This is a genomic window from Crocosphaera sp. (genome assembly GCF_030064895.1).
Classification (GTDB): domain Bacteria; phylum Cyanobacteriota; class Cyanobacteriia; order Cyanobacteriales; family Microcystaceae; genus Crocosphaera.
This window is the reverse complement of sequence record NZ_JASJEB010000021.1, coordinates 1-57671: the sequence shown is the minus strand read 5'-3', so window position 1 is coordinate 57671 and position 57671 is coordinate 1. Positions and strand designations below refer to the sequence as shown.

Genomic DNA, 57671 nt, shown 5'->3' with positions numbered 1-57671 from the left:
AAATAGCTGTTAGCGTAAAGGCGATTATCTTAATATCGAACTCAGGTTGCTACACAGCTGGTCAATTAGGCAAGGCTGTATATCTTAACGTAATGATGACATCCGTCAGTTTGTCCAACTTGTTGTCTGTAGAAATCAATCTGGGATTGGTGGCTGTTGGAATCTCCAATTTCCACGCGGAGACCGCACCAGTACCTTCAAAGGGCAGGTAACGGGCGTCGTTGAAATTCAACTCAAAGAGACCACTATCATTGAGACCCTGGGATAATGCCACCTGTTGGTTGGTGCGAAAATCCTTGTGCTGACTGCCGTCTGGCCAGGTGAGGGTGTTGCTTGTCTGGGTCAGGGTAGCATGGATAGTTTGATAAGGCCCCAGCACCGCCGGGAAAGAAAGCGCGATGGTCTTGATCTGACGGAAGGTGTGGTTTGGATAATCAGCATCGAAATATTTCTGTTCAAGTTGAAACGTACATGTGCCAGTGTTAACTAAATTCTCAAACTCTTTAGGGTAATCGGCTTTCAATGAGACCATCTTCACTATCTCAAACTTGCGTTTATTCTGTCTCATAAACGCATTTTCCATTCTTTGCAGAGATAGTTGCAGACCTTCGCCGGCTAGCAAACCATGGTGCAGATTGTTCCAATAGCCCGGTTGGATAAAGTTCTGGCTTGCGCCCAATTCATACTGCCAAGCTTGCTGGACGGTGACACAGAGTTCGTATGCCAGTTGATAGGCTTGAAAATAGAGGGCTGAACTTTTGCCAATCAGCCATTGGTAGAGCTGTTGGTTGGTGAACTTGGATTTCAGGAAAGTCTCCACCTTTTGTTCTTGGTCTAGGTTCTTTTGCAGGATGGTCAGATCCTGTTGGGCCATGCGCTGCTGGGTTTGAGCCGCCAATATCTGCTGCTTGATTTGCTCAATATCATCCTGTGCGATCGTTTGTTGCAAAGTCCAATCTTCCGCTCTCCGTGCGAACCCGGCCTGGGTTCCGGCTAAACCAGACCCCATGCTCAATGTATTACCGGTTCCTTCTAGAATACTTGCACCCTCACTGATAGAAAAACCCGGACTGGCTCCCCCATCAGAAAAACCGTAGATTGTAGGAAAAAGATGGGCAATCGCAGCAACTCCCTTGATAGCTTGTGCTAGGGTTTGAGATTCAATTGCCTCAATTTCTAATAGTGTTTGTGCTATTTCCCATCCTGAAAGCCCTTTATTAATCAGTTGCGTATAATGATTCAAGCGATCGGTGGCATTTTGTAAACTCGCCTGGAGTGCCTCGATGCTTTGTCCTGCCTGATCGATCTGCTCTTGCTTGGCAATGCTGGTCAATGACAGAATGTTTTGTTGGTTATTACTGTTCAAGATCGCCAAGGCCTCGGCATCATTTTTCTCTAAGGCTACTAAGACAGATTGTCCCAGTTGAATCGTCAGTTGGGTAGCCTCTCGCGCTTTTTCTATCAGCACATCAAAGCGATAATAGGGGAACGCCACCTGGAGAGTGGATAGTGCTTCTCCGATACTTTCTCCTGCGGCAAAAGCTTCCACCAATGCCAATGGGTTGATGGGTGGTTGGAACAGTGCTAGGTTCTCTTGCACTCCATCAATATTTAGCTTATGGCGGATGTTGTAGAGTCGTTGCTGAATAGTCGTCCAATAGCCAATATACTTATCGTTTTCTGGCAGACAAAAGTAATCCCCCGGAATCAAATTATGGGGCGTAGGCTGTGTCGAAGAAGCCGTCGGTCCTTGACTTTGTTCGATCTCGATCAAGAACTCAGGGATACCTTGAAGTGTTTTTGTTTTTGTCTTTTGTTTGGAGTAAGTCCGGATTTGCGCTAAATTCATGGGAGCGGGCAAATCGCAAGGGCCAGAATCGGTAGGTTTATTACCTAGCATATCGTAGGCTTCCACATACAGCATGGTCGCTTCGAGAATGCTCTCAATGCTGTATTCACGGAAGAGGTTGTCGCCCCATTGGATGAGATTATCAATATAACTCATCTTAATGGCCTTTTGGTAGGCAATGGGACGGAGTCTGGCAATGGCATGAGGGTCGAAGGGATCATCGTTGTACTTCTCCAATTGCGCCGAGTTGTCGAGGTCGTCCTCTACTTCCTGCGACCAACTTTTATTCAGTTCCTTCAGTTCAGTCCGCAAGGTGTGGTTATAAGCGGTACGCAAGCCGAGGAACCGCCAGTATAGCAACCGCCAAGGCAATTAGGACATTTTTTCAAACTCAAACCTAATAGCATCCAGGTTTTTACCTCCTGCCTCCTGCCTCCTGCCTCCTGCCCCCTGCCCCCTGCCTCCTGCTATAGCAAGCTGATTCTTCAGATAGCATTAAAAAATAATTTGTCAAGTTCTCTTTACAAAATGTTACTTTACTTGTTACAATTATTTACATAGAGAGCCACAGGAGGCAACAAGGTATGTACACCACCACCCAACTCGACAACGGTATTCTCAACAACTACGCAGTAGAACCCCAACCTTACTACGCTGAATATCCTGCTCCTTTTCAACAACGTCGTTACTTAGTCCAGGGTGCAATCGCTACATTATTCGTCACCAGCTTAGTCATTGTTTCTGCCGTTATTAGCTAAAAAATTATCTCTTGCTTGACAATCTTAAGGTTTTCCTATTTCACCTCAGTTATTCTGAGGTTTTTTATTATTTATATTTTTTTTAAAGCTTATTGATATGAACTAACCAAACTTTGGGCAGACTAATAACAGATAACAACAAGTCACCAAATATCCCTCTTTCGTCACTCTGGGAGAGGTACAATGAAGAAAAAAGTCTGAAAGTCAGACAGAGACTATGGTTAAGCCTCGCCCTCCTCAAATGACTGTAAAATGTGTTGATACTTACTGTGAACTCTACAGAGATTTATTTGTAGAAGTAAGAGCTTATGAAGCGTTTAAATATCTTCATCTGGGAATCATCAGTGAGATAAAAAGGAAAAGTTTGCCTGCGATCGCCAAGTTAGTTGGTTTAAAAAATGAGCAGGGATTATTACATTTTTTAACGGAATCACCTTGGAAAGCAGAAGAATTAGAGAAAAGAAGATTAGAAGTTATTTTAAAGATTCTAGAAGGAAAGGAGATAATGGTAATAATAGATGAAACAGGAGATAAAAAAAAGGGGAAGACCACGGATTATGTAAAAAGACAATATATAGGAAATCTAGGGAAAATCGAAAGCGGAATAGTATCGGTAAATGCTTATGGTTATTGTGAAGGAATGACCTTTCCCTTAAAATTCAAAGTATTTAAACCTAAAGGAAGACTACAAGAAGGAGATAAATATAAAACTAAGCCAGAAATAGCCATAGAAATAATTAAAGAACTAAAAGAAGTAGGATTTAAAATCAAAAGAGTATTAGCAGATAGCTTATATGGGGAAAGTCACAGTAATTTTATCAGTATAATTGAGAATTTAGGAATAGAATATGCAGTGGCTATCCGCAGTAATCATGGAGTATGGCTTCCAAGAGAAGCAAAAGTTAGAGTCAACCAATGGAGGAAATTTGAACACATAAGATGGGATGGGAAAAAAGAAATTCGATATATTAGAGAAATAATTTATGGAAAAAGAATGAAGATAAGGTATTGGGAAATTACTAGAGATAAAGAAAACATAACTAAAGAAAAAAGTTGGTTTGTGATGACGAGAATCCCTCAGATTAAATATAAAGAAGTTGCGGATATTTACGGAGTAAGGACTTGGGTAGAGTATGGATTTAAACAATCTAAAAGTGAACTGGGATGGGCAGATTTTCGAGTTACCCACTATGAGCAAATTCAGAAGTGGTGGGAATTAATAATGTCAGCTTATTTGATGATTTGTCTCCTGAGTGAATCTTTTAATTCGAGCGTGAATCCCATTCCAAAAACTTTTCAAAATCATGAGTTATGGGATGAAGGAAAAGGCTGGAAATCTCTTCTAAATAATGTTCAGTTAATTTTGCAACCTTATTTTTACTTTAATTTAATTTTAAAGTGGTTGAAAGTATTTCCAATTCCTCAACTTTCTTTAGGCTTTCCAAGGCTTATTGCTAAAATAAATGAGGTTGACTATCTACATTACTTAGTCTATCTTTGGGATGATTTTTGTTATTCTTCTGCCTAGAGTGACGAAAGAGGGATAACTAAGGTGGGAGACGGTGATACTGTTGCGCTACAGTTTGGTATCGGCAATATTAATACTCAGGTAGGAAATGGTACGTCTCTAGCATTAATGGCAGGGAAGGGTAATATTTATACCAAGGTGGGTGATGGCCTCAGTGCTGCTGGAATGCTCGGTTTAGGCAATATCTATACTCATGTGGGGAGTGGAGATAGTATCGCAGTGATGGCTGCTCAGGGGAATGTCTTTACTAAAGTTGAAGTCAATGATCAACAACCGGATGATCTGACGGCTGCGGCCATGTTTGGTGGGGGTAATATCTTTACCCATCTGGGAGACGGGACAACCGGTGCATTGATGTTGTCTGTGGGTAATGTCTTTACCAAAGTAGGAGATGGGACCACTGTTGCTGCTATGGGAGGTAAGGGAAATATTGCTACTCATATCGGCGATGGCATGACTTTAGCGGTGATGGCTGCTACAGGTAATGTCTTGACTAAGGTGGGAGATGGTACTACGGCAGGTTTAATGATCGGTGGGGGGAATATTTTTACCCATGTGGGAGATGGCAATACTATTGGTTTAACCGCAGGAAAGGGCAATATTGTTACTAAGGTGGGACAAGGGGATCAGATTAATGTTGCTTTTGGTAAGGGTAATATTGTTACTCACGTTAGCACTGAAGGGGATAATAATAATAGTTACAACGTCAGTATGGGTGAGGCCAACATCATCACGAAAGTGGGTGATGGTAAGCAGGTTAATGTTGTTGGGGGCAAAGCTAATATTGTCACCCATGTGGGTGATGGAGATGATGTTAATTTAATCTTTGGTCAAGAAGGGAGTATTGTCACCAAAGTAGGGGATGGGAATACTATTACAGGCATTATTAATAGTAAGCTCAATGTTATTACCCATGTAGGTGATGGAGACAACTTACAAGGGGTTTGGGGTCAAGGTAATATTGTCACGAAAGTAGGTGATGGAACTTCTTCTAGTGTGTTAAAAGGTGATGGGAATATCATTACTGCGGTGGGTGATGGTTCTCAAGTTGGGGTGTTATGGGGTCAGGGTAATATTGTTACTAAAGTGGGGGATGGTACCTCGGTTAATATTCTCAAAGGTGAGGGGAATATTCATACCAAAATAGGGGATGGGACTTCTATTGGGGTGATGAAAGGCAGTGCTAATATTAATGTTCAGGTAGGGGATGGTGATAGTATTTTTGCTGCTCACGCTAATCATAATATTTCTGTCAAAATTGGGGATGGAGATTATTATGGCTTTACTTTTGCTAAAACGAAGTCTAGCGCGTTAGAGAAGGCTAAAAACTTAGGAAGCAACTTATTACAAACCGCAGGGGGTTTTCTGGGTTCGGAGGTCATTTCTCAGTTGGTTTGGGGTGCGCCTCCTACTTCGGAAGAAAATGGACAGGAAACGATTTCAGAGGGAAATAATGAGCAACTTTCTCCAGAAAATAGTTTAGAAACACCGCAACTTTTAAATACGGTTAGTTTGTCTTTTGATGAGGAGAGTATTACTAAGCGATCGCAGTCTGATAACTATAGTATTAAACCTGAAACTATTTCTATTGAGGAAAAGACTCTTTCTTCTAATCTCAATGAGAATAATATCGAGAGTATTAATAATAATAACCAATCCTCAGAAATAGCTGCTAGTGGCAGTTTAGCAGGGGAAGCAGGGGCAAAACTGCAAAATGGAGTTGATCAAGTCAAAACGGATATAAATTCTCTTATTGACCAATCTGAACAGGTTTTAGGTAATGGGGGAGAAGTTAGTCAGGTATTAGATGATTTGACTAATACTTTGGTGAGTCAGTTGGAAGTATTGGATCAATATATTGATAAGGGAGATGAACTTTTATCTGGGGGAAATAATAGCAGTCAAAATGAGTTTAGTCAGGGTATTGTGGGACGGGTTAATAATGATCTGGATGATACTTTCAACAATGTTAATGAGCAGTTAGGGACGGCAAATGACAAGGTGAGTGATGGGGAAGTTGAGATTACTAAAGCGACGTTAGAAGCGAAAAAACGTCAACTGGATGCTGATGAAAGTCAGTCGGATGCTTTGTCTGCTAAAACGGATGCTGAAAAGCAACAAGAAGATGCAGAAAATAGGGTGATTGATGCTGAAAATAAGGCTAATAATGCTCAAAATGAAGCGAATAGTCAGGTGAATAAAACTCAGAATAATGCTGAAGGGGAAAAACGAGATATAAATGATCAACCGACAGATAGAAAAGCGTTTGAGGGGAGTAGTTTAGATAATCAAACGGTACAAACTGAGGTGAATATTGATGATATTTTTGGTTAGTTTAGTGATGCTGAAATCGAGGGTAATAAGGACAGTATTTTAAGTTCTCAACAACAATATTTATTAGATAAGGGCATCAGTAAGGTTGATATTTTACCAGTCTTGAAAGATGGCAATGGTTTAGAAGAAGAAGAGGAAGAAGAAGAAGGAAATGGCAATTATGGGAAAACTCATGTGGGTAAAAATGATAATAGTATTTCAGGCTTAAAAGCGTCTTGGAAAGAGTCACAAGGGGTTGAAAGTTGGCTTGATGGGGAGCATTATTTGACTTCTAATATTCGTGTTCTTTTTTCTGTAGGCGCTGTGGAGACGGTTAACGATTTTTATGAAAGGATAGAAGATGTTAATATAATAAAACAGTTTAAGGAGAAATTTACAAATGTCATACTAACAAGATACAACGAGTTAAACATACGAGTCACTCGGAGTGTCTCGGAGGCTCTGGATAATCAAAACCTTCCTGATGTGTATCATAGATATATGTCCACAGAACAGCTTGTTACATCAATATTAGGTGTAGATAAATATTTTTTACGTGAACTTTATGATGCTGATAGTTCAGAAAATAATAAGAATTTTCACGATTTTATAGAGAATTTAAGATTAAAGTTAGACAATGCTTTATCTTTACCAAATTTTACGTTTAAAGCTACTTTCAATTTTGATGATAAAGTTTTATTAATAAGTACAGCAAACACAGAGAATATTAATGGGTTAGTTCTGTCTTCTGATATTAAGGAACCCAACAACATAAGCGAACAGGATGCTGAATTATTGGGCAAGAATTTTTCTGTTTATAAAGTTGCTAAAATTGATGAGGATAACAAAATAGTAGGTGATCAATATCATATTACATCGGCTAGTACATCTTCTTCCACATTTCGTCTAGCTGATACAGGATTAAAATGGGATGTATTCATTGAATTAATTAAGAATTCAAATACTCATTTGATTGCTGACAGCTTAAAAAAGTATACACGTAACGAAGCTTTTGGTTATACTGATATATTTGAGGGTATTCAAAATAAGAGATCTGGATATGAAATAATTTATGATGCAGTAACGAGTCAAAGAAAACTACCTGAGAAAAAGCAATATAACTCTCACAGTATAAATCACATATTAGCTGATTCAGCGATCGCAAGTATTTTACATCAGTTAGCGGGTAAAGCAATTAATAATCAATGGAATGATGAAACGATAGAACAGAATGTTAAACCTTTTCTAGAAGCATTAGATAATCAATCATTTAATTATGTAGACGAATCAAATAGTGACAAATCTTATGCTCATGGTAATGATAATGATACTTTTTCAAATCGAGCATTACAAGTATTTAAAGACGCTGTACTAGGATTAATTTTTGATAAAGATAAACTTTATGAAGCTATTCATACTATTTCCTACGCACCTGGAAATATTCGTTGGGGAGATCGAAGTACAAACACACGAATAAGTAATTTTTTTGACCCGATTTTTAAGTTAGATGGTGATACTATTCAATTAGATGAATCAAGTCAAGCTATTTATAATGCAGTCGATGAGTTAAAAAATAATAACTTGATAACACCAGAACAGTTTGACTTAGCAACTAAATTAGCAGGAAGTGAAAAAGATGATGCAAACAATGGAACTGTTTTAACTTCATCAAAGATAATAGGATTGAATGATTCAGAATATGTCTTAAACATTGAATTTGAAAACATTGATGATAATAACAATGGTGACATGAATGATGAAGATAACTCTATTCGTCAAATAACAATTGATGGAGAAACGTATTTTTTTGATAATAATCTAACTCAATTTCTAAAAAATAATAAGCGTAATGAAGACTCAAGTATAAAAGAACCAAGCAGTGGTATTGATAAAGCGACCAAACGGATAGACTACGAAATAATCAATAACTCTACCAATGAAGCAGGAGATCAACTAACAATTTATAGAATAATAGATCCCAATGGTGGAGAACCCCTTTATCGAGTACAAATTGATATAGAAGGAAATAAAAGTCAACGTATTAGTATCTTTAGCAGTGAAAACCCCATACAAGCAGATGGTTCCATCCGTTTACCCGAAACTACCACCATTATTTCCCACGGTGAAAAACTAGAGGGAACCTATACCAGTACCCTAGAAAACCATTACCTCGGTCCAGACGATCAATATCTCCGTATTGGTGCTAACGACTTCCGTAACATAGAAAACATCGAAACTGCCGAATATCAAGCAGCAAACAGTGAAAATAACCTTTATCTATTAACCAAGTATCGAGGGGAAGACGAAGGTTTAGGGATAGACACCAGCAAAAACCAAGAACAAATCTTACTCACTACTTTACGCGATCGCACAGCTAACGACAAACCCAACATTGGTTATGTCACCGTTGGTAAACACACACAAGTTACCTCCCAACAAGCAGAAGCAGCGTTAAGTCGTTTCGGAACAACTACAATCATTAGTGGATATTGTCGCGCTTGCGCAACCGTTGATAATGCAGAAACCTACCGTGCAAAGCTCAAAGACTCAGCCATATATACCCATTACGACGGCATAGAAGACTTTGTCTATAATATCAAACAAACCATCCAAGATGTGGCCCAAACCCGTCAAACCGACTTAGAAGGACGACGCAGCAGCACCGTAGAAAAGCTCATTCAACAAGGCCAAACCATCGGTGGAAACATTGAACAAAAATCCTTCTCCATCGACTCTCAACTACCATTTCCCGACTTTGAGAGCAACAAAATAGATACCAGTGGTAACTTACAAGTTCAAGTAGGGGATGGAGAGTTTACCGCAGCATTCTGGGGTAATACAAATATCGGTATCAAAGTGGGTGACGGTGGGTTTAAAGCTGCTGCATTTGGAGACAATAATATCTTTGTCCATATTGGAGACGGTGACACCGCAAAATATACCCAAACTATCGGTAACTATAACGCATTTGAAGGCGCACAACTCTTTATCGGTCAACGCAACGTTAGCTTTAACTATGGTGTCAGTAATGACTTCATCGTCATGTTAGATCAGTCTATTCCTTTACCTCCCTTCCAAAGTCCCTTTAGTGGTCCGACGGATATTGTCAGTTATCTCAAAGAAGATATTGCTCAGTTTAATGTTAGTGGAGACAGTAATGATATTGATCCCTTGACCGGTGATCCCATCGAAGATAACTATTACGACTCCCAAAACTACTTATGGAGTCAAGGAAACGCTCAACAGATCATCGAGCAAATATCCAGTCTCGATCAAAACAGTAGCGTTGAATATGACACAGTATTTGACTATGGAAGTGAAAGCGATCGCAATATCCGTGCATTACAAGCAGACACAGAAAGAGCCTTAAATAAAGGGTTTAACCGAGTATTAGCAGGAGGAAGTCCCTTTAAAGAAGCACAGGGAACCCCCCTAAAAGACCAAAACTTTAACCTGACTATTGCTGGCCAAGGTGCAGACATTATCCTCACCAACGGGGACAACCAGTTTATGTTCACTGATAATATCCCCTCCTTGTTAGATACAACGATCGCTTCCGTGTTTGGAATAGTTTCCCAAGAAACCAACGACGAAAATGGTCAAGTGGGTAACACCCTCAGTTATGACCCCCGTAACGCATTAGGAAACTTACTCAACCAACTGATCGCACGGGTTTCTGCTTCTCTCCCTGACTTAACCTTAGGGGAAGCGTTAGGACTCACCTACGATGCACAAGGTATAGCAATAGACAGGTTAGTTAGGACACATAAATTGTATTTTAAGGCAACAGGCAACAGGCAACAGGCAACAGAAAAATGTCCTAATAGCCTTGGCGACTGCTATAACATCACCACAACTGATGCGCAACGGTTAACTCAAGAAGACTTAGATAGTATCCGTGAAGCATTTGCTCAGTTTGTTAGTCAAAATGCTCAAAAAGCTGGCCTAGACTTGAAAGATGAAGAAACCGGGGCTAACTTTGATATAACTAACCCTCGTCATCTCTTGGGACTGTTTGAAGCGTTTGGGAATGGAAACCTCAGCAAGTTTATTGATCCTGATGGACTTGTAGATAGCTTAAAATCAGCATTAGATATAGGAGAAGATGCGCTGAACACTTTCCGCGATCGCTTTACAGGAGAAGAGGAAACAATAGCAACCCCACCAGCAACAGAAACCCCCGAAACAGACAACGCAACCCCACCAGCAGTACCTGTTGTCGAGTCATCTGAAGTATTTGGGTTTGGGGGACTAACCTTACCTTCTGTCTTCGATATTGATATTCCTCAACTGTTTAGTACCAAAACCCTCGACGACATGATAGGACTGGTCAACGGTTTTGAGGGTGATATCGAAACCATGCAAGAGCAAATGTTTGACTTCTTCGCTAACAGTGGTTATATGACCGGAGACGGGGATCTTTTGGTCAGTTTAGGGAACAATAACTTTACTTGGGGAGGTGATGGTAACGACTTAGTGGGGTTGATGGGACTGAATAATAACTTCTGGGGTGGTGATGGTGATGATCTCTATTATGGGATGGGAGAAAATAATCAAGGTAGCGGTAATAAAGGGGATGATACCGCCGTTTTAATCGGTATTAATAACCTTTTCTTCGGGGGAGAAGGTCATGACTTCGCTTTAGCAGCAGGAAGCTACGCTAACCTTTCTGGGGGTGAGGGTGACGATACTCTGTATGTTCTCGGTAGCGATAGTTGGTTAAATGGTGGAGACGGTGAAGACTATTTAGTTGCTGTGGGGAACTATAACGCGGTTGTCTCTGGTGAGGGGAATGATTATGTTGTTTCTATTGGTAACTATGGTGACGTAGAATCTGGTGCCGGTCAAGATGTGGTAACAGTCTTTGGTAATAAAAACACGGTTAAAACTGGAGAAGATGATGATTATTTACGCATTATGGCACACCAAGGGGAAGTATTTGCCGGTGCAGGTAATGACTTCTTATTGGTTGATCAAGAAGCTAAGGAAAATAACATTAAAGGTGATGCAGGAGATGACACTTTTGTTTTAGGAGGTTCTAACAATAATTATTACAGTGGTGAAGGAAAAGATAGTTTCATCATCAGTCATAATTACCAAGAAGCAGTCATTAAAGATATTAGTAGCGAAGACCTCTTAATGTTTGCTGATGTTGCTGATAGTCAACTATGGTTTAACCGTGATCAAGATAATCTCTTGATTCATGTGCAGAACACTCCTAATAACGAAGAAGAAGAACTAACTAATTCAAGTTTGAGCATTGAGGACTATTTTAACAATCAACAAGCTAATATTGTTCTTGATACTGGACTGGTTTCCGACAGTGGAGAAACTGCTTATGAAATACTTACTCAAGAGGGTTTATTAGACCTCATTGATACTATGTCTAACTATGATGTTCTCGGTTCAGGAGACGCTTTCTTAAGCAATGTCAGTGATGAAGATATCGAAAAATTAGCGATCGCCTGGAATGATACTTCTATTGTTTAGATAAAGGAGCATCTTAGTAATGCGTAAATACAGAACATTTGACCAAGTTGAAGAAGAATACTATCGTCAACATCCAGAAGAAATTGAGAGTTTTCTAACAGTTATCTTTGAGGAATATGCCAAAAATAATGACACAGGTGCTTTGCTGTCTGCATTACGTATGATTAGCCGTGTTAAAGGGGTTACAGCAACAGCCGAAGCAGCAGGAATTAGCCGAAAAGGACTACAAAAAGCATTCCCCAACCAACTAAGCGCACCAATAAACATTATTTGGAAGGATATAAATTTACATTTTCTAGCAGTTTTTGTGGATGTGAATGATAACATTCAATTTTTTGAGATGGGGATGGATCTTTAGATATCTTGAAAGATAGAAGTGGTTGATTTAATTTATTAATTATTTTCCCGTTAAGTTCATAACCAATAAATACATCATAAGTTGTTCCAGGAGTAAATTGAAAATTGTATAATGGGTCTTCAGTATTATAATTAAGAGTTCTAAACACTCTCCATCCTCCTGAAATTGATTTAGGGGGAACTATAAATGAAGAACTAGGAGTCCATCCATTTTCTGCAATTGTCTTATTCCTTGAAACTGTTAGATAATCAGCAACATAAGTATAATAAATGTGATTATTATTGGTTGGATCTTTAGGAATAATTTTTAGATAAGGGATTCTAACTAACGCTGTTTTATTTTGTAAGTTTTTCCATTCCAATGAAAGAATTAAATGATCTGATTTTAAGTCATAGAAACCTCTTTGAACACAATAACTATAAGGTGATAAGCTGTTGTGCATTTAAACCACATATCATGAAGTTAAGCAACAAATTAGCAAACCCTCTCCCCGTCTCCCTTTCCCCCCGTCTCCCCGTCAGTCTAGTATAGTAATTTAGATGTTTAACAGCTTAATGGTTTGATTTCTTTTGGACGTAAATTGTCTATAATTGGTACGATAGCAATTACAGAAACAAATAAAGCTAATGAGGCAATTATATCGGAAGTATTCCATCTCATAATTCATCCACTATATGAAGAAAAAAAGTAAACAAAAAAGAATAATTTTAGCTCATTTCTCTACTCTAAAAACAGAACTTACTTGTTCGATTCTTCAAAATGAGAATTGCTGGATTTATGTCATTTCTTCGGGTCTAACAATTTTTTTAAACTCTTCAGAACTGAGAAACCCTAATGCAATACAAGCTGCTTCTAAAGTTGTATTTTCTGTGTATGCTTTTTTGGCAACTTTGGCGGAATTATCATAACCAATATGAGGGTTTAATGCTGTTACTAACATCAAAGAGTTGTTTAAATAATCCGCAATTTTTTCTTCATTTATTTTTAAACCTACAACCAAATGATCTGTAAAAGATGAACAAGCATCGGATAATAATCGAATGGAGTTTAATAGATTAAAAATTAGTAAAGGTTTAAATACATTTAACTCAAAATTACCTTGACTTCCAGCAATACTTATAGCAGCATCATAACCCATTACTTGCACACAAACCATAGTCATGGCTTCGCATTGTGTGGGGTTAACTTTTCCTGGCATAATGGAAGATCCTGGCTCATTTGCTGGTAAAATAAGCTCACCAATACCACAACGAGGACCTGAGCCTAACCAGCGAATATCGTTGGCTATTTTCATCAATGAACAAGCCAAAGTTTTCAGGGTTCCACTACACATTACAACAGCATCATGTGCAGCTAAGGCCGCAAATTTATTATCTGCTGAAACAAATGGTAAATCAGTTATTTGAGCGATTTCTTGGGCTACTTTTTCTGCAAATTCTGGATGAGTATTTAACCCTGTTCCTACTGCTGTTCCTCCAATAGCTAATTCATATAAATCAGGTAAACTTAATTGTATCCTTTCTATATCTTTATCCAGTTGAGAAATATACCCTGAAAATTCTTGTCCCAAGGTTAAAGGAACGGCATCCATTAAATGAGTTCTGCCAATTTTAACAATGTCTTGAAACTCTTTAATTTTAGTTACTAAACTATCCCGTAATGTAGTAATATTTGGCAATAATTTATGATTTATTTCTTCTATTGCAGCGATGTGCATAGCAGTGGGAAAGGTATCATTAGAAGACTGGGACATATTAACATGATCGTTGGGATGAATAGGATCTTTACTACCTAATACACCCCCGGCTAATTCGATGGCACGGTTAGCAATAACTTCGTTAGCATTCATGTTAGTTTGTGTACCGCTTCCTGTTTGCCAAATTTTTAAGGGGAAGTGTTTATCTAGTTTTCCTGATATTACTTCATCGGCTGCTTGTACAATTAATTCTGCTTTTTCTGGTGCTAATTTTCCTAACTCTTTATTAACAATAGCTGTGGATTTTTTAAGAATAGCGATCGCCCGAATCATTTCCCGAGGCATGGTATCATCACCAATGGCAAAATAACGGAGGGATCTTTGTGTTTGTGCTCCCCAATAAGCTTCGGATGGAACCTCAATTTTGCCCATACTATCTTGTTCAATTCTCATGTTTTTCTCCTTTGTTTCTCCTTTTTTAATTCGGATTTAAGAGACTATTTTATTTAACGATTAGGACAAAGATATCTTTGAGAAATTCGCATCATTTCAGGGTTATCTTGAGGACGACTACCCCCAACCCCTAAACCAGTTCTAATCGCTTCTTGTGCTAAATTACCCCATGGATCACGATTAGCATTAGCTATTCTTTGACAATTATGATAACCATCTTCTAGCAATTCTCGCACAGTGAAAGCCTTATTAGGATCTTGATCATAAAGGATTCTAACTGCTTCTTGAACATAGCGAATTTCGTCTTGTTGCTCCACTTGTGCCTGAGCATCTAAAGCAACATTGCTACTGACAAAAATGGTTGTTAGTAATACAATAGGTGAAAGTAAGCTTGATTTTTTCATATTTAATAACCTTGTCGCTTCAATGTTCGCAATGTTCCCTACTTCATCAGCTTAACCTTGATTTTTGTCGTAAAAGAGCAAATTTAGGATAAATTTAATATAGGAACTCAAGGGGTCAACTCTGAAACAATCAAGACCTGTAACCCAGACTAAAACCAATTGTCTAAATTGACTCAACCCTATAGTTTCTCATTTTTTATCTAAGATATTAAGAAATGTAACAGCACTTAATATTTCTTAATGTTAAGATTAAATAGCGTACAACCCAGTAATGGATAATGACAGCAGTTGTGTTTGGAACCCTCCCTTTCCCCAATCAAGGTGGCGATCAAATCGTCAGTAAGGCCGTTAGTGCTGCGATCGCAGCCTTATTTAAGCGAACCGGCAAAGTAGAAGCTACGGTCAGGGCCGAACCCGTTGCTAAGTTATTACAAGGCAGTGTGGACGGTTTTGACTTTATTGGCAACGGAATGCTCATGTACAATGGTTTGCGCATAGAAGGTATGGAACTCTATGTACAAGCCGTTTCTATTGATTTTAGTGCTATCTTTAAAGGACAGGTCAAGCTAAGGCAGCCCACGCAAGCAACCATGCGAGTTGTGTTGACCGAAGAAGACTTAACCACCTCTTTTAATACTCCTTTTGTGGTAGAGAAGTTGCAACGTCTGGAATACGAAGGACAGGCTTTGAACTTCCAGAAAACAGAAATGCTAGTGAATAAAGGTAAAACATTAACTCTGAAAAGTCAAGTTAAATTAGGGAAAAGCGGTGAAATCATCAACTTAGACATGACAGCAGAAGTAGAGGTTGAGGAACGCCGAAAAATCCAATTTACCAATGTTAACTATGAAGGAGATGAAAAAGCAAAAAATTTAGGAAAAGCTTTGATTTCTCATGTGAATGACTTGCTAGACTTAGATAAATTTGCCCTAGATGGTACGCAGTTGAAAGTAGATCGCATTCGTATCCGTAATAAAGAATTAATCTTTTATGGTATTGCGAAAATTGATCGCTTTCCTGAACGTAAGAAGTAGAAAAATTAGGAGTTGTTATGGCAAAACTTAGCCTCTGCATGATCGTTAAAAATGAAGAAGTCATCCTATCAAAATGTCTAGAAAGTGTACAAAATGTTGTCGATGAAATGGTAGTCATGGACACAGGTTCAACGGATAAAACCGTAGAAATAGCCCAAAAATTTGGGGCAGTTGTGCCAACATTTCCCTGGGGTGACGATTTTGCGGAGGCCAGAAATGAAGCCTTAAAATATGTAACAGGAGACTGGGTTTTAGTTTTAGACGCTGATGAAGTTTTAAATCAAAAAGTTGCCCCACAAATTAAAGAAGCGATCGCCAAAGAAGAGAATTTAGTAGTTAATTTAGTCCGTCATGAAATTGGCTCATCACAATCTCCTTATTCTTTAGTTTCGCGTTTATTTCGTAAACATCCAGAAGTCAATTTTGCTCGTCCCTATCATGCAATTATTGATGATAGTGTGAGTGAATTATTAAAGAAGGAAAATCACTGGAAAATTGTCGATCTTCCTGCCATTAGTGTGTTTCATTATGGTTACACACCAGGAGCGATAGCCTCTTTAAACAAGTATAATCGCGCTCAAACGGCGATGGAAAGCTTTATCAAAGAACATCCCAATGATCCCTATACTTGTAGTAAATTAGGGGCTTTATACGCTCAAATTGGCAAAGAAAAACAAGCAATAAAACTGTTTAAACAGGGATTAAAATCCAATAAAGCAGACATCCATGTTTTATACGAACTCCATTATCATTTAGGCAATCTCTACGCAAAACAAGAAGACAAAGAAAAGGCAATCAAACATTATCAAAAAGCCATCGAGCAACCGATTATGGCACCTTTAAAACTAGGTTCTCATAACAATATCGGCGTAGTATTACAAAGCATGGGAGACTATAAAAATGCTGCACAAGCTTATGAAACTACACTAAAAATTGATCCTACTTTTATCACAGGATACTATAACTTTGCCATGACATTGACTGCTATGGGAAGGTTAGCAGATGCGGTGGCCATTTATGAAAAATTAATCTCTTTAACTCCCAATTATGCTGCTGCATATCAAAACTTAGGTGTGGTTTTCTTTAAGTTAAATAAACTTCCTGAAAGTTCCGAAGCCTTTAAAAAAGCAATCAGTCTTTATGAAGAACAAAATAACCAAGTCGCAGCTAATAAGTTACGCAATAATTTAAAAGAATTAGGACTTTGGGAAGAGTAAGGTAAAAAATTCACGAGTCAAAAGTTAGAAGTAAAAAGTCAATAGTTCTACCTGTTCCTTAATCATCTTACTTCACAATAAGAAATAAACAGATTAAATGCCTATTGATCAGTTAAACTAGAAAGCGAAACTGCTATGTATAACCATATCAACAATAATTATGAAACGTATTCTAAGTTTCATCTATGGCTTAATAGCTTATCTAACTTTCTTGATGACCTTTCTTTACTTAATAGGTTTTGAAGAAAACTTATTGGTTCCTAAATCTCTAGATTCAGCACCAACTGAAAATTTGACTATTGCTTTACTAATTAACTTAGCTTTAATTGGTTTGTTCGGACTTCAACATAGCGGAATGGCCCGTCCAGGTTTTAAGAAATGGTGCTTAAAAACTATTCCTTCACATCTAGATGGAAATATAGTAAATTATCCGTTAACTTCCACTTCCCATGTAAAAGTAACCATTCCCAAATTTCTAATTATCACTTTACGTGGGAAAACCTAAAATCAAAACCATTGCTATAGCTTTTATTTTATGCAATTTTCTGATTGGCCAATTGAACAATTACCAGGGTTAAGTAAAAAGAATCAAGAACAATTAAAATCTTTAGGAATTAATAATACTCAAGATTTACTTAAGATAACTAAAACTAAAGAAAATAAGCAGCATTTAGCTAATCAATTAAAGTGTCAACTACAATTAATTAATAAATGGGCTGCTTTGGCTGACTTAGCTAGGGTTCCCAGTGTGGGATGCGATTATTGTGGACTCATTTTACATTCAGGTATTATATCAGTGAATCAGTTGTCCCAAACTTCTGTTAGTTTTCTACATCGACAAATTCTTAAATTACAAGTTGCTACATTACAACGAAAAGATTTATGTCCTTCCACTGATGTGGTCAAAACTTGGATTAATGAAGCAAAGATAATTAACAATGGATAATGGATAATGGATAATTATTATTCCAAGGAACGAGGAATATCTTTAATTTATTAATGGTAAAATGTGATTCCGAGGAATCTGATTGATTTAATAAAAATATAGTGCTATTAAGTAGTCGGACATAGATAAAAAGCACTGTATTAAGACATATTAACCAGTCCAATACACTTATCTGTTGTCTGTTCCCCGTTCCCTATTCCCTTACCTGAAAATTAACTTTAAATATTGAGTAAAAAATCATGAAAGACTTATCTAATTTAGAATCATCTAACATTTGGGACTATAAACCCTGGTGGTGTCAACCCTGGTCTATTTTGTCGACAGGAATAGTATTAAGTGTTGGAAGTTGGTTGATTTTTCATATTGTTTGGATAACGTTTATTATGACAACGTTAGTAACAATTTGGTGGGTTTACTTTTTAATTATGTATCCTCGAATGTTTACACAATATATGGAAAGTCAGAAGATTCAAAAATGAAAAATAAACAATCACCTCTCACTTTTAGAAAGATGATTGGAAATATATAATTTCCTTAATTTTCCTCCTTAAAAGGGGAGCTTTGTTACCTAAAATGAATCAATAATATTCTAAATAATATCATCAATTGCTTTAGGAACTGCGGCCGTTAAGACTTCATTACCTGTTTTTGTTACTAAAATATCATCCTCAATTCTAATACCAATACCGCGCCATCTTTCAGGTATTTCGGGTTGTCCTTCTGCTGGTTTAATATCCTTTCCGATGTAGATTCCAGGTTCAACCGTTAAAACATGACCAGGTTGCAAAGGACACCAGTTTTCTTCATCTTTTTTATAAACCCCAACATCATGAACATCTAAACCTAACCAATGACCAGTTCTGTGCATATAAAAAGGCTTATATTTTTCCTCTTTTATTATCTCTTCTAAATCTCCTTTTAATAACCCTAAATCAATCAATCCTTGCACCAAAACACAAACAGCAATATCATGAAACTCGTTATAAGGGTTTCCTGGCTTTACTTCTTCAATAGCTTTTAATTGTGCTTCTAAAACTAACTCATAAATTACCTTTTGTTCCCCCGTAAACTTACCATTAACTGGGAAAGTTCGGGTAATATCTCCATTATAATAACCATAAGAACAACCAGCATCAATTAATAATAAATCATTCTCTTGAACTTGACGGTTATTTTCAATATAGTGGAGAATACAAGCATTATCACCGGAAGCAACAATAGAAGGATATGCAGGGCCTATTCCTCCATGAAGTTTAAAAGTATGTTCAATTTCTGCTTGAATTTGATACTCATAATGCCCCACTTTAACAAATTCTCGCGCACGGTTATGAGCAGCAGCAGAAATGTCCATTGCTTGACGTAACATCATTAATTCTGCTTCGCTTTTTACCTGGCGCATGGGGTGTAAAATAGGACTGGTATCTTCAATAGCAACCGGACCGCTTCCCCGTTTTTGATAGGTTCTCATTAATCGTTGCCAATGGGATAAAATAACCTCATTAAAATATTTATCTCGTCCCAAATGGTAATAGATACGATCCGCTTTTGTGAGATAGTCAGGTAATTTTTCGTTTAATTCTGTGATAGGATAAGCTATGTCTGCACCGTACTTTTCTTTAGCACCTTCCACACCGCAACGATAACCCGTCCATACTTCTTTTTCTGGGTCTTTTGGTTGTACAAAGAGGATAAAATGGTGTTCCTCATGATGAGGGGCAAAAACTGCCACTGCTTCCGGTTCATTAAACCCTGTTAAATAGAAAAAATCGCTATCTTGACGGAAAATATATTCTACATCGTTGTGCATTACAGATGTTGGTGCGCTGCGAAAAATAGCCGTTCCCTGACCAATTTTTTGCATCAATTTTTCTCTACGTTGGCGGTATTCGCTGCTATCAATTCCCATAATACTTTACTATATACTGACTAATTTATTAGGATAACTCAAAAACACATAATAAAGCTAGAGTTGTCTGGAGACTTTGGCTATTTTAATATTTTTTCTGATTTCTGTCACTAATTACTGTTCATTGAAAATTGATAACTGTTCTTCCCCCATTTTTCCTAAATGTTGATAAGCAATAGCTGTAACGACTCGTCCTCTCGGGGTACGATTAAGATAACCAATTTGTAATAAATAGGGTTCATAGACTTCTTCAATGGTTTTTGCATCTTCTCCTGTTGCGGCCGCTACCGCTTCGAGTCCCACCGGTCCCCCATTAAATTGTTTAATCATAGTCTCTAAAATTAAGCGATCTGTCCAGTCTAATCCTTGGGGGTCAACTTGATAAATATCTAACGCTTCTGCAGCTAATTCTTGCGTGATGCTATCGAATTTTTTTACTTGTATATAATCTCTAACTCGTCGCAATAAACGGTTAGCAATACGGGGAGTTCCTCGAGAACGTCGACCAATTTCCAATGACCCTGTTTCGGTAATAGAAGTATTTAATAATTTAGCAGTTCGTTGAATAATTAATGCTAATTCTTCCGGTTCATAGAATTTTAAGCGTTGAATTAGTCCAAAGCGATCTCGTAAAGGAGAGGTTAAGGCCCCAACTTTAGTGGTTGCCCCTACTAGGGTAAATTTAGGTAAGGGAATACTCCGAGTTCTCGCTGCTTGTCCTTTACCAATAGTAATATCAAGACGATAATCTTCCATAGCAGGATAGAGTAATTCTTCGGTTAAACGGTTTAGTCGATGAATTTCATCAATAAATAAGATATCCCCTGGTTTTAAGTTTACTAATAATCCTGTAATATCTCGCGGCCTTTCTAAAGCAGGTGCAGCCGTAATTTTACAATTAACCTCCATTTGTGAGGCTAAAATGAGAGAAATGGTAGTTTTCCCCAAACCAGGAGGTCCATATAATAAGAGATGATCGATAGGTTCGTTACGGGTTTTAGCTGCTTCAATGATAATAGATAAGACATCTTTGAGGTCTTTTTGTCCGATGTATTCATCAAAAGACTGCGGACGAATACTTTCTTCTAAATTATCTTGTGTTTTATTCCTTTTTGTGTTAGTTAATCGTTCTTCTTTTTTTGGTTGAGGGTTAGGATTTTGATTGCGTTTAATAGCCATTTTCTCAAAATTTTATTGATTGATTAATTCTACTAACTTTTATCTAAAGAGCAAAAATCAAGATTTAAAAAAGCTGTTATATTGTTGTTCATTAATTCTTCCTGCCTCGTATAAAGTTTCAGTAATTTCAGAAATTGTTAACACAGAATAGGCGTTATAACCTTCTTTTTTAAGCTGATCTTTAACTCCTTGTTCGTGATCAATAAAGACAACAATATCTTCGACAATTAATCCCGAAGAGGTTAATTTTTCTGCTCCTTCCTTGACACTTTTTCCTGTAATTAAAATATCATCAACCACCACCACTTTTTCTCCTGGTTGAAAAGTCCCTTCAATTAAACGACGGGTTCCGTGTGCCTTGACTTCCTTTCTAGGATAAATCATCGGGTGATGTAACATTAAAGATAATCCTGTGGCAGTAGGTAAAGAACCATAGGGAATTCCGGCAATTCTTTCAAAATTTAAAGTCTTTAAAATATCAGCATAAGCATTTAAAACTTCATGGAATAATTGGGGTTGAGAAATTATTTTTCTGAGGTCAATATAATAAGAAAAAGTTGCTCCCGATGCTTGGACATATTCCCCAAATAATAAACAGCCAATATCATAAAGTTGTAAAATTAAATCTTGGTGAGGATGAGAATTTAGTAAACAAACATTAGGACTCCAAAGTTCACAGTCTTTCAAACTTTGACTAATACTTTCTCTTGATTTATTAATATCTTGATTGAGATTCTTTACTTTTTCTTTCAGGTCTTTAGATTTCAAAAAATCTTGAGGAATAGGAATCAAAACACCTTGTCCCATAGGGTTTAAAGACACTTTTAGTATTTCATGAATATCATTCCCCTTACTCCAGACACTACGCATCAATAACAGTCTTTCTGGGGCAATAAAACGAATTTTTTTTATCACCTCTAAATCAGTAGTTCCTACTTCCAAAAATAACTGTTCTGGAGTTGCCCAAGTTTTCGCTTCTTTGATAACTTGTAAATAAAAAGGAGCCTCATTGGTGGGATATTCTTGTAAAGTAACAGCCCCAGGATTAGAAGTATGGCAGAGAATAAAAACACCTTGATCCGGGTAAACCAAAAAAGGAGCAATATGATCTTGTCCAGCGTAAGGACTAACAGTTACTGCATCAACTTGCCACTTTTCAAAAATGGCTTTAGCAAAAACAGTACTGGTGTTAATATCTCCATGTTTTGCGTCTAAAATAATGGGAATATCATCAGGAATAGTCTTAATAACTTTCAATAATAAGTCTAATCCTTCGCTACCCAATGCTTCATAAAAACCTAAAGTCGGTTTATAAGCACAAACTAAGTCTGCCGTTTCCTCAATGACCCACTTTAACCAAGTTTCTAAGGCAATAATTAAACTTTCTTGTTCTGGATGGGTATCCTGATCTTGAGGCATCATTTCTGGGTTAGGATCAAGACAAAGGATCAATAAACTATTGTTGTTGGTGATCCGTTGGGTTAATTTCTCGAAAAAATTCATGCAGGAAGTTAGCTCTAGAATACGACTGATCTTACCCCATAATGACCAACCTTTGCCCTGTCTTTCTTTGAATACCTATGAACAGCAAACGCACAACGATTAATTACTGGGACTATGAATTAGTCGGCGATCCTAGAAAAGTCTTAGAATGAAATAAGGATGGTTCAAGATCCACTTTCGAGATCGGAGAAGACTTTATTAATGTTTCTCCAACCTACTGTTAAGCCAAAAAATAACTTCTCATTGGAAAGTTCAACAATATGGATTTAATTACGTTAGAAAATTTTCTCGATAATAGCTCTTTTCTCTTATTATTCCTAACCATGCTCATTTATTGGGCCGGGGCTGCCTTTCGGGGTTTAACCTGGTTACCTACTTTAGGAACAACAGGGGTAGCGATCGCAAATTTATGTATGGCCACTTTGTTAGGGGCCCGATGGTTAGAAGGTGGTTATTTCCCCCTCAGTAACCTCTATGAGTCCTTATTCTTCTTAGCTTGGGGTATAACAGCTATTCATCTACTGGCTGAACAAATGAGTCGTAGTCACCTCGTCGGAGTGGTCACAACCCCCGTAGCGATGGCGATAACGGCGTTTGCAGCTTTGACTTTACCCTCGGAAATGCAAACCTCTGCACCTTTAGTTCCCGCGCTAAAATCTAACTGGTTAATGATGCACGTTAGTGTGATGATGTTGAGTTACGCAACTTTGATGGTGGGATCTGTTTTAGCGATCGCCTTTTTGGTGGTGACTCGCAACCAAGACATCCAACTCAAAGGCAGTTCAGTGGGAACCGGCGGTTATCGCGATAGGTTAAAAAGCAACTTATTTAACAATAACCAGGAAGAATCTAGCGTTAATGTCGTACAAAGCAGTGGTAGCGGAGGAACAGCAGTGTTAGAAAGCGTTGCTATTGAGTCTGAACCCATCACCCTCTCGCCTCAACGTCTCAGTTTAGCCGATACTTTGGATAATATTAGTTATCGTATCATTGGTTTAGGGTTTCCTTTATTAACTATTGGTATTATTGCCGGCGCAGTTTGGGCCAATGAAGCTTGGGGATCTTATTGGAGTTGGGACCCCAAAGAAACTTGGGCTTTAATTACTTGGTTGGTATTTGCGGCTTATCTTCATGCACGTATTACCAAAGGTTGGCAAGGCCGTAAACCTGCTATTTTGGCCGCCAGTGGTTTTGTGGTGGTTTGGGTCTGTTATTTAGGGGTTAATTTATTAGGAAAAGGGTTACATTCTTATGGATGGTTCTTCTAGTATTTAAACCCTTGTAGAGACGTTCTATAGAATGTCTCTACAAATCGGAATCAGATTATTTTAAAGGGAATTATTGTTAAAGTAATTATTAATGAAGCAACTAATCAAAGATAAGATCAAAGAATCCTTAAAAAAAGCCATTAAAGATTTTTTCAAAAATAAAGAAATAAAAACATTTCATGTATTAGATTATATTTTTCCTAAAGAACGTCGTATTCGCTCTTTAATCGGTGGATTAGAAACAAGTATGGGGTTTGTCTGGGAAACTATTGCTAAAATCTTAGCTGAATCTAATGGATTTGAAATTGTATCAGAAAAAATTTTGTCTCCTGAACCGTTTCCACCTAACTTGAGAAATGAATTAGATATGTTAATAGCGGTACGAGAGAAAGATGGAATAACAACTTTAGAATGTATTAAAAGATTGAGAAATGCGGCAAATAATTCAAATCTTAATAATTTGAAATTCTCTAAACCTCCTACTGGAACTGGTGTCGATCTTCATTTAAGAAAGGGAGAAATTGAATATGTGTTTGATGTTAAAACAACTCAACCTAATGTGGGAAATTTTAAAAGTTTTAATAAACAATTACTTGAATGGTATACTTATAGATTTGCTAAAGATCCTAATGCAAAGTTAGAAGCTAGAATTGCAATTCCTTTTAACCCTTTTAACAAGGATTGGTATGAAAAACAACAATCTAAAATAAAAAAATGTCTAGATATAGAAAGAGATTTATTAGTTGAAAACGAATTTTGGGATTTTTGTTCTGGACAATCTAATACTTGGGAACAGATTAGAGAATTATTTATTGAATTAGGAGAAGAAAATTTTTCTCAAGAATTTCAAGATGTTTTTGATCCATAAAGGTCAATTAATATCAAGCAATTTTATTAGTTCTTTTGCTACATGGTAAACAACAGGAATAGGAACAGAATTTCCAAACTGTTTTTTAGCGATACTATCTTTATGATGGAATTCAAACCAATCTGGAAAACCTTGTAATTTACAACAATGTTTAGCCATTATGGCCTGGAATTTTTGAGGTTTATAAATCTTTTGAATAAATTTCTTTTTATACTCTTCAGGGTTGTCAGCATTAATAGAAACCGTTGCAAAAAAGTCTCTTGCACCAGTTGCAGTTAATGTTCCAATTGTCTCCGAATTAGGTAAGAAAATGCGATAAATACCATTAATTCCTGAATTGTTTTTTGAATTAACAAATTCATACTTATTATTAATAACACGCAAAATATTTTTATCAACTAATTTAATTAAATCTGATTCTTTTAAATCAGGAATTAATTCTTTTAAATTTTCAAAAGATAAGGGATTACCATCTTTAACACCATATTTCTTACTTCTTCTATATTTTAATAAAGTCAAACAAATCATTTTTTCTTTTGCTGTTGTCTTAATTAAATCCCAAGAATGGAGAGTTGTATGACCATTTCTTAAATCTGAAAAAGTAAAAAAGTCATTTAATTCATCATTTTTTTGAAATCTATTTCTAGACGGTGGAACATTACCATTAAATAGAATATCTGGACTTAACTTAACTTTTTTTATTACTTTACAATGTTTAAGTTCATCAAAAACATCTAATAATCTTATCTGAACTTTTAACGGTTGTGGAAATTGATAATTATGACAATTTTGTTGATCTTTCCTAATACCAACAATAAATACTCTCTCACGATTTTGAGCAACACCAAAATCATAGGAATTGATAACTTTCCAGTTCACAACATAATTAATATCTTCAAATGTATTGACTAAATACTCTAACTTATCCTTATTTTTTCCTGTTGTTAATCCCTTAACATTTTCAAAAATAAATGCTTTTGGTTGATATTTTTTAACTAATCTAATTACATCAAACCATAGTTGACCCCTTGGATCATTAAAACCCTTTAATTTTCCAGCAACAGACCAAGGTTGACAAGGAACTCCCCCTACAAATAGATCAATATTGTTAGGTAATTGATTGATCTTAGAAATATCCCCTAAATTAAGTTCCTCCGCATTATAATAACCAATAAAATTCTGTTGATAAACCTTAATCGCTTCTTTATCAATTTCTGAATAACCTAGACATTTTCCCCCTAACTTTTCCAAAGGAATACGAAACCCTCCAATTCCTGCAAAAAAGTCAACAAAAGTAAATTTTTTTTGCTTAAAAGTCAATTGTAACGGTTTAGATGGGTTAAATAATTCTAGTTGTTTATTGTCATCTTGGCCATTGATTTTTACTTGATTTATTGTTTTCATCGTCTCATCAATCAATTTTTCAGCATAATTCAATTATACTATAAGAATACAAAAATTAGTAAGGACATTTTCTATTTCCTTAACCGTCATTCCCAGGAAACGAGGAATCTTTTTAAAGTCATAACCTTTTGATATTTAATATAATTTACAAATATTAAGCTGTGATGTTGATTTTAATGAGGTAAAAAATTTAAAATGTGTACAATGGTAGTTAAATAACTAAGGAGACATCAAAATGACTAAATTATTAGAAGAAGCTATTACTAGGGTTAAACAGTTACCTGAATCTGAACAGGAAAAAATCGCCCAACTAATGTTAAAAGAATTAGAAAACTTAACTTTTTTACTGAAACAAAAAAAGAAAAAAAAATTATCTGATTTATTATTATTACCAGAAGTAGAGGATGATGAAGTTTTATTTGAGCGAAATAAAGACACGGGTAGAGAGATAACCTTATGAATTATTTATTAGATACTTGTGTCCTTTCTGAGTATGTTAAGAAAAAACCTAATCGCAAGGTTATTCAATGGTTAGATGAACAGGAAGAAGATACTTTATTTATTAGTATTTTCTCTATTGGTGAAATTAGAAAGGGAATTATTAAGATTCAGAAAAAACAACCTCAACGTTATCAAAAGTTAATACAATGGATTGAAACAGTTGAGTTAAGATTTGCTGGTAAAATTATTAATTTAGACTATAATATTATTAACTGTTGGGCAAGAATTTGTGGAGAATGTGAAGCTAAGGGTCAAAAGTTACCCATTATGGATAGTTTAATTACTGCTACTGCTTATGAATATAATTTAATTATTGTTACTCGTAATGTAAGTGATTTTCACTTTTCACCAGTTAAGATTTTCAGTCCTTGGGATTAATTTAATATAGAAGAAACGGATACACTATATATTATTTTCTCTGACAAATCACCTGTAGAAACAAGAGATTTAGACGAAAATACTCTAATAGATTTAGATGCAAATGGACAAATGTGTACCATGACTATTGAACAAGCAAAAGATAGGGTTGATATCCCTAACGTTGAACATACAACCATCAAAAGTTAATTCTTTTAATCATTTATTCTATTTTTTTAGGGCTTTAATATCATTAAAATCACCCCATTAATTAACCAACTCCACCAAATACCTCAATATTATCAAAAGTACAAACAGGAGAAGCATGGCCAACACGAATCGCTTGATTGGGTTCTCCTTTCCCACAAGTGGGAGTCCCATACATCCCCATAGTGGAAAGATCGCCCACTTGGGATAAGCTACGCCAAAATTGATTAGTAATCCCCCGATAATTAGGATTTTTCAAGGTTTTAGTTAACTTACCATTTTCGATCAGTTTGGCATATTCACAGCCAAATTGAAACTTATTACGATAGTCATCAATAGACCAAGACCGGTTAGACTCCATATAGACCCCAGATTCAATGTTACTAATCATCTCCTCAAAAGAAGTGTTTCCAGGTTCTAAGTTAATATTAGCCATGCGATCGATGGGGGGACGATTCCAAGAACAGGCCCGTAAATTAGCCACTCCTGGCACTTTTGATCTAATTTGACTCTCCTTACTACCTAATCCTCGTAATAACACCCCTTCCTTGATTAAATACTCACGGGTAGCTACATTTCCCCCATCATCAAAGCGATAACTAGCAAATTCCCCTGACACCGAAGGATCAAAGGTAACATTCATCAGAGGGGAACCATACACTAAGTGGCCAAAATCCTCTAATTTAACAAAACTTGACCCTGCATAATTGCGTTCGTCCCCTAAAATGCGATCGAGTTCCAAAGGATGACCAATACTTTCGTGTATTTGTAGCATCATTTGGTCAGGGGCCAATACTAAAGTCGTATTAGTGGTGGGACAGTCGGGGGCCGATAATAATTCTAGGGCCTGTTCTGCGATCGCTTCGGCCCTGCCTAAAATTTCTGTTTCCTCAAGAACCTCTAGTCCCCCTTGATAAGAACGCGCACTCAATCCGTTATCAGTCCGTTTTTGAATAGTATTACCGTCTTGTGCCGTTGCCGTCGAGTTTGTGCTGATTAAGAGAAACTTTTGATAAGCATCGGAACCATTGCTACTCACCAGTTGAATTTCTGTTTCCACCAAACGAGCGATCGCAGAGGTACTGACAATTTTATCGTTAACTTTCAGAGTTTCATTAACCTTAATTAGCAGATAATTAATATCTTCAGAACTAAGAAGATCAAAAGGTTTAATGTATGGAGATTCATAGGTTCCCACCGCCTTCGGGCGTTGTTCTACCGTGAAAGGATAGATTCCCCATTCAGCAGCGGTTATCGCCTGTTGATAGGCAATTTCCGCAGCTAGTTTAATATTTTCTGCCGTTAAATGGTTCGTAGCACAATAACCCAGTTGTCCCTTGGCTAAGACTTCCACCATCACCCCTTTGCTTTGAGTTCGTCCATTACTTTGGGGTTTACCATCCCTAACATAGCGTAGAGTAGAAGTTTCAGTTACTTGGCGTAACCCTATCCAATCAGCAGGGACATCGATTTGTTTTAACCAGGTTTCTAGGGTTTGGGTCATTGATCTCTAACATACCTTTAATTTTTTACTATTCTAAGATAATTGAAAAATAAAGGTGACTAAATCCCCTTTGCCCAAAGAAATGCGATCGCCTGGTCGTAGACGGTGACGGTTTCCCGGGGGCAAAACCCTGTAATTAATATAAGTTCCGTTAGAACTACCCACATCTTCGATATAGAAAATACCTGCTTCGTTGCGAATATTAGCATGAATACGAGAAACTACATCAGCATTTGGTAATCCTGAGACATCGAGATCAGGGGGAATTTGTTCATTGGGTTTACCTACATGAATAATTCCTAACCCTTGAGGTAGTTCTATTTTGCTATCAGTTTGAACATGGAGTAAACTGGCGATTTGGACTTGTATTTGTGTCCCTGGACTTGCCGCCGATTTTCCGGGAGGAGACGGCGATGTTGAGGTTTCTTCTGAAACATTGCCCAGAGGTGGTGTTGCTTCTTCTGATTTCGTAGAACCCTCAAAAGGATAGGGCGCGCCGCATTCCCCACAAAAAGTGGCATTACTTAGTAAAGGATGGCCACAGTTGCCACACTTAACCCACTGAGGAAGAGGGGTAAAACAGGCTTCACACTGTACTGCCCCATCTGGATTTTGATGCTCACAATTTGGACAAGTAATCATTGCTTATTTTTACTTTAATTGCGCTCCTGCTGCCTCATCTAATAACCATAACAGTTCTCCTTGAGGTTTGACTGCCTTAGCAGGATAGAGAGTTTCATCTCCATTAGGGGAAAAAATCTCAGCTAATGCAGGGCGTTTGTTGTCTCCTGCCACTAAGAAAATCACACAACGGGCGTTATTAATCAAAGGATAGGTAAAAGTTAAACGGGGTTGTCCATCCTTATTCCCAACCGTTATCAGGCGATCGCTTACAGTAAGGGCTTCTGTTTGGGGGAATAAAGAGGCTGTATGACCATCATCTCCCATACCCAATAAAATAATATCAAACGTGGGCAATTCTCCTGTTTTGACCCCAAAAAATTCTTGTAATTCCTGGTTATGGGTTTGAGCATCCACAGAGGGATCATTCCTACCTGTAGGCATGGGATGGATATTAACAGTAGGAAAATCGACCTGATCTAACCAAGCTTGACGGGCCATGCGTTGATTACTGTCAGGATGATCCCCAGGAACATAACGCTCATCTCCCCAAAAAATATGAATTTTTTCTAAAGGTAGAGATTTTTGAGCTAAAGCTTCGTAGAGTGGTTTAGGAGTGCTACCACCAGCTAAAGCGATCGTAAATTGCGCTTGTTGGTCTAGGGTAGTATGAATTTTGTCAACAATTAAATCTAGTGCATGAGCAATCAGGGCGGGTTTATCAGATAATACTTTTACTTGTGTCATTCCTAATGTCTTCTCGTTGAGGCAACTTTTAACAAGGTTTAGACTAATATTGTAGAAACTACGGTTGTCAACCTTGCCAATTTCCCCTAAATCTTTTAAGCTCAAATCCTAGGTTTAACATTTATCTTTCAATCAACGAGGGATTTCCTTAAACCCCTTATAAGAAAGTCCGCACCTAATTATTGAATCCTTTGGCGATCAGGGTAATTTCTCTGTTGGCTGTTATCTTTAAGAGAATGCTATCTAGAAACTGATAAAAACAATGAATTATTCAGCATTTACATCCTTAGCTCTAAAATTGATCGGGGTAGTCTTTGTCCTATCTTCTATGTTGGATTATCTAACCATTCTGATTCCTCCCAACTTAGCAAGTCAGTCATGGAAAATTGGTGCAGTAGCAGGGATTGTTGATCGAGGGGTTGTGCCTTTGGTGGGTATGGCTTTTGTTATGGTTGGTTATTTAATTGATGGTTTAGCGACGGCCAATAACGCACCCTTAAAAAAACCGGGATCGAAGTTCAATCTCAAATTGCCAGTGTATATCTTATCCGCTTTTTTAGGATTGCTTTTTTTGTTGGCGGTTCCTTTCCATCTGAGTAACCTTAACAGTGCTAAAACCGATGCTTTAGCAAGAATTGAACAAGGTGCAGGACAAGGGGCGGAGCAAATTCAACAATTCCTAACCCAAGTGGATACTTTGTCTAAAAATCCTGGCCGACTCAATGAACAGGTTCAACGACTCAATCAAGTGATCGAATCTGGGCAAGCTCAAGGAAGACAGTTGAATGCTCAGCAGTTAGAAACCCTACGTCAACAACGTCAACAATTACAAGGATTACGAGATTTAGCGAAAAATCCTGAAGACTACAAGAAAAGAACAGATGAGTTGAAAAATCAATTAGAAACTCAACTCCGCGAACGTAGTAAACAGGCTGAAAGCCAAGCAACGACCCAAGCTTTAAAGCAAAGTCTTCGTATTGGTTTGAGTAGTTTGATGTTGGCCATTGTTTACAGTGTTATTGGCTGGATTGGCTTAAAATCTGAAATTACCTCACCTAAAGGACCGAAAATGCCTGCCCGTCCCAAGGTAAAACGATAATTAACAATAGACAGTTACGACTTCTTAAAAGAAGCCGTAATTATACTCTCCAGAGATCCCTTACCCTCTATCGGTTAGGGATCTCTCGCTATTTAAAAATTAAAAGTTTCTATCCACACTTCCGAGACTTAGTGGCACAAAATCCCCATAAATGGTTAGCCCTAATAACATTGGTTCCCCTGCTTGAATTAGATTTCCAGTCAATACACAACTTTCATCTTTCTTGGCTTTGGCCTCTACTGTAGCACGAATATCTGCCACGGAAAATTTAGGTCTATAGTCCCCTGACTTTTGTTGTACATAGTTCCAGAGAATATCTCTGATTAATGCTTGATACCCTTGATTGCCAGACAACCCTTTTAGCTTATCTTTGAGGGTTCTTTCTAAACGGATGCTGGTGACTTCCATTTCAGTGGTTGAAGTGCGCGGAAGGGTTTTCATGATTTTTTCCTCATTAAAAAGTAGACATTTCAGTAATATCAGTGTAGTATGAAAAAGTCTCTTTTAACACGATTGAAAACGTTCATGTTACTTTTTTCGGTTCCCAATTTATTCATATTTGTCCTCGGTGCTTGTCAACGGTGGCAAAATGGAGTCATGGAAGAGACGGGAGCAGAAAAAATGAGTAAATTCCCAAGTAAACCATCAAGAGTATTTCATTTTCCGATATGTAGTCAAAATAATCCAGATTATTCTCTATTAGGTGATAATAAACTCCCAGAGATTAGAACATCCCTAACCCTCAAAAGCGGGTGGCGAAGGCAAATCTTCCCTATCCCTAGATAAATACCTAACTCCTCAAGGTTTGTCTAATCCCCCGCTTTACTTCCTAGTAGTAAAGTGGGGGTTTTGATTAGAAAAACCAAAATTGATGGAGAAGATATGGATCTAAGTTTATTTTTATCTTACTTACCCACTCACATCAATGATTTTGGCCATTTTTAAAGCGACAAAAGACGATGTTAAAACTAACTTATACTCATGATGGATTTTTAATTGACCATCTCCAAGAGTCCTTAGAAGCTTGGGTGACAACTCGCGTCATTTTAGCTATACGATCAGGTACGAGTCTTTGTGTTGAACCGAGTAGTGCTTCTTTTTTGATTTCTTTAGATTTACCCTACGTAGATCAACTATTAGAAAATATAAATGAGTTTAGCGAGGAAATTCTAGAAGTTAACCATTGTGATGATGAAGCGATGGAAGTTGTCTTAGAAGGTACTTGGTTGGGCGCAGATGTGGCCAGCGAAGAGGGTTTATTTGTTTGTCGTTTAAGCGATCGCTTAGAATCTCTTCTTCACCAAATTTGGCAAGAATCTCCTGTTAAAATCAATTAGATTAATTTCGGGGTCAAAAACTCTTGACCCCATTAATGATATGGAAAAAAGTCGATAACCCAGTTACCATAATCTAATAAGATTAAAGGCTTTTTCCTCAATCGCAACACCAAGACGAAAATAACAATGACAACCACACCCATTGCCCCATCTACAACTCAAACCCAGTATCCTGACGAAATCGGACGCTTTGGCAAGTATGGGGGCAAATATGTGCCTGAAACCCTAATGCCGGCTCTCAGCGAGCTAGAAACGGCTTATAATCGCTACAAAAATGATCCTGAGTTCCAAGCAGAATTATTCCAATTATTAAAAGATTATGTTGGCCGTCCCAGTCCCCTTTACTTTGCCGAACGTTTAACCCAATATTACGCCCGTCCTGATGGTACAGGACCACAAATATATTTAAAACGGGAAGATTTAAACCATACCGGTGCGCACAAAATTAATAACGCCCTTGGACAAGTCTTATTAGCGAAACGTATGGGCAAAAAGCGTATTATTGCAGAAACCGGTGCTGGACAACACGGAGTGGCAACGGCAACGGTTTGCGCCCGTTTCGGTTTAGAATGCGTCATTTATATGGGTATTCATGATATGGAACGGCAAAAACTAAATGTCTTCCGTATGAAGTTATTAGGGGCAACGGTGCAACCAGTTTCAGCAGGTACGGGAACCCTCAAAGATGCCACCTCAGAAGCGATCAGAGACTGGGTAACTAATGTAGAAACCACCCATTATATTTTAGGTTCTGTGGCCGGTCCCCATCCTTATCCCATGATTGTACGGGACTTTCATCATATTATTGGGCAGGAAACCCGTCGCCAATGCCAAGAAAAATGGGACAGTTTACCCCATATTTTACTGGCCTGTGTCGGGGGTGGTTCTAATGCTATGGGACTATTTTATGAGTTTGTCAAGGATACTGAGATCCGTTTGATCGGAGTTGAAGCAGCCGGAGAAAGCATTGCCTCTGGAAAACACGCTGCGACCCTCACTAAAGGTCGTCCAGGGGTGTTACACGGGGCGATGAGTTATTTATTACAAGATGAAGAAGGACAGGTCATAGAAGCCCATTCTATCAGTGCAGGGTTAGATTATCCTGGGGTGGGACCGGAACACAGTTATCTCAAAGATAGTGGCCGTGCTGAGTATTATAGTGTCACCGATGCTGAAGCAATAGCTGCCTTTCAACGGTTATCGCAACTAGAAGGTATTATTCCGGCTCTAGAAACTTCCCATGCGATCGCCTATCTAGAAACTCTTTGTCCTCAACTCGAAGGTAGTCCCCGTATTATTATTAATTGTTCGGGACGGGGAGATAAGGATGTGCAAACGGTGGCTAAGTATTTAGGAAATGAGTAGTTTTTAGAGAGACTGGGGAACTGGGAGACTGGGAGAGCAGAATATTAATATTGTTTCTAGTCTTCCCAAACTTCCCAAACTCCCCACCCTTCCCAAACTTCCCACACCCCCACACTTCCTAATTAAATTAGAAAAAATCTTGATAATGGTCTTTTTAGATAGTCGTAGAAAAAAACAGTTAGAAACTTGTCTGCAAAAATTAGGGGTATCTGATAGATTAGCGGTTAATTTAGAGTTATTAGATTTAGCCCTAACCCATCCTACTATTTCCAGGGAAAGTAACTATCAACAATTGGAGTTTGTGGGAGACTCGGTGATTAGATTAGTTTCTGCTGAGATATTATTAGAAACCTATCCCAATGAATTAGTAGGAGAATTTGCTGCTATTCGTTCTATTTTGGTGAGCGATCGCACTTTAGCTGAGTTTGCTAATGATTATGGTTTAGATCGTTATCTCCTCATGAGTGATAGTGTTGCTCAAGATAAAATGGGCCGAGTTTCTTGGTTGGCAGATACGTTTGAAGCGGTACTAGGAGCATTATATTTAAGTAGCAAAAATATGACTTTAATTCGTCCCTGGTTAGACCCTTTATTACTGACAAAAGCGGCCGAAATTCGCTCAGATCCAGCCCGTCAAAACTATAAGGATGCTTTGCAAGAATGGACACAAGGCCAATACAAAATCTTACCTGACTATCGTGTTATGGAACAACATCAAAATCGAGGCCATAATCAACGATTTTTTGCAGAAGTTTGGCTCAAGGATCGTAAACTAGGATCGGGTTATGGTCGTTCTAAAAAAATGGCAGAACAAGCAGCAGCTAAAGATGCTTTTTTCTCGGTTGTTCATCAGAAAAGTTAAAGTAATTGTCAATATAGAGTTATCGGAAGGTTAAAATACTGCTATTTTTCAATATGTTTCCTGATGATAAACCTTATAAAAATAGCGTTAATTTGAGAGGTTGTTTTAATCTGTCGTTATGGTGAGAAGTAAGCTTACTCATCAACCTGAGTTCGATATAAGGAAATTTATAGACAACTTGTCAACAGCAGGAGTCTCAAATACTGATTCTTTCCTTTGAAAAAATCCAACTCTAAACTCCGCTGCTTAGCACGACGAAGTCGCCCTCCGAACTCCGAACTCAGATCATCACACACATTTTTTACTCATGCTTCCTCCTATTTTCAGCGGATCTTTGAGAGTAGAAAGGTTAACCATTCCCATTAAGGGGTTATCTTCTCTCTTAGAAGGAACAAAAATTGTGCAACTTTCTGATTTGCATGACGATGGAGTGTGTTTATCTCCTCAATTACTCACTCAAGCGATCGCTTTAAGCAATGAAGAAAAACCGGATCTTGTTGTTCTCACAGGAGACTACATTACCAATCAAGCTAACACTATCTATAATTTAGCTCCTAAGTTGAAATTATTAGAAAGTCGGGTGGGTATCTATGCTGTTTTGGGAAATCATGACTATTTGTATCCCCATGCTAAACCCAAAATTACAGAAGCTTTGACACAAGTGGGAGTTAAAGTCCTCTGGAATGAAATTGTTAGTCCGTTGGGGGATAATCTACCTATCGTTGGCTTAGCAGACTTGTGGTCGAAAGAGTTTAACCCTGAACTGACTATGTCCCAACTTTCTCCGTCTAAGCCTTGTTTAGTATTGTCCCATAATCCCGATACTGCTGGTATTTTACAAAGCTGGCGTGTGGATTTACAATTGTCTGGTCATACTCACGGGGGTCAAATTGTCATCCCCGGTTTTGGACCTGGTTTACTGTTATTACAACAAATGCGTCAAAAAATACCTCCGAAATTACGAGAATGTATCCCTTATATCAACCATTGTTCTGGATTTCTTAAAAACTGGCAATGGTATCAAGGATGGCATAATATTCGAGGAAATCAGCTTTATATTAATCGGGGTTTGGGAACTTATTTCCCAGGACGTTTTTTCTGTCCCCCAGAATTAACTGTTCTTACTTTGGCCTCTTATTAAATTGTCAATAAATAGGGAGAAAAAAGGTTATTATTAAGTCTTTTCTCTCTATTTTTTATAACATTCCCCTTAATAGATTAATATAATCAATTAGTCTGTGTACGTACTTTTTCTGTATAATCTTTTGGTTTCCATTGACGAAATTGTTTTAAAATTAATTGACGTAGATTAATTGGTAAGTAAGACAGTAATAATCCTAAATTTGTTCTTTTTGAGTCTCCTAAAATATGTTTTGATGCCTTTAAAAGTTTCCTTCCTTCTGCTGTTTTACCTTTTTCTATAAATCTTAATCCTAAGTCTTGTTGTGTAGCAGCTAATTTAATTTTTCTTTGTTCTTCTAACTCTTGATCAGAGAATTTATAATTTTCAATACAATATACTTTGGCTTCTAAAAAGTGTAAATTTTGCCCTAAACTGGTCTGTCCTCCATGAAAACGGTATTCCATTAAATATTCGGGTAAAAAATACCCTACTTTTTCAATTAATGCTAATCTAACTAATAAGTCAAAATCTTCGCAACCGTCTGCTTTTGGGTCCATGTAATCGACATCTTTTAAACAAGAATAGCGAAATAAAGTTGACCCTACTTGTAAACTTTGATGATAAAAAGTTTGCCAATCTAAGTCTTCAATTATCCCTTTTTTAAGTCGATCTTTTCCCCAACGAATGGCATTTTCTTTGGTCGCTGATTCACTTCTTTTACTATCTTTATCGATTATCCAGTGATTGGTACAAACAAAGTCAACTTGAGAATTTTCATCTAATATGTTAACTGTTTTTTCTAGAAACCCTGGGGTTAAAGCATCATCGTCATCAAATTTAATAAAATAGTCTCCTTGAGATGCTTCAAAACCTGAACGCATATTGCGACTTCTTCCCATATTTTGCTCATGACGAATATAGCGAATTCTACTGTCTTGAAACTTGGCCACAACCTCGGGAGTATTATCAGGGGAACCGTCGTCACAAATAATTAATTCAAAGTCTGAGTAGGTTTGATTAAGAACACTATTCACTGCATAAGTTAGGTAATGAGAACGGTTATAGGTGGGAATACAAACACTTACTTTAGCCATAATATTTAGGAGATTGTGCGCTTAAATTTTCCCATAATTCCTTGTAGTTTTCTAGTTGCTTTGGTTAGGGAACTGGGAGGAACTAATTGAGTGGGTTTTTGGTCAGGACTTTTTAAAAAACGATAGTGTAAAAAGATATCTTTATAGTTAATATTTGCGTCTTCTCCTTGACATAAACGAGTAAAATATTTTGAAGAATAATTCATATAATGAATGCGATGAATTGGCTTTAATCCTTGTTCATTGTAAAGGACATTATCTATGTTAACAAAAGGATCAGCATCGGCACAATTTCCTGTTCTATCTTGTCCATTAGAACTTTTAGTAAAGTTAAAAACTGAGTGTTTTCCTCTTAGAGTCATGTAGTTGAATAAAAAAGCATCATCCCACCAACGAGAAACCCAGTTAATCTCTTGTTCTTGTATTAACTTTTGTTGTAATTCTTGTAATTCCTTCTTATCAAAAAGACCTTGATGAGAACCAAAAAAGCTAGAACAATGTAACTGATTTCTCACCGTTTCTTCTGAATAAATACCCGTTTTAGCGATCAAAGGTAGATCAAGTGCTGCTTTTTCATTGGACTTTGCGTGTTCCCAATCATCAAAAACAAAATCATGATCTTTTAACTTGTCAAATAAACCGCTTAGGGGTTTCATTGCCAAACTATCAGCATCATAATAAACAAAGGTTTCAAAAGGACCATCAAAAGCGATAAATTTGCGATGATGACCTTTTCCCCAAGGTGGTTTACTTAACTTTTGTTTTTTAGATTCTGGAAAGGCTGCCCATACTTCTTGGGCAAAGTTTTCCCAACGTTCAATTGATTCTTGATTGTCAAATAAAGTAACCTGATCACGGTTACCAATTTCTGATTTAACTTTATCTAATCGCTCATCAAAAGGAATGACATAAATGGGGAAGTCTTTTCCAACATTGAGTTCAATACTATTAAGTAATGCGACTAGCTGATCGTAAACGACATCGTTTGCTAGAGTATAAATGCCTTGAGATACCATTATTCCTCCTCAATTTTTTATAGTTTATTAATTAACAATTGACCAATTTGATAGACCTCAAAACCAATAAAAATAAACAAAATAACTGTCACCAATTTATTGAGCCAAGGAATATCACCTTTTCCGAAGAAAGATGCCACAAATTTGGCAATGACAATACCCATGGCCAGAAAAACTAAAATTTTACCTACGTCGATCATTTCTTTACCTCTAATTAACTTTTGCGTCAGCAACAGGGACTACTCGGTTTTACTCAAGTTGTTTGTCCTCATCATAACCTGAGTTAGAAGTTGGGAGTTAGGAGTTCGGAGTTCAGTGTATTTCATGAGCCAGAGAAACGCTATATATCCTCTCCAACTATAATCTTTGATCAAGGTTGGGGAGGATGTCTAAAAGGTTTACTCTTGAGCAAAATAGGCTTCTAGTGCTTGTTGGACGATCTGATTCATCGGCCGTTTTTCGTCCTGGGAAGCTTGTTTAAGACGGGCAAACATGGCATCAGGAACGCTAACACGATGTTGATTTTTACGAACCCGACGGCGTTTGGGTGGGGTGTAATTTTCGGAGAAGCTTCTCAGTGCCTCAAAGCCCACTCGCTGACAAAATTGACCAAAAGTCTCTTGTTCTGTTTTGTCTTGCTTAAAATAGACAAATAAGGGTTCTAGAAACTTCTCAATATCTTTTTCTGGTAGTTTTTGGATGTAGGGTTGGGCCAGTTGGGTTTGGTTGGCATCACCTCCTAACCAAACTTGATAGGCTTGGGGCGCACTACCGACAAACCCTAATTCTGCCATGTAGGGACGGGCGCAACCGTTGGGACAGCCGGTCATTCTGATAACGATTTTTTCCCCTTCTAAACCTACCTGGGTCAAAACTTTGTTAATACGTTCTAAAATTCCTGGTAAAGCCCTTTCTGACTCGGTTATGGCTAATCCGCAGGTGGGCAAGGCCGGACAGGCCATGGAATAACGCGTTAAGGTCTCTATTTTTTCGGCATCACTAACTATGCCACAATGGGCGAGGATAGTATCTATGCCGGCTTTATGTTGGGGATCGATCTCATAGAGAATGAGGTTATGATTAGCGGTTAAACGCATGGGAAGGGCGTATTCATCAGTAATCTTTTTCAATGCGCTTTTTAATTGAAAACTGCCCTCATCTTTGACGCGACCATTTTCGATGGAGATGCCTAAAAATAGCTTTCCGTCCCCTTGTTCGTACCAGCCGAGGAAATCTTCATATTTCCAGTCAGGAAGGGGTTTAAATGGTTCTAGAGCTTTGCCTAAATATCCTTCTACTTGGCTTCTAAATTTATCAATTCCCCAGTCTTCGATCAGGTATTTCATACGGGCGTGACGACGTTGGAAGCGATCGCCGTAGTCCCGTTGGGTGGCTAAGATGGCTTTCATCAGGTCAAAGACATCCGCTTTGGCCACATAGCCCAAGGGTTCGGCCAATCTAGGGAAGGTTTCTTCTTTATTGTGGGTGCGTCCCATACCACCACCTGTCAGGACATTAAAGCCTAATAATTCCCCATTTTCATCGGTGATCACCACTAAACTAACATCGTGGGTGTAGAGATCGATGGAGTTGTCCCCTGGTACAGTGACGCTACACTTAAATTTGCGGGGCATATAATGTTGCCCATATAGGGGTTCTTCCCCCTCTTCAATATTGGTTCCGTTGCCGTTGCGTTGACGGGCAGCAGTGACTTCAGGATCTTCTTCGACACTAATGGCTTTCTCCCCATCTAACCAAATTTCGTAATAAGCATTGCTTTGGGGTCGTAGTAGATCGGCTATTTTATCGGCGTATTCCCAGGCATAGCAATAGTCAGGACGATTTTTAAAGGGTGCCGGCGGTGCCATCACGTTACGGTTGAGATCCCCACAGGCCCCCAGGGTTGATCCCATGCTCTTGACAATGGCTGCGATGGATGATTTGAGATTTTTCTTTAAGATACCGTGAAGCTGAAACCCTTGTCTGGTAGTAACTCGCAGGGTATGATTACCGTATTCATCACTGAGGCGGTCTAAGGTTGAGTAGAGTTGTGGCGAAATAAACCCCCCGGGGTTACGGGTTCGCAACATCATTTGATAATCTTTTTCTTGTCCTTTGACACGGTTATCTCGGTTATCTTGCTGATAAGATCCGTGAAACTTGAGGATTTGAATGGCATCTGAGCTAAAATAGCTAGTATCTTCTAATAACTCGGTTGCCAGAGGCTCTCTCAAAAAGTTGCTGTGTTCTTTAATGTTCTCTAGTTTAGAAACTTTTCGGGCAGGTGAAACGGGAGTTTTGACCATTGCAATAAATACTATATGCGGTACTAATCTGGCTTTTTTTTCTACATTTCTTAGTCAGATCATGAGTGACTTTTTCTATTTTAACTGTTTTTAGTCTCTTTGACTCTTTAAAAAATGTGACAAGGATTTTCTTGATATACATATCTGTTTTTATCTATTGATAACTGTTTCAAACTTTGGTTCTTATCTTTAAATAATAAAATTAATATTTCACTTTTCAGCTAACATCTAGAAAGTAACATCAGAATACTTATGAATCAGCCTATTTCAATTCTAAATTTTAAATTCTAAATTCTAAATTTGTCCTATGTCCCTGATGATGTGATATAACTATTAAAGTTATGTTACGGGGAATATTATCTTTTTTACCCGTATTTTGGGTTATGGGAGTAATTGTAAGGGTTTTGCAATGGGAAAATCCCGTAACTCACTCTCTTGTTGAAAATTTGTACTATCATTAACTTATTCATGACAACACTGCTCACTCAGTCTCAACCGTCTGTTTCTCCTCAACTGGATGAAAATATTCGGTTACGTGACATTCTCAAAACTTTACCGGCAGAGGTCTTTGTTAAAAATCCTCGTAAAGCCTGGTTTAAGGTGATTCTTACCATTTCTATGGTAGCTTTAGGATGGGCTGCTTTGGCCGTTTCTCCTTGGTATTTATTGCCGATTTTATGGGCATTTACAGGAACAGCGATGACGGGGTTATTCGTCATTGGCCATGATTGTGGTCATCGTTCTTTTTCTAATAATAATTGGGTTAATGATTTCGTTGGACATACTATTTTATTGCCACTGTTTTACCCTTTTCATGGTTGGCGCATTCTCCACAATCATCATCATAAACATACAAACAAATTAGATGTTGATAACGCTTGGGACCCTTTTATGCCCGATTTTTACGAAACTTTTTCTGCTTTTGAAAAGTGGGGTTATCAGCAGTTAAGAGGTCGTTTTTGGTGGCTTGGTTCTGTGGTACATTGGGCTAAAATGCACTTCGACTGGACTACATTTGAGGGAAAAGAAAGAGAACAAATTCGCTTTTCTTCTTTAGTAGTTATTGTTGCTGCTGTTATTGCTTTTCCCATTGCCTTCGCTACACTGGGAATATGGGGTGTGGTTAAGTTTTGGTTATTACCTTGGTTAGTGTTCCATTTTTGGATGAGTACCTTTACCATAGTCCATCATACTGTCCCTAACATTCCTTTTAAAAAAGAAGCAGATTGGAACGAAGCGGAAGCTCAATTATGTGGTACTGTCCATTGTGACTATCCTCGTTGGGTGGAAATTTTGTGTCATGACATTAATGTTCATATTCCCCACCACGTTTCTACGGGAATACCAAGTTACAATTTAAGAATGGCTCATAAAAGTTTAAAAGACAATTGGGGTGATTATTTGTGTGAATTACGCTTTTCTTGGCCTCTAATGGATGAAATCACCAGTCAGTGTCATCTATATCACCCTGAGACAAATTATCAAAGCTTTTCACAATATTATAACAGTAAGAAATAATCTTTTCTTGTCTTAGATAGTTCATTTGAACGCTTTACGAGAATCGTTGAAGGTCAACGATTCTTTTTTTTATTAAGATATGATAAGAAGATTAACATAATATTAATATTGTTTCTAATCTTCCCACATTTCCTACCCTTCCCAAACTTCCTACACTGCCTATTTCATCAACTTTTCAAGCTTATTCAAGTAGCATTGGTTTTTTCTCCAAACAATAGATTATTGAGTTTATGACACTTTCAAGACTGCAACAACTGATTACTTATCTTCGCCCCCATTGGCGTAATGTTATCTTAGGGATGGTCGCCTTATTGGTGGTTAATGGGTTGGGAGTGTATATTCCCCTCCTCATCCGAGATAATGTTGATAATTTGAGACAATCATTCACTTTCCAAGGAATTTTAGGTGTGGTTATCTTGATAATCATTTTAGCTTCTATTTCCTGGGTAATTAGAATGTTTTCTCGTCTTTCACTTTTTGGGGTGGGGCGAGATGTGGAGTTCAGTCTCAAACAAGGCATCTTTGAGCATTTATTGACTCTAGAACCTGCTTATTTTTCTAGAAATACGTCAGGAGACTTAATTAACCGTGCAACTAGCGACGTGGACAATGTACGTCGTCTGGTAGGTTTTGCTTTACTCAGTTTAGCCAATACTATTTTTGCTTACGGGTTAACTCTTCCTGTCATGTTAAGCATTAATGTACGCTTAAGTTTATTGGCTGTAGCTGTGTATCCTGTCATGTTAATTGCGGTACAGGTATTTAGCAAAAAATTACAGATACAACAATTAAATATACAAGAGAAGCTATCTGATATCAGTCAACTTATTCAAGAAGATATGAGTGGTATTTCTTTAATTAAAATTTATGCTCAGGAAGAGAATGAAAAACGAGCATTCGCTGAGAAAAATCGTCAGCTTCTTCGGGCAAATTTAGAAATAGCTAAAACTCGTAACTTTTTATTCCCTTTAATCGAAGGGTTATCATATATTAGTCTCTTAATACTGTTAGCTTTTGGCAGTTCTTCCATTACTCAAGGAATTATTAGTATTGGAGATTTTATTGCTTTACTTATTTTAGTAGAAAGATTAGTGTTTCCCACTGCTTTACTAGGTTTTACTATTACAGCTTATCAACAAGGTGAAGTGAGTGTTGATCGAGTAGAAGCTATCTTTACAACGGAACCAAAAATAAAAAATTCAGTTAATAGTTTTGCTTTAGATATAGAATCTATAGAAGGAAAAATAATTGCTCAAAATTTAAACTACACTTATCCAGGAGAACAAAAACCAGCTATTCAAGATATTAATTTTGTGATCGAACCAGGAGAAATCATTGCAGTTGTTGGTTCTATTGGTTCAGGAAAAACAACTTTAGCGAATAGTCTTACTCGTTTATTAGATATTGATCAAGAACAGCTATTTATTGATGGTTATGATATTACAGAATTAAAGCTAAATAATTTAAGAAAGATCATAGCTTATGTTCCTCAAGATAGCTTTTTATTTAGTACTACTATCCTAAATAATCTTCGCTATGGTGATCCCTTAAAAGAACAATTTGAAACAGAAATTTCTGCTAAGCAAGCAGAGATTCACAACGAAGTTTTGAATTTTCCTCAACAGTATGAGACCATAGTTGGTGAGCGAGGAATTACTTTGTCTGGAGGACAAAGACAACGTACTGCACTAGCAAGAGCATTATTAATGAATTCTCCTGTGTTAATATTAGATGATGCTTTATCTAGTGTGGATAATAAAACAGCTACTAATATTCTTAAAAGTCTTTCTCAAGGAAGACAAAGAACTGTTTTCTTTATTTCTCATCAACTCTCTGCTGCTGCACAAACTGATCGTATTTTTGTTATGGATTATGGAAAAATTGTTCAAATGGGAACACATCAACAGTTAGTCAAACAATCCGGCCTTTATCAACGTTTATGGAAACAGCATCAACTAGCAGAAACTGTTAACTAAAACTGAGTTATTGGGTGACTAAAAAACTGGTAACTCATGACTGTTAACTATTTTATCAATAAATAAGGTGGGATTTTCCCACCTCATTTATCAAACAGTTTGATAGTTTTTCAACAGTTGTTTTACCCATTCAGCGCAAGATATCCACTTATATGGTTGATTAGGTGTTTTATCCACCCATATCCCTTCTTCCTCCTTGTCACTGGGAACCAACATCGAGTCTGATGAACGAATAATTAAGTCACCTTGTTGTAATGCTTGACGTAACCGAAGGCCAGTTTTCCAAGCACGAACTTTTTTGATATTCCAGCGAGGGTTCATAGGATAACCTGCAAACCCCGAGCGCAAAGCAGGATGGTTGTCTAAAGGGATAGTAGTACGGAGTAGTATGTCTTGGCTTAAGTCCACTACTGTGGTGTTGGGATGTCTATCTATTGTTTTCATGTCCCTCACCCCCTATTTTATTTTGGTACTACAATTCTATATATTCTTTTCATCTTATTACAAAATATTAATTTTGCCTACATTTTTCTAAAAAATTTTGATGATTAGTCCCCGAAACGATACCCTTTACCATATACCGTGTGAATTAACGGGCCCTCTTCCTCAATTTTACGTCTCAGCAGACGAATTAAGGCTGCTAGGACGTTACTACTGGGTTTTTCGGGGTCTTCCCACAAGGACTGATAGATTTGCTCATGGGTTAATAATTGTTGGGGATGTTGCATCAAATAGGCCAATAGTTTGACTTCTTTATCGGAGAGATTGATTATTCTGCCTTGACGATAAGCGACTTGATTATCTTGGTCAAGTTCCAAGTCTGCTATTTTTAAGTGGTTTATGGGAACTGTTTCTAAAGCAGGAGAACGGCGCAACAACGCTCTAACCCTGGCCATTAGTTCCCTTAACTCAAAAGGCTTTACTAAATAGTCATCTGCACCGGCATCCAAGCCCATTACTCGATCATCAAGGGTGTCTTTAGCTGTAAGGAATAAGACTGGGGTGGTTTTTCCTTGCGATCGCAGTTCTTGGCAGATAGACAGGCCTGGCTTACCAGGTAACATCCAATCTAAGATTAACAGGTCATAGGTATTTTGTAAAGCTAATTGATAGCCTTTTTGCCCATCATCGGCCACATCTACGTTATAACCTTCATGGGATAAAACATGATATAGGGGTTCGGTTAATTCTGCTTCGTCATCAACTAAAAGGATTTTCATTTTATTAAGTTAATTCTCGTTTTTTGTAAGATTTTGTTATCTTTATTTATATATTTTAATGCCCTTTTCATTATATCAGAACTATAATAATATTAAATTTCAGATTTAATATTTTAGTAGAATCAAATGCCATGAAATCAAAAGTTAAAGCTGAAGAAATTATCAAAAATATTGAAGCAGGAAAACAAATTGATATTAATAATTCGATTATTGTTGGCAAATTAATATCAACTAGCAAAGACATAAAAAATAGGATTAGTATAACTAATGCAGATTTTGAAAATGAAGTGGATTTATCTGGTTTGACATTTCATGAAAACGTCAATTTATCTGGTTCGATATTTCATGAAAACGTCAATTTATCTCGTTCTACATTTCATGATACCGCCAATTTATCTTGTTCAATATTTAATAAAAACATAGTTATCAATGGTTCAAGATTTATCAAAGAAGCAATTTTTTATGATTGTCTTATAAAAGGAGTTTTTTGCAGTAGGAAGGACAACAATCAAGAAACATTATTTGAGAATATAGTTAGTTTTAGGTCAACCATTTTCCAGAAAAGAGTTGAATTTCATAATACTATTTTTAAGCACAAAGTGACATTTGCATCTACTCAGTTTTATTCAGATTGTTACTTTCCAGGAGTTAAATTTTTAAAACTGGTAAGTTTTAATGATTCTAAATTTTCAGGGTTGCTCGTTTTTCGAGCAGAAGACGAAACTGATGATATTTTAAATTTAAATGCAAGAGTTAATAAAGCAGCTATTTTTATGGGTTCTGTTGATTTTATTGGAGCAGATATTAATAGAATAGAGTCGAATGAATGTCAATTTAATAACAAAGTTAATTTTACTATAGCAAAATTTCAACGGGGGGTTAAATTTTGCGGTTGCCACTTTAAAGAAAATGTTATTTTTGCTGAGACAATTATTGAAGGTAAAACTGATTTTTTCGATTCTCACTTTTATAAAATCGCTAATTTTAACAATTGTAAGTTTGATGGAATTGCTAATTTTACTAAGACCACATTCTACGAGCAAAATGATAAGGATAATGAACCTAATGTTATTTTTACCGGAGCTATTTTTGAAAATGTAGCAATTTTTAATCATTGTTATTTCTCTAATACTGTACATTTCAACAGTTGTTCAATTAAAGGAAATGCCTTTTTTATTAACAGTCATTTTGTAGAGAAAAAAGAAGGAGACAACAACGATAACAGATATCAAAAAAATGACCGTGATGAGATTATTGATTTTATAAGAAATGCCTTTTTTATTAAAAGTCGTTTTTTAGAGAAAAAAGAAGGAGACAACAACGATAATAGATATCAAAAAAATAACCGTGATGAGATTGATTTTAGTGGATTATTTGTTGAAGGAAAAATTGATTTTGAAGATTGTATATTCAATAAAAAATTTATTTTTATTGATTGTCTAGTACGAGGAAATACTTCATTTAGAAACGCTCAGTTTTTAAGTGAAATAAACTTAATAGGTACAACAATAGAAAGTCGATTAAACCTTAAAGAAACTAAGTTTGACGGTAAGGTTTTTTTAAAGAATACTCATTTTAGTACGATTCGATTTAGTGATGATATGGAACCAAATTTTCCCAAAGATATTGACTTACAGAATTGTAAATATGAAATACTTCAACCTATAAAATATTGGAAAAGTTTTATAGAGAATATAGAGCCTTATAATCGACGATCATTTATTCAACTGGAAATGATTGCACGGAATTTAGGAAAAGACTCTTTAGCCAATGAAATTTATCGTCAACGAGAAGATAAATATAATGAAGAGATTTTCAAGAAAATACTACCTGACTCATTAGTGAAAATACAATGGCTTAACAATATAATACTATTGTTAATCAGAATAATAATGTTGAGCCTCTTAATAATACTATATCTAGTATTTCTATTAATAGCCGAAAAAATAGGATTTGTGGCTATTATAATAATTTCTGTTGTTTTATATACTTTATTTGCAAGAATAAAACCTACATTCAAAGAAAAAATATTCAATATATTAGAATTATACAAGAATCAACTTTGGAAATTCTTAAGTGGTTATGGGACAGAAACTTGGAGAATATTAATTATTCTGATAATTTGTTTTACCTTTGGAACAACTATCTTTACCAAGAATCAAAAAGCAGTAGTATTTAAAGACTTAAAAGAGGAAAAAGAGGAAAAACCTTTTACAATAGAGGAAGGTTTACCAATGGGAGATGCAGCTTGGTTAAGTGCTGATCTGATCTTACCGGTCGATCTTGCTGCAACACTTTGGAAACCTTCTTATAATTTCATTATCGGGCCTGTTGATCTACCATGTAAAGATCAGCAATGTGAAAATAACAAGTGGGGTTTTAGATATATAGATTTTGCTAGACTTCTTAATCTATCTGGATGGATAGCTGTTCCCATCGGTATTGGAAGTCTTACCGGTTTATTGAAAAATGATAAATAAATCATTAATTAATGATTGCCTTAAATAAAGCTAAAGAAAATATAGAAAAATAAAGTTTATATTCTATGATTAGACTGTAATTATATCCAAAAAACGGTACCCCAATTGTCAAGAAAGCGTAACTAAAACCACGTAATTACGCTTCACAATAGTATATGCTGGCCTATATAGCACGACACATTATAAGTTAAGGAAATCTGTAAAAGTTAAAGCATCGAAATAAAATAAACTTTAACTTTTTTCCTGATACTTTACCCATTGCTGATGGTGCCATGATTGCTATTGGAATCTATAGAAAAGTTTTGCATAGCCCCAAAAGGATTCATTTATGAGTACATTAACGCCGAAAGTCAAGAACACTAGCACCAGTCCCGAAAAGACTAACATTAAAATTGAAGATGATCGTACAGGAATGGACAAAGAAACCCTAAAACGGGCGTTTCTGGATCAGCTTTTTTATATTCAAGGGGTTGATCGTTCTAAAGCATCTTTGCGAGACTATTATATGGCATTGTCCTATACAGTCCGCGATCGCTTACTACATCGCTTCTTAAAAACTATTGAAACTTACAAAAAAGAAGAAGTTAAGATAGTTTCTTATTTCTCCGCCGAGTTTCTCATGGGTCGTCATTTAGGCAATAACCTAGTGAACCTGGGAATATATGACACCATGAAAGATATCATGACGGAGATGAAAATTGACTTTGAGGATATCATCGAACAAGAACCCGATCCCGGTTTAGGCAATGGGGGTTTAGGTCGTTTAGCTGCTTGTTTCCTCGACTCCTTAGCCTCCCTAGCCATGCCGGCCATTGGTTATGGTATCCGTTATGAATTTGGTATTTTCCACCAAACCATCCAAGACGGTTGGCAAGTAGAGATTCCTGATAACTGGTTAAGGTTCGAGAACCCTTGGGAGATCGCCCGTCCTGACGATGCAGTAGAAATCAAGTTAGGGGGACACACCGAGAAAACCCACGACGAAAACGGTAACCCCAAAACCTTCTGGGTAGCCGATCGCACCATTTTAGCCGTTCCCTATGATACACCTGTTCCTGGGTACGACACCAACACCGTTAACCCTTTAAGACTGTGGAAAGCAGAGGCCAGCGAAAACTTTAACTTTGAAGCCTTCAACGCCGGACATTACGATCGCGCCGTACAAGAAAAGATGGATGCAGAAACCATCTCCAAAGTTCTTTATCCCAACGATAACACCCCAGCCGGTCGTAAATTACGCCTAGAACAACAATATTTCTTCGTTTCTGCCTCTCTACAAGACTTAATTCGTATACACTTACGCAACCACGACAACCTAGATCACTTCGCTGATAAAGTTGCCGTACAACTCAACGACACCCACCCGGCCGTAGCAGTAGCTGAGTTGATGCGCCTATTGATGGATAAACATAATTATCAATGGGATAAAGCTTGGGAAATAACCACCAACGCCCTAGCCTATACCAATCATACCTTAATGCCAGAAGCCTTAGAACGCTGGCCAGTGAGCATTTTTGGTGAATTACTTCCTAGACATCTAGAAATCATCTACGAATTAAATCATCGTTTCTTAGAAGATCAACGTACTTATTTCGCCGGTGATGATGACTTAATCACCAACATTTCCTTAATTGAAGAACGAGAAGAAAAATTGATCCGCATGGCTAACCTAGCTTGTTTAGGGTCCCATGCTATCAATGGAGTAGCCGCCTTACATACCGAGTTACTCAAACAAGACACCCTCAAACATTTTGCCAAACTCTGGCCCGAGAAATTCTTTAATAAAACCAATGGTGTCACACCTCGCCGTTGGATCTTATTAAGTAACCCCAAACTATCGGCTCTAGTAACCGAAAAAATTGGCGCTGGATGGTTAAAAAACCTCGACGAAATGCGGAAACTGGAAAAATTTGCCGATGATGCAGCCTTCCGTAAACAATGGCGAGAGATTAAACAGCAAAATAAACAGAGTTTAGCCGATTATCTTCTGAAATATCGTAATATTCACATTGACCCCAACACCATGTTCGATGTGCAGGTCAAGCGTATTCACGAATACAAACGGCAGCATTTAATGGTTCTCGAAATCATTAACCTTTATAACCGCATCAAAGAAAACCCCAACGCTGACTATGTTCCCCGTACCTTCCTCTTCGGTGGGAAAGCTGCTCCGGGTTACTTCATGGCTAAATTAATCATTAAATTAATCAATGCTGTGGCCGATGTAGTTAATAATGACCCCGATGTTCGAGGCCGCTTAAAAGTGGTATTCATGCCCAACTTTAACGTCTCTTTGGGTCAACGGGTTTATCCTGCTGCTGATTTATCCGAACAAATATCCACCGCAGGTAAAGAAGCGTCTGGAACCGGTAACATGAAGTTTGCCATGAATGGAGCCTTAACCATTGGGACTTTAGACGGGGCCAATATTGAGATCCGCGAAGAAGCACACCCAGAAAACTTCTTCTTGTTTGGTTTAACCGCTCACGAAGTTTACGATCGCAAAGCCCAAGGTTATTCTCCCAGTGAGTATTACCACAACAACGGTAGCTTAAAGGCTGTAATTGATCGCATTTCTAGCGGCCACTTTAGCCATGGTGACGGCGAGTTATTCGGGCCCATTGTGGAACAGTTAATGACCGATGATCCGTATATGTTAATGGCTGACTATCAAGCTTATGTTGACTGTCAAGATGCCGTTAGTGAAGCTTATCGGGATCAGGAAAATTGGACGAGAATGTCTATTCTCAATTCTGCAAGAATGGGTAAATTCTCCTCTGATCGTACCATTGCTGAATATTGTAATGAAATCTGGGATGTTAAGCCAGTGGAGATTAAAATTGCAGAATATAATCCCAATGGAGCTAATAACTAGCATTTAGGATAGATTTTCTATTGAGAAGGGTTAGGCAAAGAAAAAATGCTTAACCCTCTTTTTATGCAAAATTTATCGAATGAACTACCCACTGTAAGCATCAAAATTCCTAAAAACTAGAGCCATTGCGAGAGCTAGTATAAGCGGCTTTAAGCTTATTTTCAATAGTGGGTTTCAACTTCTCAAATTCCTGTTTTAACATTCGTTTAGTAATTTGCGGTTTACCCCCTCGCAAAAGTTGACTTTTATCAGCCCATTGTTGTAAATTTTGACATTGATCAGGAGCAATAGTGGTAGTTAAAACGTGCTGACAGGTCTTACCTTTTTCCAGAGCAAAAAACAAAATCCAATAGGAACCCGACTGTCCCAATAAACGAGCAAACCGTTGACCAGAGGAACTTTTGAGATCCAAATAACAGGGTAACCATCTCGGCCCGCGTTCACGATGGTAGAGTACAGTGATCCACAAAATCATGGGATGGGGATTGGTAATAAAAATAAATTGATTGTAACGAATACTCGAAAGACGATTGGCTATATCTTCTTCATTGAGCATCACCCAAAGACTGGCAAAATTCCTTTCAGAAGCGCGGATAACGTGAGGAAAAACAATTTTTTGTTGAGGTTTGTCCTCAGGCCAAGTCATTTTTAAGCAAATATCATCCCCTTTAGGAGCAGTTCTTCTAAAAGTGAGCTTAGTAGACTTAATGGGCCTAGTGGACTTATCCACCGCAGGTTTGGGAGGAGCAACTAAAGTTTCTTGTTCTGATTCTACTGGAGACGATTCTAATTGTTCTAATTTCTTTAAAATATCTGTGGTGGTTTGAGGTCGCTCACCAGGAGCTTTAGCCATACATTGGAAAATCAAACTTTCTAAGTCTGACGGAAGACCGAATTTAGCCGGAATGGCTTTGGGTTGGGCATAGTGATGAGCTTCATACCAACCCCCAAAAGAGGAATTTTCTGGGAAAATGGGCATTTCTCCAGTGACCATTTCATACATCATCACCCCCAGACTATAAATATCCGAACGACTATCGAGTTCTTTACCTTCTATTTGTTCTGGGGAACAATAGGCTAAAGTTCCCATAAATGACTGGGTTTGTGCCTCCCCTGACTGAATTAATTTAGCAATCCCAAAATCAAGAATTTTGACTAACTCTCCCAAGGCCGGATCATCAACCACTAAAACATTACTGGGTTTGATATCTCGGTGAATAATGGGACACATTTCCCCTTCAAACATAATCCCTTTGTGGGCGCATTCTAAACCGAAACAAATTTGTCTGACTATTTTTAAAAATCTTTCTAGAGCTAAGGGGCGAAACTTAATAACCTCGCTGAGACTTTCCCCTTTGAGAAATTCCATGACGTAAAAGGGGATTTCTTTTTCATCTACCCCATAATCTCGTACTCGCACAATATGATTACTTTTTTCCCCCAATAAAGCAGAAACCGTGGCCTCTCGTTCAAAACGATCGCGCATTTTACTGTTGAGCAAAGCTTGAGACAAAAATTTAACAGCAACGGTGACACCGCCAAGCAGTTTATCTTCAGCACGATAGACCTGACCCATCGCGCCACTACCAACTAGATCGATCAGTTGATAACGGTTAGTCAATAAGCGACGTTGATGAGTTTCTTTCATGGTAACTGGGGGATTCATAATGCTTCGTTCATTAATGGTAATAGGAGTTAGACAAAATAAGTTTTAGAGGAGAAAATAAACATCAAAATTGACGTTCAAATATTGCTTCCATGGTGCTAGTCAGATAATGACCAGTCAGTAGGCCACCAGAAAAATGATAGGTATTATTATTAAGGCGGTAAAAGGTTTCAAAGCCACTACGTCGCTGGCGATCGCCTAATACCCAATAGCGTTGAACAATGGAGTCAGGGCCGATCCATCCTTCTCCTTCTACTTTTCCTAAGACACTTTGTTGAAGAACATAGGTATATTCCCGTTCTTCTCCACTGAGGTGTCCTCGATATTGAAAGGCAATTTCGGGGCGATCGCTTTGGGGAAATACCAATTTTGTTACCATGGTGAACCAATTATCATTACTCCAGGCCACGATGCTTTTCCCTTTGACGGGTATGGGCATTTCATTGCGTTCGAGCCAATTTCCCTCAATTGTCCAGCGTCCGGCTTCCATTAAAAAGCTATGAGCCAAAATACCGCTCCTTCATCTCCTTAACGATAAAATTTGAGATCCTATGGTGTAAAAAAAATCAAGTTAATTGATTAGTCTAATAAAAGGGCAACTTTTTTTGGTTTTAAGGTTCAGAAAAGATTATTTTTCTGATTCAATCCTCTAAAGTTAGTCACTATTAGGTTTCTCTAGTTTAGATTTCCCTAAATTTACAGAAAACTAACAAGTCTCAATATTTTTTAGAGAGGCTCGTGGATATCACCTAGTAATCTTTCTTGTTTCGCTCCTGTCACCCGGGGTAAATTTCCTGGAAGCCTACTTACGTATCGCCAGTAGGCCAAGATGGCGAAGGCGATCGCTTCTTTAAAATCGCTGTTCATTCCCACTTCATCGGTGGTTTTGACCACGGTTTGCCCCGGAAAATGAGCTTGAATTCTCTTTTTTAAGTGTAGGTTACGAGAGCCTCCTCCACATAACAAAATTTCGTCAAGGGGATGTTTAATAAATTGTTGATAATTATGGGCGATGGATGCGGCGGTTAAATCGGTTAAGGTCGCTAAAAAATCTGTTTCTGATAAGTTATATTTCTGTGCATCTTGCCAACATTTTTCTAAATAGTCTGCTCCAAATAATTCTCTACCGGTTGATTTGGGGGGAGGCTGCTGGAAAAAATCTTGTTTTAACCATTGTTCAATTAACTCTAAATTTGGCGTTCCTTGTGCTGCCCATTCACCATTTTTATCGTAGGTTTTTTCTCCGTTGCTAAATTTTTGTACAGCTAAATCAATCAGCATATTACCTGGCCCCGTATCCCAGCCCATAACCTCTTTTTGCCAATTTTCTCTTTCTGTTGCTGGTAAGTAGGTGACGTTTCCAATCCCACCAATATTTTGTACACAACGATGTTTGTGGCGATCGCTTAATAAATAAGCATCGATTTTAGGGACTAAAGGCGCACCTTGTCCACTGGCTGCTATATCGGCGACCCTAAAGTTATTAACGGTAGTCACTCCTGTTAAATTGGCAATAATTTCTCCCCGGCCTAATTGTAGGGTATAGCCTATTTTTTCTTTGCTTGGGGGACGATGATAGACGGTTTGTCCGTGGGAGCCAATTAATTCTATATTAGGATGTTCTTGCTTAATTTTATTGACTGCTTCGACAAAACAAAAAGCAATTGCTTCATCTAATTTGGCATAAGCTTCCATTGATAGGGGTTTTCCTCCTGCCACTTCTAAAATAGTTTCTCTCAGTTTGTCTGGATAATCATGATTAATCCCAGATAGCAGTTCAATTTTTAAATCCAATTCTTTTCCCGTAATTTTTACTAAGGCTGCATCAATACTATCTACGGAAGTGCCACTCATCAATCCCAAACAATACATAAATCAATTACCTCAATTTCCGAATCTTTCATATTAGATGGAGTCTGTTTAACATCCCATGCTATTCTATAAATTTAGTCAGATAAACCACAAAAACTATTGGGAAACGCCAAGATGTCTGCCCCTGAAGAACTCACTAATGAGGTCTCACAACCCGTTGAATCCGAAGAAACTTCACCCCCTAAACCCGAAGTTGAGGAAAACCCTACTCTTTTTCAAGCGATTGGAACCCTTAAAGGGAAGCCAGAACAAGATCAAGAGGGGAACTTTTTGCTCCGTTTAGGGGGAAAACGCTATAAATTATTTATTGCTGGTTATCGCTATCAAGCTTGGCTCAAGCAAATGGCTGCTAACCCTGATAACACCTTATTTTTACGGGTCTATCCCAAATGTTTGATGATTCCTCGTAAAGATCCTCAAATTTATTTTCAAGTAGCTGCTTGGGAAGATGAAAACCCGTGGGAGGAAGAACCAGGGATGTTTAAATTTAGAGGGGTTTGGCAGTTTGTACCCCAAGTCAGAACGCCAGTGATTTCTGTCTATCGTAATCAAAATGCTAATGACCCCAAGGGCAAATTTAAAGCGTCTCATCTTCCTGTTTTGATGCGACGAGACGATGATGCTAAACCCTTCCGCTTTAACCCGAAAATAGCCAAGGAAGATTTACCTCCCCGTTGGTTTGTTCAAGGCAATTTTAAATTTATTCCTTCTCGTAATTGTTGGGGATGGGATAAGGACTTGGAACCTCCTACCAAGAAAATTCCACGATATAAAAAACCTGTTAAAGCAACTGTTGATGGTCAAGCACCTCCCAAATTCAATAAAAAACCCCCTAACAAAATAGATAAACCGAAAAAACCAACGATTACTAAGAAAGAATCGGATGAGTAAACCCTAAATTTAACAATGGACAATTAACAATCTCTCAATTGTTAATTATTAATTATTAATTGTTAATTGATAACTGTTCTCTAACCCTATTATTGTAAATTTGGAGAAAACCCTTATTTATACTCCTCCTTTAGCCCGCTTAATCGAACAATTACAAAGGTTGCCAGGGGTTGGACCAAAAACAGCCCAACGCCTGGCTTTACATATTCTTAAACGTCCTGATAACGAAATTCAAGCCCTCGCTAAAGCTTTAATTGATGCGAAGAAGCGAGTGGGTTTATGTAAAGTTTGTTTTCATTTTTCTGAGCAACCTATCTGTGATATCTGTCGCAACCCGAACCGTGACTCACAAACGGTGTGTGTGGTAGCAGATTCTCGTGATGTTATTGCTTTGGAAAAAACCCGAGAATATAGGGGAAAATATCATGTTTTAGGGGGTGTCATGTCTCCGATGGATGGGATTGGACCGGAACAACTTTATATTCAACCCCTAGTGCGACGGGTGAGTCAAGAAGGAGTAAAAGAGGTGATTTTGGCCATTAGTCCCACAGTAGAAGGCGAAACTACTACTCTATATATCGCTCAACTGCTTAAACCGTTTACAAAGGTAACTCGTATTGCTTTTGGTTTACCTATGGGAGGTGATTTGGAATATGCTGATGAAGTTACTCTAGCAAGAGCATTGGAGGGACGACGAGAGTTAGACTGACAAATATAGTGACATCCTGATAGGCCACTAGCTGAAGAAATTACCTAGAATATTGTCACAGAATAGGTTAAAACCAGAATTCAACTATCTTTAGTGTTTGCACTAATAAGTTTCTTATTTTCCCTTCACAGAAAAATTTTTTAGCTTACCCAACGGGAAGCCCCACGCTGTATTTTCCCCAAAAACACCCACGCACGAGAGCGTGGGATGAAAGTCGGGGCAGCACCCATGAGATAATTCTAGCGCATTTATAAAGTTGTGCTAGAATTGTTTTATGCTAACGATGAACATGACTTATCGAATTTATCCAAGTGCTGACCAAGAAGCAATAATGCTTGATTGGTTGGAGACTTGCAGACGACTTTATAATCGTTGTTTGCGAGACTTAAAAACTTGGTTAAATGGTCAAAAATGCCCTATTGATAGGTGTTCATTAAAGCAAGAATATATTGTGCCAGCCGATCTACCATTTCCCAGTTACCTCGAACAAAAACGTCGATTAACTCAATGGAAAAAAGAAAATCTTTGGTTTAAAGCAGTTCATTCTCAAGTAACTCAAGATGTAGTTAAAAGGATGCACAACACTTGGGAAGCATTTAAAAAACGTGGTTTTGGCTTTCCAAGGTTTAAAAAATATGGACAGTTCCGTTCATTTTTGTTTCCTCAATTTAAAGATAATCCATTAACAGGCTATCAGATAAAGCTTCCCAAAATAGGCTCAGTTTTAATTGAACTTCATAGACCTATTCCGGAAGGATTTGTAATCAAACAAGTCAGGGTATTATCAAGAGCTAGAGGGACAAAGTGGTACGTTGTAATAACTGTTCAATCTAATGTGGAAATACCTAACCCTTTACCGAAAGGGAGAGGACTTGGTGTAGACATTGGGCTTGAGAATTTTCTCACTACTAGCGACAATTTTGCAGTTAAACCTTCTAAGTTTTTCAGAGATTTACAAAGCAAGTTGAAATCACTGCAACGTAAAGTATCCCGAAAAAAGAAAAGGTCTAAAAACTGGGAAAAAGCACAAATTAAAGTCGCTAAACTTCATCATAAAATAGCCAATTCTCGTAAGAACTTTCACTTTCAAGTTGCCCATCAATTGTGTGACCAAGGTGACATGATCTTTGTTGAAGACATTGACTTTCGAGTATCAGCTAAAGGATTTCTTGGTAAGTCAATGCTTGATGGTGGTTTTGGGCAATTCAGAACAATATTAAAGTGGGTTTGTTGGAAACGAGACAAGTTTTTTGCTCAAGTTGACCACAAATACAGTAGTCAAATTTGTCCTAATTGTGGGACTCACACAGGTAAAAAACCGTTATCCCAACGCCAACATATTTGTCCTGAATGTAATTATCAAACCACAAGAGATCATGCAGCGGCCGAAGTTCTTTTGCAACGAGGATTGGGTTCAGTTCAAGAAGTACGCATGGACGTTGCGGAAAGGAAACTGCCTAGTAATGGCGATCTGTCGGGGTCAGTCTGCGACTGGCTAGATAAGTGCCGATCTAGGAATACTCAAGAGTGATCTTGAGAAGCCTACACTGTACGCTTTGCGTCAGTGTAGGAGTACGTCACCTATTAATACTATTGTTAAATAACTGAGTAAATCTAACTAGATTTTTCTCAGTGTTTCCTATTTTAAAAAAATAATTTCAGTGATTTTTCTATTCCTTTTTTTAGTCTATCAATTTACAATGAAGCTGCATTGAGTAATAGAAAGTATAAATTAAAACAAAATATGTATTTTAAATTGCTAATTACTTGGCTTTAATTTATGCGATTTCTAACATTCCAAGTCTTTTATTTAACCTAAATTAGCTTGGATTTTTGATAATCTTTTAGTCAAAAATAAAGACTACTGATTTTTATTGAAATTTAACCTGTTATAGCAATAGACAGGCTAGTTAGGACACATAAATTATATTTTAAGGGAACAGGGAACAGGGAACAGGGAACAGAAAAATGTCCTAATAGCTTTGGCGACTGCTATATTTATCATGAGCAATAATCAACCCACAGTAGAATTTGGGTCAGTTTCCTATACAGTAGATGAAAATAATACCTCTTTTTATCGTATTGAAGTCATCCGTAATGGTCAATTAGACAATGATTCTCGGGTGAACTTTAATGTGGTAGGAGGAACAG

General features: G+C 37.5%; 47 protein-coding genes. 27 read left to right on the top strand and 20 right to left on the bottom strand.

Annotation, left to right across the window (positions count from 1 at the left end):
• Window positions 1-61 precede the first annotated feature (61 nt).
• Window positions 62-2185 (bottom strand): hypothetical protein, encoded by a 2124-nt coding sequence (locus tag QNJ66_RS08075; protein WP_300505021.1) that lies wholly within the window; start codon window positions 2183-2185, stop codon window positions 62-64.
• Between the two features lie 248 nt (window positions 2186-2433).
• On the opposite strand from QNJ66_RS08075, the gene QNJ66_RS08070 reads away from it, so the two are divergent.
• From QNJ66_RS08070 to QNJ66_RS08050, 5 genes are all read left to right on the top strand, one after another.
• On the top strand, window positions 2434-2607 hold the full coding sequence (locus QNJ66_RS08070) for a ssl1498 family light-harvesting-like protein (RefSeq protein ID WP_300505018.1): 174 nt from the start codon (window positions 2434-2436) through the stop codon (window positions 2605-2607).
• A gap of 217 nt (window positions 2608-2824) precedes the next feature.
• A complete protein-coding gene (locus QNJ66_RS08065) occupies window positions 2825-4135 on the top strand; it encodes an IS701 family transposase (RefSeq protein ID WP_300505016.1) in 1311 nt (436 codons plus the stop codon).
• Window positions 4136-4159: 24 nt separating this feature from the next.
• On the top strand, window positions 4160-6469 hold the full coding sequence (locus QNJ66_RS08060; RefSeq protein ID WP_300505013.1) for a hypothetical protein: 2310 nt from the start codon (window positions 4160-4162) through the stop codon (window positions 6467-6469).
• 102 nt (window positions 6470-6571) lie between these two features.
• Window positions 6572-11938 carry a hypothetical protein gene (locus QNJ66_RS08055; protein ID WP_300505010.1) on the top strand — a complete coding sequence of 1789 codons (5367 nt, stop codon included), beginning with the start codon at window positions 6572-6574 and terminating at the stop codon, window positions 11936-11938.
• Window positions 11939-11957: 19 nt separating this feature from the next.
• A complete protein-coding gene (locus tag QNJ66_RS08050) occupies window positions 11958-12296 on the top strand; it encodes a hypothetical protein (protein WP_300505007.1) in 339 nt (112 codons plus the stop codon).
• A gap of 775 nt (window positions 12297-13071) precedes the next feature.
• On the opposite strand, the gene fumC is transcribed toward QNJ66_RS08050, so the two are convergent.
• Window positions 13072-14445, bottom strand: coding sequence for a class II fumarate hydratase (gene fumC / locus QNJ66_RS08045; protein WP_300505004.1), 1374 nt, complete (start codon window positions 14443-14445; stop codon window positions 13072-13074).
• Window positions 14446-14498: 53 nt separating this feature from the next.
• The gene (locus QNJ66_RS08040; protein WP_300505001.1) at window positions 14499-14849 is read right to left on the bottom strand and encodes a hypothetical protein; all 351 of its coding nucleotides are present in this window, start codon (window positions 14847-14849) and stop codon (window positions 14499-14501) included.
• 278 nt (window positions 14850-15127) lie between these two features.
• On the opposite strand from QNJ66_RS08040, the gene QNJ66_RS08035 reads away from it, so the two are divergent.
• From QNJ66_RS08035 to QNJ66_RS08015, 5 genes are all read left to right on the top strand, one after another.
• Window positions 15128-15883, top strand: coding sequence for a DUF2993 domain-containing protein (locus tag QNJ66_RS08035; protein WP_300504999.1), 756 nt, complete (start codon window positions 15128-15130; stop codon window positions 15881-15883).
• Window positions 15884-15900: 17 nt separating this feature from the next.
• Complete coding sequence (locus QNJ66_RS08030) at window positions 15901-17100, top strand: tetratricopeptide repeat protein (protein WP_300504996.1); 1200 nt, start codon at window positions 15901-15903, stop codon at window positions 17098-17100.
• Between the two features lie 160 nt (window positions 17101-17260).
• On the top strand, window positions 17261-17605 hold the full coding sequence (locus QNJ66_RS08025; RefSeq protein ID WP_300504993.1) for a hypothetical protein: 345 nt from the start codon (window positions 17261-17263) through the stop codon (window positions 17603-17605).
• 30 nt (window positions 17606-17635) lie between these two features.
• Window positions 17636-18046 (top strand): DUF4332 domain-containing protein, encoded by a 411-nt coding sequence (locus QNJ66_RS08020; protein ID WP_300504990.1) that lies wholly within the window; start codon window positions 17636-17638, stop codon window positions 18044-18046.
• Between the two features lie 239 nt (window positions 18047-18285).
• On the top strand, window positions 18286-18525 hold the full coding sequence (locus QNJ66_RS08015; protein WP_300504987.1) for a DUF6737 family protein: 240 nt from the start codon (window positions 18286-18288) through the stop codon (window positions 18523-18525).
• Window positions 18526-18635: 110 nt separating this feature from the next.
• Here the strand turns inward: QNJ66_RS08015 and pepP are convergent, their stop codons facing one another.
• The 3 genes from pepP to QNJ66_RS08000 form a co-directional block, all read right to left on the bottom strand.
• On the bottom strand, window positions 18636-19952 hold the full coding sequence (gene pepP, locus QNJ66_RS08010; RefSeq protein WP_300504985.1) for a Xaa-Pro aminopeptidase: 1317 nt from the start codon (window positions 19950-19952) through the stop codon (window positions 18636-18638).
• Between the two features lie 114 nt (window positions 19953-20066).
• A complete protein-coding gene (ruvB, locus tag QNJ66_RS08005) occupies window positions 20067-21131 on the bottom strand; it encodes a Holliday junction branch migration DNA helicase RuvB (protein WP_300504983.1) in 1065 nt (354 codons plus the stop codon).
• A gap of 57 nt (window positions 21132-21188) precedes the next feature.
• Window positions 21189-22634, bottom strand: a complete 1446-nt coding sequence (locus QNJ66_RS08000) for a bifunctional orotidine-5'-phosphate decarboxylase/orotate phosphoribosyltransferase (RefSeq protein ID WP_300504980.1) — start codon at window positions 22632-22634, stop codon at window positions 21189-21191.
• A 260-nt stretch (window positions 22635-22894) separates the two neighbouring features.
• Here QNJ66_RS08000 and ccsB point away from each other — a divergent pair, with 260 nt between their 5' ends.
• Both ccsB and QNJ66_RS07990 read left to right on the top strand, forming a co-directional pair.
• The gene (ccsB, locus tag QNJ66_RS07995) at window positions 22895-23902 is read left to right on the top strand and encodes a c-type cytochrome biogenesis protein CcsB (RefSeq protein WP_300504977.1); all 1008 of its coding nucleotides are present in this window, start codon (window positions 22895-22897) and stop codon (window positions 23900-23902) included.
• Window positions 23903-23993: 91 nt separating this feature from the next.
• Window positions 23994-24770, top strand: a complete 777-nt coding sequence (locus tag QNJ66_RS07990) for a TdeIII family type II restriction endonuclease (protein ID WP_300504975.1) — start codon at window positions 23994-23996, stop codon at window positions 24768-24770.
• A 3-nt stretch (window positions 24771-24773) separates the two neighbouring features.
• Here QNJ66_RS07990 and QNJ66_RS07985 read toward each other — a convergent pair whose 3' ends face one another.
• Window positions 24774-26174, bottom strand: a complete 1401-nt coding sequence (locus QNJ66_RS07985; RefSeq protein ID WP_300504973.1) for a DNA cytosine methyltransferase — start codon at window positions 26172-26174, stop codon at window positions 24774-24776.
• Between the two features lie 235 nt (window positions 26175-26409).
• Between QNJ66_RS07985 and QNJ66_RS07980 the strand changes: the two genes are divergently transcribed.
• Genes QNJ66_RS07980 through QNJ66_RS07970 form a run of 3 tightly spaced genes read left to right on the top strand, consistent with a single transcriptional unit; the run spans window position 26410 to window position 27242 of the window.
• The gene (locus QNJ66_RS07980) at window positions 26410-26634 is read left to right on the top strand and encodes a hypothetical protein (RefSeq protein WP_300504970.1); all 225 of its coding nucleotides are present in this window, start codon (window positions 26410-26412) and stop codon (window positions 26632-26634) included.
• On the top strand, window positions 26631-27053 hold the full coding sequence (locus QNJ66_RS07975; RefSeq protein WP_300504967.1) for a type II toxin-antitoxin system VapC family toxin: 423 nt from the start codon (window positions 26631-26633) through the stop codon (window positions 27051-27053). Before QNJ66_RS07980 ends, QNJ66_RS07975 begins: the two co-directional genes overlap by 4 nt.
• 6 nt (window positions 27054-27059) lie before the next feature.
• On the top strand, window positions 27060-27242 hold the full coding sequence (locus QNJ66_RS07970; RefSeq protein ID WP_300505040.1) for a DUF2283 domain-containing protein: 183 nt from the start codon (window positions 27060-27062) through the stop codon (window positions 27240-27242).
• Window positions 27243-27303: 61 nt separating this feature from the next.
• Here the strand turns inward: QNJ66_RS07970 and QNJ66_RS07965 are convergent, their stop codons facing one another.
• Genes QNJ66_RS07965 through pgl form a run of 3 tightly spaced genes read right to left on the bottom strand, consistent with a single transcriptional unit; the run spans window position 27304 to window position 30111 of the window.
• On the bottom strand, window positions 27304-28743 hold the full coding sequence (locus QNJ66_RS07965) for a TldD/PmbA family protein (RefSeq protein WP_300504964.1): 1440 nt from the start codon (window positions 28741-28743) through the stop codon (window positions 27304-27306).
• Between the two features lie 33 nt (window positions 28744-28776).
• Window positions 28777-29385 (bottom strand): FHA domain-containing protein, encoded by a 609-nt coding sequence (locus QNJ66_RS07960; RefSeq protein ID WP_300504960.1) that lies wholly within the window; start codon window positions 29383-29385, stop codon window positions 28777-28779.
• A gap of 9 nt (window positions 29386-29394) precedes the next feature.
• Window positions 29395-30111, bottom strand: a complete 717-nt coding sequence (gene pgl, locus QNJ66_RS07955) for a 6-phosphogluconolactonase (RefSeq protein WP_300504958.1) — start codon at window positions 30109-30111, stop codon at window positions 29395-29397.
• Between the two features lie 262 nt (window positions 30112-30373).
• On the opposite strand from pgl, the gene QNJ66_RS07950 reads away from it, so the two are divergent.
• Window positions 30374-31210, top strand: a complete 837-nt coding sequence (locus tag QNJ66_RS07950; RefSeq protein WP_300504955.1) for an HpsJ family protein — start codon at window positions 30374-30376, stop codon at window positions 31208-31210.
• A 99-nt stretch (window positions 31211-31309) separates the two neighbouring features.
• On the opposite strand, the gene QNJ66_RS07945 is transcribed toward QNJ66_RS07950, so the two are convergent.
• The gene (locus QNJ66_RS07945) at window positions 31310-31651 is read right to left on the bottom strand and encodes a hypothetical protein (RefSeq protein ID WP_300504952.1); all 342 of its coding nucleotides are present in this window, start codon (window positions 31649-31651) and stop codon (window positions 31310-31312) included.
• 518 nt (window positions 31652-32169) lie between these two features.
• On the opposite strand from QNJ66_RS07945, the gene QNJ66_RS07940 reads away from it, so the two are divergent.
• The 4 genes from QNJ66_RS07940 to QNJ66_RS07925 all read left to right on the top strand — a co-directional run bounded on the left by QNJ66_RS07940 (window position 32170) and on the right by QNJ66_RS07925 (window position 35915).
• Window positions 32170-32547, top strand: coding sequence for an alr0857 family protein (locus QNJ66_RS07940; protein ID WP_300504949.1), 378 nt, complete (start codon window positions 32170-32172; stop codon window positions 32545-32547).
• Between the two features lie 126 nt (window positions 32548-32673).
• Window positions 32674-33912, top strand: a complete 1239-nt coding sequence (gene trpB, locus QNJ66_RS07935; RefSeq protein ID WP_300504946.1) for a tryptophan synthase subunit beta — start codon at window positions 32674-32676, stop codon at window positions 33910-33912.
• A 145-nt stretch (window positions 33913-34057) separates the two neighbouring features.
• Window positions 34058-34774: a ribonuclease III gene (rnc, locus tag QNJ66_RS07930; protein WP_300504943.1), complete on the top strand. Its 717-nt coding sequence runs from the start codon at window positions 34058-34060 to the stop codon at window positions 34772-34774.
• Window positions 34775-35081: 307 nt separating this feature from the next.
• Window positions 35082-35915: a metallophosphoesterase gene (locus QNJ66_RS07925; RefSeq protein ID WP_300504940.1), complete on the top strand. Its 834-nt coding sequence runs from the start codon at window positions 35082-35084 to the stop codon at window positions 35913-35915.
• An 86-nt stretch (window positions 35916-36001) separates the two neighbouring features.
• On the opposite strand, the gene QNJ66_RS07920 is transcribed toward QNJ66_RS07925, so the two are convergent.
• The 4 genes from QNJ66_RS07920 to sir form a co-directional block, all read right to left on the bottom strand.
• Window positions 36002-36991 carry a glycosyltransferase gene (locus QNJ66_RS07920; RefSeq protein ID WP_300504937.1) on the bottom strand — a complete coding sequence of 330 codons (990 nt, stop codon included), beginning with the start codon at window positions 36989-36991 and terminating at the stop codon, window positions 36002-36004.
• A 5-nt stretch (window positions 36992-36996) separates the two neighbouring features.
• Window positions 36997-38007 carry an Npun_R2821/Npun_R2822 family protein gene (locus QNJ66_RS07915; RefSeq protein WP_300504934.1) on the bottom strand — a complete coding sequence of 337 codons (1011 nt, stop codon included), beginning with the start codon at window positions 38005-38007 and terminating at the stop codon, window positions 36997-36999.
• 17 nt (window positions 38008-38024) lie between these two features.
• Window positions 38025-38207, bottom strand: coding sequence for a hypothetical protein (locus QNJ66_RS07910; protein WP_366146276.1), 183 nt, complete (start codon window positions 38205-38207; stop codon window positions 38025-38027).
• Between the two features lie 198 nt (window positions 38208-38405).
• Window positions 38406-40313, bottom strand: coding sequence for a sulfite reductase, ferredoxin dependent (sir, locus tag QNJ66_RS07905; protein WP_300504930.1), 1908 nt, complete (start codon window positions 40311-40313; stop codon window positions 38406-38408).
• Between the two features lie 468 nt (window positions 40314-40781).
• Here sir and QNJ66_RS07900 point away from each other — a divergent pair, with 468 nt between their 5' ends.
• Complete coding sequence (locus QNJ66_RS07900; protein ID WP_300504927.1) at window positions 40782-41831, top strand: fatty acid desaturase; 1050 nt, start codon at window positions 40782-40784, stop codon at window positions 41829-41831.
• Between the two features lie 230 nt (window positions 41832-42061).
• On the top strand, window positions 42062-43807 hold the full coding sequence (locus QNJ66_RS07895) for an ABC transporter ATP-binding protein (protein ID WP_300504925.1): 1746 nt from the start codon (window positions 42062-42064) through the stop codon (window positions 43805-43807).
• A 90-nt stretch (window positions 43808-43897) separates the two neighbouring features.
• On the opposite strand, the gene QNJ66_RS07890 is transcribed toward QNJ66_RS07895, so the two are convergent.
• Together QNJ66_RS07890 and rppA are read right to left on the bottom strand one after the other, a co-directional pair.
• Window positions 43898-44251, bottom strand: a complete 354-nt coding sequence (locus QNJ66_RS07890) for a hypothetical protein (RefSeq protein WP_300504923.1) — start codon at window positions 44249-44251, stop codon at window positions 43898-43900.
• Window positions 44252-44355: 104 nt separating this feature from the next.
• A complete protein-coding gene (gene rppA, locus QNJ66_RS07885; protein WP_300504921.1) occupies window positions 44356-45027 on the bottom strand; it encodes a two-component system response regulator RppA in 672 nt (223 codons plus the stop codon).
• A 131-nt stretch (window positions 45028-45158) separates the two neighbouring features.
• Between rppA and QNJ66_RS07880 the strand changes: the two genes are divergently transcribed.
• Window positions 45159-47507, top strand: a complete 2349-nt coding sequence (locus QNJ66_RS07880) for a pentapeptide repeat-containing protein (protein ID WP_300504918.1) — start codon at window positions 45159-45161, stop codon at window positions 47505-47507.
• 328 nt (window positions 47508-47835) lie between these two features.
• Window positions 47836-50382: a glycogen/starch/alpha-glucan phosphorylase gene (locus QNJ66_RS07875; RefSeq protein ID WP_300504915.1), complete on the top strand. Its 2547-nt coding sequence runs from the start codon at window positions 47836-47838 to the stop codon at window positions 50380-50382.
• 109 nt (window positions 50383-50491) lie between these two features.
• Here the strand turns inward: QNJ66_RS07875 and QNJ66_RS07870 are convergent, their stop codons facing one another.
• The 3 genes from QNJ66_RS07870 to QNJ66_RS07860 form a co-directional block, all read right to left on the bottom strand.
• Window positions 50492-52048 carry a serine/threonine-protein kinase gene (locus QNJ66_RS07870; RefSeq protein WP_300504912.1) on the bottom strand — a complete coding sequence of 519 codons (1557 nt, stop codon included), beginning with the start codon at window positions 52046-52048 and terminating at the stop codon, window positions 50492-50494.
• A 64-nt stretch (window positions 52049-52112) separates the two neighbouring features.
• Window positions 52113-52556, bottom strand: a complete 444-nt coding sequence (locus QNJ66_RS07865) for a hypothetical protein (protein WP_300504909.1) — start codon at window positions 52554-52556, stop codon at window positions 52113-52115.
• A gap of 218 nt (window positions 52557-52774) precedes the next feature.
• Window positions 52775-53920 carry an anhydro-N-acetylmuramic acid kinase gene (locus QNJ66_RS07860; protein WP_300504906.1) on the bottom strand — a complete coding sequence of 382 codons (1146 nt, stop codon included), beginning with the start codon at window positions 53918-53920 and terminating at the stop codon, window positions 52775-52777.
• A 114-nt stretch (window positions 53921-54034) separates the two neighbouring features.
• Here QNJ66_RS07860 and QNJ66_RS07855 point away from each other — a divergent pair, with 114 nt between their 5' ends.
• The 3 genes from QNJ66_RS07855 (at window position 54035) to QNJ66_RS07845 (ending at window position 57051) form a co-directional block, all read left to right on the top strand.
• A complete protein-coding gene (locus QNJ66_RS07855; RefSeq protein WP_300504903.1) occupies window positions 54035-54811 on the top strand; it encodes a hypothetical protein in 777 nt (258 codons plus the stop codon).
• Between the two features lie 100 nt (window positions 54812-54911).
• A complete protein-coding gene (gene recR, locus QNJ66_RS07850; protein WP_300504900.1) occupies window positions 54912-55520 on the top strand; it encodes a recombination mediator RecR in 609 nt (202 codons plus the stop codon).
• Between the two features lie 289 nt (window positions 55521-55809).
• The gene (locus tag QNJ66_RS07845; protein WP_300504897.1) at window positions 55810-57051 is read left to right on the top strand and encodes a transposase; all 1242 of its coding nucleotides are present in this window, start codon (window positions 55810-55812) and stop codon (window positions 57049-57051) included.
• Window positions 57052-57671 lie beyond the last annotated feature (620 nt).

What these genes read in the sequence shown, in the direction of transcription:
- QNJ66_RS08070 (WP_300505018.1), top strand. Translation starts at nt 2,434, where the DNA reads ATGTACACCACCACCCAACTCGACAACGGTATTCTCAACAACTACGCA.
- QNJ66_RS08065 (WP_300505016.1), top strand. Translation starts at nt 2,825, where the DNA reads ATGGTTAAGCCTCGCCCTCCTCAAATGACTGTAAAATGTGTTGATACT.
- QNJ66_RS08050 (WP_300505007.1), top strand. Translation starts at nt 11,958, where the DNA reads ATGCGTAAATACAGAACATTTGACCAAGTTGAAGAAGAATACTATCGT.
- fumC (WP_300505004.1), bottom strand. Translation starts at nt 14,445, where the DNA reads ATGAGAATTGAACAAGATAGTATGGGCAAAATTGAGGTTCCATCCGAA.
- QNJ66_RS08040 (WP_300505001.1), bottom strand. Translation starts at nt 14,849, where the DNA reads ATGAAAAAATCAAGCTTACTTTCACCTATTGTATTACTAACAACCATT.
- QNJ66_RS08035 (WP_300504999.1), top strand. Translation starts at nt 15,128, where the DNA reads ATGACAGCAGTTGTGTTTGGAACCCTCCCTTTCCCCAATCAAGGTGGC.
- QNJ66_RS08030 (WP_300504996.1), top strand. Translation starts at nt 15,901, where the DNA reads ATGGCAAAACTTAGCCTCTGCATGATCGTTAAAAATGAAGAAGTCATC.
- QNJ66_RS08025 (WP_300504993.1), top strand. Translation starts at nt 17,261, where the DNA reads ATGAAACGTATTCTAAGTTTCATCTATGGCTTAATAGCTTATCTAACT.
- QNJ66_RS08020 (WP_300504990.1), top strand. Translation starts at nt 17,636, where the DNA reads ATGCAATTTTCTGATTGGCCAATTGAACAATTACCAGGGTTAAGTAAA.
- QNJ66_RS08015 (WP_300504987.1), top strand. Translation starts at nt 18,286, where the DNA reads ATGAAAGACTTATCTAATTTAGAATCATCTAACATTTGGGACTATAAA.
- pepP (WP_300504985.1), bottom strand. Translation starts at nt 19,952, where the DNA reads ATGGGAATTGATAGCAGCGAATACCGCCAACGTAGAGAAAAATTGATG.
- ruvB (WP_300504983.1), bottom strand. Translation starts at nt 21,131, where the DNA reads ATGGCTATTAAACGCAATCAAAATCCTAACCCTCAACCAAAAAAAGAA.
- QNJ66_RS08000 (WP_300504980.1), bottom strand. Translation starts at nt 22,634, where the DNA reads ATGAATTTTTTCGAGAAATTAACCCAACGGATCACCAACAACAATAGT.
- ccsB (WP_300504977.1), top strand. Translation starts at nt 22,895, where the DNA reads ATGGATTTAATTACGTTAGAAAATTTTCTCGATAATAGCTCTTTTCTC.
- QNJ66_RS07990 (WP_300504975.1), top strand. Translation starts at nt 23,994, where the DNA reads ATGAAGCAACTAATCAAAGATAAGATCAAAGAATCCTTAAAAAAAGCC.
- QNJ66_RS07985 (WP_300504973.1), bottom strand. Translation starts at nt 26,174, where the DNA reads ATGAAAACAATAAATCAAGTAAAAATCAATGGCCAAGATGACAATAAA.
- QNJ66_RS07980 (WP_300504970.1), top strand. Translation starts at nt 26,410, where the DNA reads ATGACTAAATTATTAGAAGAAGCTATTACTAGGGTTAAACAGTTACCT.
- QNJ66_RS07975 (WP_300504967.1), top strand. Translation starts at nt 26,631, where the DNA reads ATGAATTATTTATTAGATACTTGTGTCCTTTCTGAGTATGTTAAGAAA.
- QNJ66_RS07965 (WP_300504964.1), bottom strand. Translation starts at nt 28,743, where the DNA reads ATGACCCAAACCCTAGAAACCTGGTTAAAACAAATCGATGTCCCTGCT.
- QNJ66_RS07960 (WP_300504960.1), bottom strand. Translation starts at nt 29,385, where the DNA reads ATGATTACTTGTCCAAATTGTGAGCATCAAAATCCAGATGGGGCAGTA.
- pgl (WP_300504958.1), bottom strand. Translation starts at nt 30,111, where the DNA reads ATGACACAAGTAAAAGTATTATCTGATAAACCCGCCCTGATTGCTCAT.
- QNJ66_RS07950 (WP_300504955.1), top strand. Translation starts at nt 30,374, where the DNA reads ATGAATTATTCAGCATTTACATCCTTAGCTCTAAAATTGATCGGGGTA.
- QNJ66_RS07945 (WP_300504952.1), bottom strand. Translation starts at nt 31,651, where the DNA reads ATGAAAACCCTTCCGCGCACTTCAACCACTGAAATGGAAGTCACCAGC.
- QNJ66_RS07940 (WP_300504949.1), top strand. Translation starts at nt 32,170, where the DNA reads ATGTTAAAACTAACTTATACTCATGATGGATTTTTAATTGACCATCTC.
- trpB (WP_300504946.1), top strand. Translation starts at nt 32,674, where the DNA reads ATGACAACCACACCCATTGCCCCATCTACAACTCAAACCCAGTATCCT.
- rnc (WP_300504943.1), top strand. Translation starts at nt 34,058, where the DNA reads ATGGTCTTTTTAGATAGTCGTAGAAAAAAACAGTTAGAAACTTGTCTG.
- QNJ66_RS07925 (WP_300504940.1), top strand. Translation starts at nt 35,082, where the DNA reads ATGCTTCCTCCTATTTTCAGCGGATCTTTGAGAGTAGAAAGGTTAACC.
- QNJ66_RS07920 (WP_300504937.1), bottom strand. Translation starts at nt 36,991, where the DNA reads ATGGCTAAAGTAAGTGTTTGTATTCCCACCTATAACCGTTCTCATTAC.
- QNJ66_RS07915 (WP_300504934.1), bottom strand. Translation starts at nt 38,007, where the DNA reads ATGGTATCTCAAGGCATTTATACTCTAGCAAACGATGTCGTTTACGAT.
- QNJ66_RS07910 (WP_366146276.1), bottom strand. Translation starts at nt 38,207, where the DNA reads ATGATCGACGTAGGTAAAATTTTAGTTTTTCTGGCCATGGGTATTGTC.
- sir (WP_300504930.1), bottom strand. Translation starts at nt 40,313, where the DNA reads ATGGTCAAAACTCCCGTTTCACCTGCCCGAAAAGTTTCTAAACTAGAG.
- QNJ66_RS07900 (WP_300504927.1), top strand. Translation starts at nt 40,782, where the DNA reads ATGACAACACTGCTCACTCAGTCTCAACCGTCTGTTTCTCCTCAACTG.
- QNJ66_RS07895 (WP_300504925.1), top strand. Translation starts at nt 42,062, where the DNA reads ATGACACTTTCAAGACTGCAACAACTGATTACTTATCTTCGCCCCCAT.
- QNJ66_RS07890 (WP_300504923.1), bottom strand. Translation starts at nt 44,251, where the DNA reads ATGAAAACAATAGATAGACATCCCAACACCACAGTAGTGGACTTAAGC.
- rppA (WP_300504921.1), bottom strand. Translation starts at nt 45,027, where the DNA reads ATGAAAATCCTTTTAGTTGATGACGAAGCAGAATTAACCGAACCCCTA.
- QNJ66_RS07880 (WP_300504918.1), top strand. Translation starts at nt 45,159, where the DNA reads ATGAAATCAAAAGTTAAAGCTGAAGAAATTATCAAAAATATTGAAGCA.
- QNJ66_RS07875 (WP_300504915.1), top strand. Translation starts at nt 47,836, where the DNA reads ATGAGTACATTAACGCCGAAAGTCAAGAACACTAGCACCAGTCCCGAA.
- QNJ66_RS07870 (WP_300504912.1), bottom strand. Translation starts at nt 52,048, where the DNA reads ATGAATCCCCCAGTTACCATGAAAGAAACTCATCAACGTCGCTTATTG.
- QNJ66_RS07860 (WP_300504906.1), bottom strand. Translation starts at nt 53,920, where the DNA reads ATGTATTGTTTGGGATTGATGAGTGGCACTTCCGTAGATAGTATTGAT.
- QNJ66_RS07855 (WP_300504903.1), top strand. Translation starts at nt 54,035, where the DNA reads ATGTCTGCCCCTGAAGAACTCACTAATGAGGTCTCACAACCCGTTGAA.
- QNJ66_RS07845 (WP_300504897.1), top strand. Translation starts at nt 55,810, where the DNA reads ATGACTTATCGAATTTATCCAAGTGCTGACCAAGAAGCAATAATGCTT.